The organism is Salinibacter sp. 10B, from assembly GCF_002954405.1.
GTDB lineage: Bacteria > Bacteroidota > Rhodothermia > Rhodothermales > Salinibacteraceae > Salinibacter.
Window position 1 is genome coordinate 3,200,130 of the sequence record NZ_MQWC01000004.1, and the last position, 57,671, is coordinate 3,257,800.

Below are 57,671 nucleotides of genomic sequence, written 5' to 3' on the forward strand. Positions count from 1 at the left end.
GGCCCTGGTGTTTTATGTGGCTGTCCTGTTGGTGCAAAAGCAGGACTACGTGAAGAGCTTCAGCCGGGCCTTTCTGCCCATCCTCGTATGGGTATTTGGGACCATCTTGCTCATTGGAATTGATGACCTTTCCACCTCTGCCGTCTTGCTTCTGGCGGTGATGCTGATGTGCTTCGTGGGACGGGTGAGTGCCATCCAGATCGGCGGACTTGGAATCCTTGGGGCGGCCCTGGCGGTGGTTCTCATTGCCACCTCGCCGCATCGGGCCGCCCGACTGGAGGCATATCTCGGGGTAAACCTCTTCGACGATACGAGTACCGAGTACGTGATGGACCCGCAGGGCGAACAGTACCAGTCCCGGCAGGCCCGCATCGCGTTTGCCGTCGGAGGCTTCACGGGGGTGGGGCCAGGAAAAAGCATCCAGCGTGATTTTCTGCCAGCGCCCTACAACGACTTCATCTTCGCAATCATAGCGGAAGAGTACGGCATGGTGGGGGCGTTGCTGCTACTACTGGGATTCTGTGTGCTGCTGTTTCGGGGCTACCTCCGCATCGCCCGAGATGCACCGGACCCGTTGGGGCTCGTGTTGGCGGTTGGCTTTACGACTTTGATTGTAGCGTACGGGTTCGTGCATGCTGCGGTCTCCTGCGGCTTGCTGCCCGTAACGGGCCTGCCGATGCCCTTTGTGTCGTATGGAGGCACGTCGATGGTGGCCAACGGCATTATGGTGGGCGTCCTGCTCAACATCTCACGGCAATCGGCAAAGCGGACGCCCGACGAGATGCGACTGGAATATAAGGACTTTGTTTGATCCGGGAGGACGCCGAGGACTGTTTGCGGGGCACCGGAGGAGAAAAATTGGAATCATTCATCATTCGACTGCGCTTACGACATGGCGACACGCCCTCCGCACATTTTGATGGCCGGTGGGGGTACGGGAGGACACGTGTATCCTGCCATTGCGATTGCCGACGCCGTGACGACGCTCCGTCCGGAGGCACGGGTCATCTTTGCGGGGACGGAGGATCGGCTGGAGGCGCGGGCAGTGCCGGCGGCGGGCTACGCCCTGCATCCGATTACGGCACAGGGCGTGCAGCGCAGCTTGTCGGCCAAAAATCTGATGACACCGGTTCGGGTTCTCCAGGGGCTCTTGCAGAGCTGGCGCCTGGTGGGAAGCATTGAGCCGGATGTCGCCGTGGGAACGGGCGGCTACGTGGCCGGGCCTGTGTTGCTGGCGGCGTGGCTGCGCGGACGCCCTCTTCTCATTCAGGAGCAAAACGCCTACGCGGGGGTCACGAACCGACTATTGTCGCATCTGGCCGATCGCATCCATCTTGCCTTTCCTGAAGCAAGGGAATGGGTGCCAGCCGATCGGGCCGAGGTGAGTGGCAATCCCACACGGCGATCCCTCCGTGAGGCCGATCCGGGCGAGGCCCGTTCGGCCCTTCAGCTTCCGGCCGACGGGCGTGTTATTCTCGTGATGGGCGGCTCACTTGGCAGTGCGGCGCTCAACGAGGCGGTGGAGACGAATCTGGAGGCGCTCCTTGCGGAGGAGGACGTGTACGTGGTGTGGCAGACGGGGACACGGTACCACGACGCCATTGCCGAGCGCGTAGACGATCATCCGCAGCTTCGCCTCGTCGAGTATATTGACCGCATGGATCGAGTCTACGCGGCGGCAGATCTCGTCGTGTGTAGGGCCGGGGCGCTCACCTGCAGTGAGCTCATGGTAACGGGAACGCCTGCTGTGCTCGTGCCCTCGCCCAACGTGGTGGCCGACCACCAAACCAAGAATGCTCGCAGCATGGAGCGAATGGGAGCGGCGCGACTCCTTCCCGAGTCGGAGCTAAAGACCCGCTTTGTGGACGTGGTGTATGACCTGCTGGCCGATCCCGATGCATGTGAACAGATGGCCACGGCGGCGCTGGACATGGCGCGTCCCGAAGCGGCCGAAACCATTGCTCGCGATGTACTCACCCTCGCCGATCATTACCGACAGAACTGATCATCATCCTGCTAACGTAAGGGCACGCCGCTGGCATGCCCTCAACCACGAACGAATTGAACGTACAGCCGCGCCGCCGCGGCTCTTCAAGGGATGCCTTCGACGACCTTCTAAGTCACCTTCAATCGATGACGGAATTACGCAAACAACCGGCACTGGGCCGCATCCGCCAGATCCACATGGTGGGCATTGGCGGCATCGGCATGAGCTCCATCGCCGAGGTGCTCCTCAACCGTGGCTACGACGTCACCGGCTCGGACCTGGAGACGAGTGACGTGACGGAGCGGTTGGAGGACCAGGGGGCTACCGTGTATGAGGGCCACGCTGCGGAGCAGGTAGGTGAGGCCGACGTGGTGGTGTACTCCAGCGCCATCGATCCTGACGAAAACCCGGAGACGAAGGAGGCGGAGCGGCGTCGCATCTCGCTCATTCCCCGCGCCGAGATGCTGGGGGAGCTCATCCGGATGAAGTACGGCGTTGGCATTGCAGGCACCCACGGCAAGACGACGACCACCTCGATGGCCGGGCTCGTGGTGACGGAGGGCGGCTTCGATCCCACCGTCATCGTGGGCGGCAAAGTGACGGCCTTTGGGTCTAGCGCCGTCGCGGGAGAAGGCGATGTGATTGTGATTGAGGCCGACGAGTACGATCGCACGTTCCTTCGGCTCACGCCGTCGATTGCGGTCATAACGAACATTGAAGAGGACCACCTCGACATCTACGAGGACCTGGACGACCTCAAGGAGGCATTCACGCAGTACGCGAACAGCGTTCCGTTCTTCGGGGCGGCGGTGCTCTGCCTCGACGATCCGAACGTCCAGGCCATCGTGGGGGATATAGAGCGGCGCATTATTACGTACGGCACGACGCGCCAGGCGGAGGTGCGGGCCGAAAATATCCGGCGCGACGGGCTACAGACCCGTTTCGACGTGATGCGGCGCGATACCCGACTCGGGGAGGCCAAGCTGCGGGTGCCCGGCATGCACAACGTGCGCAATGCGCTTGCTGCGGTCGCCGTTGGGCTTGAACTTGAGGTTGGGTTTGATCGGATTCGGAAGGGACTGGCGGGCTTTACTGGCGTGCGGCGTCGGTTCGAAAAGGTGGGAGAGGCACAGGGACGGGTCGTGATCGACGATTATGCGCACCACCCCACGGAAATCCGCGCCACTCTCGACGCCGCCAGCCAGGGCTACCCGGATCGCCGCATCGTGGCGGTGTTTCAGCCGCACCTGTACTCCCGCACCCGCGATTTTCTCGACGACTTTGCCCGGTCCTTCTTTAATACCGACCAGCTGGTTCTCACCGATATCTACGGCTCGCGGGAGGACCCCATTGAGGACGTAGATGGGCATCTCCTTGTGGACCGTGCCGAGCAGTTCGGCCACCGCTCCGTACAGTACGTTCCCGAGAAGACGGATTTGCCCGAACGGCTCATGGATCTCACGGCGCCCGGCGATGTGGTGCTCATGCTCGGGGCTGGGGACATCTGGCGGTACAGTCGCAGCTTCGTGGAACTGCTCAATGAAAACGAAGGGGGGACAAATTAATGAGAGGGATTCTTTTCGACACTGCGAGTTATGAAACGTGAGGTGTGATGTGTGAGGGAAAGAGCCTCATCCATCACGAGTCACGCTTCCCTTTGCTCTGTTGAAGGAAAATGTATTTCGGGAAAGCCATACGACCATTAAGACAGTACCGATGAATCTCGATCGCGCCAAAACATACGGATGGCTGGCGTTACGCCTCCTTGGGCTCTTTGCCGTAGGGGGCGGTGTGCTCGCCCTTGGCCTGCTGGGATGGCAGTGGCAGTCGAGCGTGACGGTGAAAGAAATTGCTGTCACCGGGGTGCACCACACGCCGCCGGACACCGTACGACACCTTGCCCGTGTAGATAGCGGTACCGTCATGGAGTCCATCGACGGCGCGCTCGTGGCCGATCGGGTCTCGCGTTATCCCTGGGTGAAGCAGGCGGAGGTTACAAAACAACGGGCGCGGCGCACGCTGTTGGTGTCCGTCTCTGAGCGTAAGCCCGCGGCTCTCGTTATAGACGCGAGGGGAACGCCGGCCTACTATCTCGATCGCATGGGATATGCCATGCCGTTGCCCGACAGTGCGGACTACGACGTGCCCCTTGTGCGCGGACTGGGGGCCGAATACCACCCAGTGCAGCCGGTGGCGCCGTCGTCGGTCCGGCGGGTACTTTCCGCCCTTCCGCAGGCCGAGGCGGAGCCGCTGGTGTCGGAACTTTCCGTACAGCCCGACAGCAGCGTGCAGCTTCTCACGGTGCCCATTGGGCAACACGGGACACTGCCCGTACAGCTGGGCAGCGATGCCCTCGTGTCGAAACTTCGTCGGCTTCGCGCCTTTGCCGAGCAGGTGCTTGCCGGAGAGCCGAAGAAGAACATCGGAGAAATCGACCTTCGCTTCGACGGACAAATTGTCACCCGAGAGCACCCCCTGGATGGATGATCACTTTATAATTTCCGTTCCCGCATTCGGATCCGGCCGTGCTGCTGGGATGACACCGTCGGCCCTCGCTCGTTTTGGTCGAGCCCGACGGTTCGCAGACCATCCCAACTACCAATCCTCAAAATATTATGACTGAGCATGAAGAAATTGTCGTAGGCGTCGACATCGGAACCACGAAGGTATGTGCCGTCGTGGCTCAGGAAGACGACCTCGGCCGCGTGAATATTTTGGGCGTGGGCATGGCCCCGTCCGACGGCCTGAATCGTGGGGTTGTCGTGAACATCGACCGTACCGTGAATGCCGTACGGGAGGCGATTACCGAGGCCGAGCGCGCGGCGGGGGTTGAGGTGCAGAACGTCATCGTTGGCATCGCGGGCGATCACGTGCAGAGCTTTCAGACGCGCGGCGTCGTCACGATCCGTTCCGGCGAAATTACGCAGGAGGACGTGCAGCGCCTCCTCGAAGACACGATGCACGTGGCGCTGCCGGCCGACCGTGAGATTCTACACGTCATTCCGCAGGAGTTTATCGTGGACGGACAGGACGGCGTGGCCGATCCCGTGGGCATGAGCGGGGTGCGCCTAGAAGCGAACGTTCACATCATTACGGGCCTCGTGTCGGCCGCCAAGAACATCTACCGCTGCATTGAAAAGGCGGGCTTTACGGTCGCCGATCTGGTGCTGGAGCCGCTCGCGTCCTCGTTCAGCGTGCTCCACGAAGACGAGAAGGAAGTGGGCGTGGCCCTCATCGACATCGGCGGCGGCACGACCGACATCGCCGTCTTCGAGGACCACACCATTCGACACACCGCCGTCATTGCCGTGGCCGGCAACAAGGTGACCGACGACATTCGAAAAGGCCTCGGTGTGATGCGCGATCAGGCCGAGCAGTTGAAGCGTCAGTTTGGGACGGCCCTCATCGACATGGCCGATCCAGGGGAGCAGATTGAAATCCCGGGCATTGGGGGCCGCTCCGAGAAGATGATCGGGCGTGACACGCTGGCGCAGGTCATTCAGCCTCGGCTGGAGGAGACGCTGGAGATTGCTGCCATGGAGATCAAGCGCAGCGGGTACGGCCGACACCTCGGGGTCGGCTGCGTGCTCACTGGGGGCGGAGCGCTCATTCCGGGCACCGACGAGCTGGCCGCCGACGTTTTGGGCATGGAGGCCCGCATCGGGCGCCCGATGGGCCTGAGTGGCGGACTCGTCGAAGAGGTCAGCAATCCGAAATACGCAACCGGCGTCGGGCTCGTGCTTTACGGCATGCGCCCCGAGATTATTGGCGGCAACACGTTGTCCGAAGATGTAGAGGCGCACCAGAACGGAAAACGCGCGGGTGACGGTACGCTGATGAACCGAATAGCCAGCCGCATGAAATCATGGTTTGACGAACTATAATCGATGAACGGTTGAAGGTCGAGGCGTTGAACGTTCACTTGTGTTCCGTTCGCCTTTGGACCTTCAGCCTCCTCAGAACTTGTTTGGCGAGACGGAGACGGCCTTCGACTTCGTGGGACGCCTGGAGCTTTTGCCTTCGCCTGGTAGGTTCACTACCGGCAAGCGAGCGTGCCAGCCTCACTTGGGCGCTCCATGGCACGTTGCCTACCATGTCTCGGCTACTCATCCGTTTGCAAAACAGGTTCTCAATCATTCAACCAACCAACCCGATTGCCCCTGTAGGGATGGCCGGGGCCGCTCACCTCGGCCGAGACGGGCAGTCGATCCCAATTTTTCGAACCACAGCATAATTTCTGGAGGGATTTTATGAACGACTTTAGCTCCAAATTTTCGTTCGATGACTCGGCGAACGAGGAGGCCAAAATCTGCGTCGTCGGGGTTGGCGGTGGGGGGGGGAATGCCATCAATAACATGGTGGAGAAGGGCATTCGCGGAAATGTCGAGTTTATCGCCATCAATACCGACTCTCAGGCGCTGAATGAGAACCGGGCGCCGCAGAAGATTCAGGCGGGGCGCAATCTCACCAGTGGCCTGGGGGCTGGGGCACGGCCCAACGTGGGCGCAGAGGCGATTGAGGAGAGCAGCAATGAAATCAAGCAGGCCCTCGACGGGTACGACATGGCGTTTGTGACGGCCGGTATGGGGGGCGGGACCGGCACCGGCGGGGCGCCCGTTGTGGCCTCCATTGCCCGTGATCTCGACATTCTAACGGTGGCGATTGTTACCAAGCCGTTCGAGTGCGAGGGCAAGCGGCGGATGGACACAGCGCTCGAAGGCATCGAGCTGCTGCGTGAGAACGTCGACACGCTCATCGTTATTCCCAACGAGCGCCTGCTCGACATCGCCGACGACGACACGAGTCTTATTGAGGCCTTTGAGAAGGCCGACGAGGTGCTCTACAATGCGACACGCGGCATTAGCGACCTGATTACGGTCCACGGCCTCATCAACCTGGACTTTGCCGACGTGCAGACGACGATGAAGGACGGCGGCACGGCGTTGATGGGATCGGCCACGGCCACCGGGGACAACCGGTCGGAGAAGGCCGCCATTCAGGCCATCAGCAGCCCGCTGCTCGACGGCCTTTCGATTGCGGGCGCGACCAACGTGCTCGTCAACATCACCAGTGGTCCGTCGCTTGGCATTCGCGAGGCCACGCAGGCCACGAGCGTCATCCAGGAAGAGGCCGGCGATGACGTGGAGGTCATCTTCGGCACGGTGATTGAAGAGGACATGGAGGACAAGCTCCGCGTCACGGTGATTGCCACGGGCTTCGACCGCGAAGAGGAGGAGGGCGACGCTGCCGCGCCTGCTGGCGAAGGAGAGAACGACGAGGGCGGGTCACGGCGCACAGTTCCCCTAGACGAAAATGATCCAGCCCATCGGTATAAGGGCGAGGACAATCTGCGCCAGCTCGACACCCCTGCATATGAGCGCCGGAGCAGCCCGAACCACTCGAACCGAAACGCGTCACAGCAGAATTCGGAGGAGCCGGACGAGAATTCCTCTTCGCCCGAGGCCCAGGGCCAGCCGTCGGGGAAGCGCTCTAAGATTCGCCGGCTACAGTCGGATCGCTCCGACGAGCGACAAGACCGAGGCGAGCGCTCCCGTTCCGACGATTCGGGCTCGGATGGGGAAGACTCGGACACGCCCGCATTCCTCCGCAAGATGATGGACTGACCCGAATGGGGAGTTTAGAATGCGGAATTTGGAATGAGGGGGGCGAAGGCGTGGGGGCATTCATTACACACTCCCCACTTCCAATTCCGAACTCAACAAAAGCGGGGATCTCCAGCCCCACCACAGGCCAAGAGAATGCTCTTCATTCGTTCCGCAGTGAGGAGACAACACGTCTCGATTGTAGAATGCAGGGAGACGTGTGGCGCACTGGGAGAATCCCTCTCGGATCGGAGCGGGGAGCACCGGCCTGCCCGCAGTGTTTGAGCAGCACGGCGGGACTGTGGTTCGATGCGGGGTTGCTTAGGACCGACACCGGTCCGTCCTGGGCGACCCCCGTCACATGCGAAAAGCCACGCCCATGGCCATCCGCCGAGGGCGTGGCTTTTTGTTTTGAAACAGGGGACGAGAATGTGGATCGTTCTGTGGTACTTGAAGGGTCCACCGCAACGGGACAGATCGTGAGGAAATTAGGAGGGTTCCGTGGGGGAATCGACTCGTTGAAGCAGCCGATTGTATGCCTGCGCCACCGTAGGGCGGCGAATCGAGCGGGACTCGGCAGCAGCCTTCAGGATTGTGTCGCGCACCCGAGCGTCCGGCTCGTCCAGGGCCATCATCAAGAGGGTTGTGTACGAGACGGGATCGTCGATCTTGCTCAGCGCTACCACGGCCGTCAGGCGGCGCGACGACTCGGCCGAAGCGGCATAAATGTTCAGAAGCGGCGTCGCGGCCTCCCGAAGCCGAACGGCGTTCCCTCGTTGGGTGACCACCTCGATGAGGGTGCGCATTCCGTGGTCTTGGAGCGACTGGTCGGGCGACTGGAGCAGCTCGGCAATCTGCAGTCCGAACGTCTGCTGCCAGGTGGATTGAGCCTGGGCCTGGGGCGTCGTTGTCGGAGAGGCGAGAAGAAAAAGGAAAAGGCCAGCAAAAGAAATACGGCGGATGTACGTCATAGCAGGATCCGGTTGGTGAGAGTTAGGTGAATCAGAGGGCAGTGCCTCTGTGGATCCCAATGACGGAGGCGGCGTCCGCGTGGTTACTGGAGTGAGACGAATGGACCGTTTCGTGCGACGAGCCGTCCAGAAAAGAGGTGTGGGCAGTGGAAAGACGGAAGGCCCATCATCGGAGGTCGGTCGTGCCCCTCTCATGCTGGGAAGAGGCCGCCGGGGAGGAAGAGGATACCCGGTGTTGCTGGGCTCGCTCATATACCTCACTTGCCAGGGCCGCGTAGTCGTCGGCGCCTGGGCTTGCGGGCGACTGTGCAAAAATGGACCGCCCCTGTTCTGCTGCGCGCACCAGGGAGTCGTCGTGCCGGATCTCCGTCGAAAAGACCTTCTCGCCGTAGTAGGTACGAATCTGCGAGATCACGGCTTCTGTATTTTCGATTTCCCGATCCACCATCGTGAGCAGAAGGCCGAGCACGGGCGTCGTTTGGTTGAGACTGTCGCGTGCTTGTTTGATCACTTCTCCCAAGCGGACGACGCCTTCCAGGGCGAGGTAGGCGGGGGAGACCGGAATCAAGAGGGCGTCCCCCGCCACCATGGCGTTCAGCGTGAGCAGCGACGTGGAGGGGGGGCAGTCGAGAAAGATGAAGTCGTAAAGGGGCTCGACCTCATCGAGCAGGCGGGCCAGCCGGTGGTGGCGGTCGTCGGCGTTGAACAGGCTGACGTCCGCGTTTGCGAGGTCGAGAGAGGCCGGGAGGAGGTCAACGGGATCGGCGTCCAGAGTGCGAATTGCATCCTCCACGTTTGCATCGCCGAACAGCACGTCCGCGACGGAGGGAGAAAGCTGATCGCGAGACAGCCCGAGCGAAAGGGAGGCAGAGACCTGGCTGTCCAGGTCGACGACCAGAACGGTCTGGCCGGCACGAGCAAGACCAGCTGCGAGGTTGACGGCTGTCGTCGTCTTGCCGATGCCGCCTTTGTTGTTCAGAATTGGAAGCGTTGTGGGGGCCGTTTGGGGGAGGGCCATGTCAGAAGAGCGTCAATACACGAGGGACGGGACGAGCAGGGACGGGGGCGCGGCTCATCCGTCCGAGGGCAGGAGGGAGGACTGGCCGTTTCCGTTCGATACCGACGAGCGCGGAAGGGTGAGGGTAAAGTGGGTGCCGTGCTCCCCATTTTTCATGTCCAGTGTGCCTTCCATGTGACCGGCAAGCTGGTGAATGCGATGGAGCCCGGAGGCTTCTGGGCCCGACGCCTCATCCAGGTACACTTCCATAAATCGCTCTTCCACCTCCGAGCCTGTATCGATTACGTGCAAGGCCACCTCGTCCTCGCCAGCTTCGGCCTTTACCGTGATGGTTCCCGTCTCCGTGTGGGTCAGGGCATTGGCGAGAAGAGCGTCAACAATCGTTTCGACGGCCGACGGATCGTGGCGCACCGGCACCGACGTGTCCGGCAGGGTGCGCCGGAGCTCTACGGACTGCGTGTCTCCTTCATGCCGGTCCAAGACGGCATGGAGATGCGTCACGAGGTCGAACGGTTCCGGAGTGAGATCGATGGCGTCTCCGGACTCCTCCATGTTCGTCGCCAGAGCGTTGGAGGCCGCCGGGTCCGAGGTCGACTCGGCATCCGACACGGAGTCGGATCCGTCGTCTGCGTCGGTCGGGACTGGATCTTCGAAGCCCTCGTCGGAAAAGGTCGGCAGGCTGGGAGAGAAGACGTCGTAGGCCTCGTCGGGGGCGGACGAGTCGGCCGAGGCGTCGTTCGCGTTGGATTCAGCGGCCGGAGCGCTCTCGTTTTTCGCACTGGAGGTCTCTGTTGAATCATCGGCATCGTGCGCCGGCGCGTCGGCTGCCTCCGCACCTTCGTTCTCGTCCTCCTCTTCTTCCTCCTCTGCTTGGGCTGCAGGCGACGGAGACGCTGCCTCGGGCGAGGGCTCCTCAGGGGGAAATTCGGCCTCGTCGGAGGGGGCGGGCTCCGCTGAGGACGACTCAACGGGGATGTCGTCGGAGGTGTCCGCCTCAGCAGAGGAGGCAGAGGCAGGAGACGTCGATTCCGGCTCGGGCGCTGTATCCTCGTCCAGAATGGGGGTGAGGGTTCCCGCCACGCCGGACGGACTGCCGGTGTCGTCCCGCATCAGTCGAGCGTGTAGCTCAAATTTCTGCTCGCCCTGATTGGTGAGGAAGCTGGCTTCGTGCTGGCACACGTCCGTGTCTGCCGCCAGAAGCGCCGAGAAGGCTTCGCTGGTTGCCGACCGGTCGAGTGGGTGGACGAAGCTGGTAAGCGGACGCCCGATGGTATCCGAGACGGAGAAGCCCGTCGCGGCCTCCCATTCGCCACTCAAGGACTGCGTGTTGCCCTCCAAGTCGGTTTGAAAGAAGACGGTACTGTCGGAATCGTGCCGCTGGGAGACGGACTGCGGGGCGGCCAGCCGGGCAGCCTGCCCGTCGAAGAGCACCTCATGCTCCCGGAGCTGCACGGGAAAGAAGGAGCCGTCCGCTCGCTTGTGCATCGACAGGTCGGCAGAGGACGGCTGGTCCTCCGGTGGGGCCTCCAGGGTGTCGGCGGTCATCGAGGCGAAGTCGGACTTGTCATAGCCGTATGTGTCACGGGCAGCCTCGTTGACGTACATCAGAGAGCCGTCGCTCTCGGAATAGACGTACATCGGCTGCGGATTCTCATTTACCAGCTGCCGTACCTGCGCTTCTGCACTGCGCAGCTCGAACTGATTCACCACCACGTCCGCCAGCCGTTCAAGAATTTCGCGCTGGGAGGCGTCGAAGGGTTGTGCCTCGTAGTCGATGATGCAGAGCGTACCGATGTGGACACCCTCCGGGGTTGTGAGCGGGGCACCAGCATAGAAGCGAATGTGCGGGGGGCCCGTCACGATCGGGTTATCCTTGAACCGCGGGTCCTTCGTTGCGTCCTCAACGACGAGCATCTCGCCCTGGTGCACAGCGTGGACGCAAAAGGAGACTCCGATGTCGGTCTCGCGGGCGTCGAAGCCGAAGCACGACTTGAACCATTGGCGCTCGTCGTCGATGAGCGTGATGAGGGCGGTTGAGACGTCGCACACCTTCGCCACGAGGCTCGTGATGCGATCGAAATTCTTCTCAGGGGCGGTATCAAGGATGTGGTAGCGCCGCAGAGCCGCCTGCCGTTTGCTGGTGTCTTCAAGATCAGGCGCGTTTGAGTACGTGGAGGACTCCATGCCGTTGAGAGAGGAAAACTGTTGGAAGAGAACAATACTGGTGCACAGGACGAGGGCCGACCATCGCTCGCTCACGTGCCGCAAATGAGGTGCCGATCAATGCGTCGGGCGTTCGATACGGACGTGCATAAACACATCATTACAAATGCACCTCGACGCCGCAATGAATGGGACTGGAGGTGTGGTTCTCCCGATGTGTTACCGGTGGGCAACGTTACTAAGGGAAAACATTTCACGACGTGTTGCCCGCAGGGTGCTTGGGGCTCTGTTTCCCCCGGTAAGGAATTGTTCAGCTCCAGACATTTGCATACAGTGTAGAGATAGGCGCCCACGAAGACGAAAGGTCCGCCCGAACGGTCATTCGAAACCGAGTGCTGAATCTGTTCGCGTATGTGAATGGGAAGGGGGACGTGTGTTGCTGGAGTGGAGGCACGAACGTTTGGGGGACACGGATCTTCAAAAATTTCCTCTCGTTGGAAGGCCGCTATTTCTTAGGTCAAGCCTTAAAAATGAGTTTTGGCCTCCTCCCTTTAAGCGGCTGTCGTCATTGTCTCTTTTCGTCTTTGCAGTCCCAGCGTGACTTCGGTTTTCCTCCATCGGATGTTCGTCAGGCCCCGTCGTTTCTTTTTCTATCTCGTCGGGAGCGTAGTGCTTGCCGTTGGGGGCAGTCTCCTTTTCGTCTTCTCTGTGCAGGCGCAGCAGGTGGCCCCAGAAGAAGGGCGCGTCCCGGAGGCGGCCCCAGTTTCGGTTCACCCGTCGATTCCGGTTCGGGCCCTCGCGCCGTCGTCGTTGGCTATCGAACTTCCCCCCGTGTCGTCCGCTTCTTCGTCCGGCGTTCGGTGGGGACGGGTTACTCTCGTCTCAGGGATACTCACGACGTCCTACGTTAGTCAGTATGTGATTGAACGTAAAAAGTGGTGGTCCCAACAAACGGTGGGCTTTCACTTCGACAGCAAGCTCGAGTATGCCCACGGTCTCGACAAGATGGCCCACTTCTATGGAGCCGAAATTCAGGCCATGACGAATGCACGGCTCCTGGAGTGGGCAGGCGTGTCGTCGTCGAAGGCGGCGCTTGCGGGATCCCTCTTGAGCCTCGCCGGGCAGACCAACGTGGAGATCCACGACGGCTTCAACGCCCAGTGGGGCTTCGACGTGTACGACCAGATCGCCAATGTGCTGGGGGTAAGCTGGTTCTACGCCCACGAGCGCGTGCCGGCCCTTCGGCGGTTTGACGTTCGACTTTCGTACTGGCACCCCAACGCGCCTCCGCTCAACAAATCGAAGGACATCACCCCTTTCACGAACGACTATTCGGGGCACGTCTACTGGGTGAGCATGCGCGTCTGGGATCTCCTGCCGGCGTCGGCGCAACCATACTGGCCCCGGTGGCTTCAGATCTCGGCCGGCGTGTCGCTGAACAAGTGGGAGGAGTACCCGGATCCGGACGCTTACCTCTCGACTCACATTAGTGTGGATGTTGACTGGCGCAAGATTATCCCGCGAGGATCCTGGCTCGGACGCACGACCGGCGATCTCCTGAATCGATACCACCTGCCTGCGCCAGCGCTCCAGATTACGCCGCGTCCGGGGATACGTCTCCTGTTCGTGGGGCAGTAGCCCGGCTGCAACGTACCCGGTACACGAGAATTGATACTCGATACCGAAGACCGGTGTACCCCCGATGGGAGCAAATTCGGACGGAACGACTCTTGTCGGAGGAAGGGCGTGATGCCAAAGTGGGATGGGCCATTCATCTCGTTCTCGAACCGGATCATCTCCCGTCGCAGAAAAACGTCCTCGTGGGTCACGAGGACGACGTGTTTTCTCGAGCGTCGAATGCGATGTCCTGCAATCTGCGGCTTTTCCCCACAAAGGTCCGGCGTCCGAACCATTCTATGGTCGAGAGACTAGGGGGCATGAGAGCGACAATAGCTCGTCGTCGGCTGCAATAGGGTTATACAGCAGATTTGTATTTGCAACCCCTCTACTTTTGAGGTCCTTTTCCTCCGAACACGAATCGGTTTAGAAATATCTGCGCAAACGGCGACTGCTCGACTGCTGCCCGGTCGAGCGGGTTGCCCCAATGGAGGACCTCGCTGTTGGCCAGTAGAATCAAGGTCAATTTGCGGTCCGGCACCTTCAGATAGAGCGCCGAAAATCCAGCTTCCTCGTCCCAGCCTCCATGCCAAACCAGCCGCTTGCCGCGGTAATCCTGCACGTACCAGCCGAACGCGTATGGGGATTCCGTTCCGTCCGATTGGTTTGGCGGATCGAACAGTGTGTTCATGACTGAGTCGGAGGCGAGGGTACCGGTGTCAAGTGCCACGTCGTAGCGAGCGAGGTCACGAACAGTCGACACGATGCCCGCCCCACCAGCGAGATGTCGCTCGGGTTGTCTCCGCTGGACATAGTCGCCATCTTGGAGGCCGTAGCCCTGTGCCATGTCGAAGAAGACATCCGCCTTTTCGCGTTGCCACAGGCTCGCCATCGTACGGGTCATTCCCGCCGGTTCTAGAATGCGCTTCTGAACCAGCTGGGCCATCGTGTTGTGTCGCCCTTCCGCAGCGCTAATCGGGTGGCCGTACACGTGCTCGACGTAGCGAGAGAGCCGCGAGTCCATGATCGGATTGTAGAGGAAGCGGGTCCCCGGCGTGCCGTTGACCCGGTGATGCAGCACGTTCCGGAGTGTGATCGGCACATCGCAGCGGAGGTCGCGTCCGAAGACAATACCGGACTGTGCCAGCCACGTACAGAAGTCCCTCCATTTCGGCATGTCGCTGATGCGATTCTCCAGATCGACGATGCCGTCCGCGTCCAGCTGCAAGAAGAGAAGGCCTACAAAGGTCTTCGTGAGGGAGGCGATCCAGAAGGGCGTGTCGGGCGTGACGGACACGTCCGGGGCACCGTCGTCGGTGTCGAAGTGGGCACTACCATAGCCACTCATCCAGGCGATCTTGCGGTCTTTCACGACGGCCGCCGCTAGACCGGGGATGCGATTTCCCTGCCGAAGCGAGTCGAGATCGGTCGCAAACGCCTGAAATGTTGAATCTGGGGTTGCTGAGTTCGGGGGAGACTGCCCCACTGCCTGTGTGGTGCTCACTGTGATGAGCGCCGTTGTGAGCACGGCAAGGAGTTGGAGTCTGTACATACGAAACGTAGAAGTCGCGGTTTGAGGGGGCAGATCAAATAAGGCCCTACCGCTTGACCTTAGCGTAATAAGAGCGGCCGTGTTATGCCAGCGATTCAGTGGTTCTCTTGTCAAACTCTGGTTGTCTCCAAAGCCCGACTCCCATTCCAGTGGCTGCCATGATGGCGGAGGTTGTAATACCGACCAGAAATTGGCCAATCCCTTGGTCAAGAAAAAAATTCAGGAACGAGAGAACTGCTGAACTTAGCCAAACAAATGCAGCGTGCTTCCAGGGGCGATCTTGCTGTACACGGCCCAGCTGGAAAAATACAAGAAAGATCCCGAGTACGACGAGACCACTCTTGAGAATTGGTGTCCAACTCGGAGGAACGCTGCCGCTGGCACTGTAAAAGCCACGGATGACGCCGGGTACAAACCCTGCAATGAATGTGGCGACGAATGTGAGACCAATGAAAAGAAAGATACGTTTCCAATTTATAGGCGTAGAGTAGTTAGTTGATAGAGCGGCATCAGCCCGGGTTCAGGTGAAGTGGTCGTTATGCATAGCTCGCTTACCAACTTCCGGAGCGGAGCAACCGAACGACCTGTTCGACAATTTCTGTTCTCGGTTCCTTCTTGAGTACTCCCGCCTCTCCCTCAAACAACTGAAGATTGGCGGTGAAAAGCTTCCCAGGCCGAGCGTAGCTTACTCACTTCAAGCTTCCTTCTGCAAACTCCTCATCCGTGAGCTCGACGGCATTCGGATCCGCGTACGGATTGCTCGTCACCTGACAGAGCACGAAGTCATCCCGACTAATTTCCGCCAGCACCACAGCTGGACGTAGTTTCGACTCCGATAAATCCGAAAATGGAAACGGAATCAGGACTACTGATCCGGCTGAAGGTGCTTCCATGCATCATCCTCCTCTTCACGAGTCCAATCTTCAGCGAGGGCCTTCTCACTTAGCAGCGCGGTCTCCCCCGCGCTGGAGTCAGCCTCGAAATCTTGATTCTCTTCGTCGGTCTCCTCAAGGATCGTTACGAGCACCCGCTGTTCTTTCTTCAAAGAAATCGAGTCCGGGAGCTGGATGGATCCATCTTCGGCGACGATAGCCTCCACAGTTTTCGGCATGGCTCTGAGCTACTAGGACATGAGCAACGCATCCTCTATTACGGCAGAGGAAGGTCACCGTTCGGCATAACACGACGCGGGGGAGCGGGTAGGTCTCTCATTTCCAAGAGGATACACAGAATGAAGGGAGCGATATCCCGATCGGGTCGGCATAATCCCGAAGATGACACGTTCTGTGGATCGGCGGCTGCTTGTATAAATCATAAGACATCTCGTCCATCAGGTCAATTAAAGATACTAGCCATTCACTCTCCTCCATACCAACCGCTGCCTCCGGTTCGTCCAACGCCCTGGGCCACGTCCGGGCCGCCTGCTGGCGTCAGTTTCAAAAGAGCAAGGTCATCCGGTAGGACGATCGAGAGGCTGGGTCGCTATCGGGGGGGCTACAATTCCCGACGAGCGCGGAGAGGGCATTATACTTCTGCCCGCAGCACGTCCATCGGGGGACGATCGTACAGGCCGCGGCTGTTGAAGAGACCGATGCCGATGGTGAGAAGGGTCACCGTGACGAACGCACCGGCGAGCGCCCACGGGGCCACCACAAACGGCCCCTCGAAGACGAAGTAGGACAGGCTCCACGCCGCCGCGAGGGCCAGCACAATGCCGGTAGCCGCCGCAAAGACGCCGAGAAACAGGTATTCGACCGTCATGATCTTCAGCACCGTCTTGCGGGAGGCGCCAAGCGTTTTCAACAACACACTCTCTTCGGCCCGCTGGTATCGGCTCACGACCACCGCGCCCGCCAGCACGATGAGCCCGGTGACGATGCTGAAGAGGGCCATGAAGCGGATCACGTACGACAGACGTCCGAAGAGGTCGCGGAAGGTGGAGAGGACGAGCGAGAGATCGATGGCGGAGACGTTGGGGTACTTCTGCACGACCTGCCGCTGCACCTGGGCGGAGGCCTCGTCGTTTTCGGAGCGGCTCAGGATGACGTGCATCTGCGGCGCGGCTTCCAGCACTCCCTCCGGAAAGACCACAAAGTAATTCGTACCAATGCGCTGCCAATCGACTTGGCGGATGCTGGACACGTAGGTGGTCACGAGGCGGCCCTGCACGTCGAATGTCAGCGTATCCCCAATGCTCACGTTCAGGTCCTCGCGCGCGATCTCCTGCTCCAGCGAGATGGGTACAGCCGCTCCCGATTGTATCGGGTTGCCGTCGACCTCTCCCACAAACTCCCCCTCGACGAGCGTCTCGCTGCTGGTAAGGTGGTCGCGGTAGGTGACGCGGTACTCGCGCTCGTGTGCCCAGTCGACGCGCCGGGTCGTGTCCTGCCGGATTTGTTTGATGGTGCGGCCGTTTACGCTGTGCATTCGCATTGTGACGATGGGCTCGTCGGCCATTAGTGGAAGGCCGGCGCCCTTGACGATGTCCTTCACGCCGTCGGCCTGGTCGTTCTGCACGTCGAAGAGCACGAGGTTGGGCTGTCCTTTGCCGCCGGTCACCTTGATCTGCTCCAGGAGGGTTTGTTGGACGAGGAAGAGCGTCACGATGAGGAAGGTGCCGAGGCCGAGCGCCAGCATCAGCACCGTCGTTTGGTTCTGCGGGCGGTACAGGTTTGCCAGGCCTTGCCGCCATGGGTACGGCCAGGAGCTCGGAAAGAAGCGCTGCACGCCCGTTACGATGCCCCAGGACACGAGCGCCAGCACGCCGAAGACGCCCGCCACACCCCCTGCGTAGCCGAGTCCAATTTCCCACGAGGGGGCCTGCAGAAGCGACACGCCGGTCACCCCCGCTGCAATGAGGATCGCGACCGCCCACCGCGCCGGGTCGCACCAGCCGCCCGTCGTCGGGTCCACGTCTGTGCGGAGGGCGCGCATGGGCGAGACGCCCCGCACCTCCAGCAGCGGCCACAGTGCAAAGAGGAGGGTGACCCCGAGGCCAACGCCTAGGCCGAGGCCCACCGCCACCCAGGAAATGGAGAAACTTACGTCGAAGGGAAGGAAGTCGGCCAGCAGACGAGGCACGAAGGCCTGAAGCCCGATGCCGATCAGGCTTCCGGTGCCGGCACCGAGCAGGCCGAGCACGCCTGCCTGGGCGAGATAGATGCGGAACGTGCGTCCGGCCGAGGCGCCCAGGCAGCGCAGGACCGCAATCGAGCCGAGGCGCTGCCGCACGTACACGTGCACGGCACTTGCCACGCCGAGGCTGCCCAGCAGGAGCGCCACAAAGCCCACGAGGCTCAGGAAGCGATACAGGTTGCCGAGGCCCTCGCGCCAGTCCTCCGCCTCTTCCTCCACGGTGTCGGTGTCGAGGTCCCGCCGCTCCGCAAACGGCTCGATGTCACTCACGAGCTGGCTTACGTCACGGTCGTCTTCGAACTTGAAGTAGACCTCGTATTCGGCCAGGCTCCCCCGACTCAAAAGACTCGTGTCGAGTTCGGTCTTCGGGATGTAAATCGGGGGGCGGGCGGCGGAGCTAAAGGACGATTCGCCCGGGGCTTGTTGGATCTCGCCTGCGATTTGGTACGACACGCGCCCGATGCGGACGGAGTCTCCCACCTGCGCGTCGAACTGGTTCAGGAGGGTGCCGGATACGAGTGCTCGGCGGCCCGTCTGGTAGACCTGCGAGGCACTGTCGGGCTGCGTAATCAGGGCGCCGTAGAACGGAAAGCCGCCCTCGACGGCCCGTACCGCCGTGAGGCGCGTGCCGCCGTTCTTGGGAAAGACGGCCATCGATCCGAAGGAGATGCGTCGCGACTGTGTGCCGCCGATCGAGTCGATCATCACCTCCGTCGAGTCGTCGAACGGTTGCTCAGACTCCAATCGAAGGTCGGCCCCGAGGAGCGTCTTCGCTTCCTGATCGACCGTGCGGCTCATGTTGTCGCCGAAGCCGCGAATGGCGACGAGCGCAGCGACGCCCAGCACCATGGCCGAGAGGTAGAGCGCGAGGCGCTGCCGGCTGCCGCGACTGTCGCGCCACGCCATCTTCAGAATCCAGGGTACGTTGCTCATTCGGCAAGGGGGAAATGATCCAGATAACAAGGTGCCCGGGTTCGACGGTTCGGGAGGCGTGAGGACGTGAAGCGGGATACGTGATCTCTAGGATCGGGCGCCTCAGAGTCCCGAGTCGCGGTTCACGCCTCGCGAGTCACTACAACACCTCCGTCTCCTCAAACTGCTCACCGAGATCCGCGCAGAGGCGCTCCAAGTGCTCCCGGTCGGTGTCGTCGAAGGCGCCGACGGTATCGGAGTCGACGTCGAGGACGGCCAGGAGGCGGTCGGATGGCGTCACGATCGGCACCACGACTTCCGACTGTGTCGACGACTGGCAGGCAATGTGGTCCGGCGCGTCGGACACATCGGGCCAAAGCTGCGTCTCGCGCGTCCGGGCCGCGGCCCCGCACACCCCCCGATCAAAGTCAATGTGGAGGCAGCCGTGCGGCCCCTGGTACGGCCCCACGATGAGATGATCGTCCGAGACCGCTCGGTAGAAGCCGGTCCAGTCGTAGTAGTCGAACGAGTGGTGGAGCTCGCACGCGACCGTGGCCATTGCCGCAATCCAGTCCGTTTCGCTGTCGAGCAGGGCGTCGATACGACGACGGGCATCCCTATAGGTATCGGTCTTCGCGGAGGAAGCAACGGCGGAATCAGGCATTGGGAGAGGCAGTCCTGTGCACATGAATGGGAACGGCCCTCTACCGGGGGCGTCGTGGAGGCGTTCCGGATGGGACGAGGGCATCACGGGTTCCGGTCTCCCCACACGCGCTTTTGGGGAAGAAGGTACACGGTCAGGGGACGATCAATGGTGATTTGGCAGGAGAGGCGAGGATAGCCGTACCGGGCCGCGAGTCGGTCGTGCCAGTGTACGGGCGCTGGCGGGGACTCCAGGCGGACGCCGCAGGTGGCACAGAGCCCTCGCCCCCCGCAGTGAACGGATTCCGTCCACCGGGTGTAGGGGGACAGGTCATTTTTGAGCAGTACTCGCCGGAGGTTGGCGCCGGACTTTGCCTCGATCTCATGCCATTCCGCTCCGTCGTGAACACGGACGCGGTATGCGGACGCAGACTCGGGCACGGGGATGTGAGGAGGAATTGTTACGCTGCGGTCTCTTCTGTCACTTCGATCTGCGAGGTGTAGAATGCCACGTGATCCTTGATTTGAGACGCCTCGTCGTGCGGATCCGGATAGTACCAGGCCGCATTTGTTTTCTCATCTCCCCCTGCGACCACGGTGTAGTAGTGGGCTTCTCCCTTCCACGGGCAGGTCGTCCGATGGTCGCTTGGCTTCAGATACGTTTCGTTGAGCGACTCCGGCGGGAAGTAGTGGTTGCCTTCCACGACGACGGTGTCGTCGCTCTCGGCAATCACGGCATCGTTCAAAACGGCTTTCATGGCGATGAGAAGTGATTCGTGAAGTGTGAAAGTAATTTGGGAACGAACATTCAACTGCTGGTGTGCGTCCCCGATTCCGTTCGGGGAAAAACCCATTGGCATCGTTACACTTGTGTGCACTCGGAGGCCGTTTCTTGCCGATGGGAGTGCAATCGGAACGAGAGCGTGCTGTCGTTTTCCCATTCACGCATCCCAACTTCGCGCCGCCCTGTTTATTCTTGCGCCAAAGCACTCGCCCGATCTTCGTTGCTTCGTCCGTCCCGACAGTCTCTTATGCCCGACATTCTCATCCTTCAGCACGTCCGTCCCGAGCCCCCCCGCAACCATTGCTGAGGCGCTCGACACCCATGACGTGTCGCATCGCACCGTGCGTCTGTTTCGGGACGAGCCGGTCCCGGGCACCCTCGACGCTGACGGGCTGGTGGTGATGGGCGGGCCGATGGGTGTGGCCGACCGTCACGACCATCCGCACCTGCAGGCAGAGCTCAACCTCATAGAGCAGGCGCTGCAGGACGATCGGCCCGTGCTGAGCGTCTGTCTCGGCAGTCAACTGCTGGCCCACGTCCTCGGGGCCGAGGTGCGAACGGGGCGGCAGAAGGAGATCGGATGGGACGAGGTGACGCTCACCGGCGCCGCGGCCGACGATCCGCTGTTTCAGGGCCTGGAGGATCCGTTTGTCGCATTTCACTGGCACGGCGATCTCTTTTCGCTGCCCGACGGCGCGACGCACTTGGCCCGCACGCCGCAGACGGAGCATCAGGCCTTTCGCTATGGCGATTCTGCCTACGGTCTGCTCTTTCACCTGGAGGTCACGCCGAAAACGGTGGCCTGGATGACGACGGCCTTCCAGGATGAGTTGGCCGAGGAGGGACGTGACGGGGCTGTCATCCGCCGCGCCGTCATGACGTATGAAAAGGAGCTCCGGTCCAGGGCGCGGACCGTCTTCGGGCGCTGGGCGGAGTTGGTGGACTAGCGCACGTGCTGGCCTCCGTGCTGTTCAAACCGACGGCGGACGACAGACCGGACGCCGTGAAATACGGCATTCGGTGCAGCCCGAAGACGACGTTTCCGTTGGACTGGAAGCGGTCTGTCGGATGGTCCGCCGTCGTGTGTTTTGCGGAACGGGGCCGAACACGTGTTACGCCTCGTCCGGGCAGCATTCCGTCACACCCTCGCCGGCGTACGTTTCTGCTTCCCCGCTGGTGTGGAAGGCCTCCCAGGCCACCTCCTGTGCGTCCACGATCCACGTTTTGTCGGAGTTGGCGTAGCAGCAGGTTGTTTCCCCTTCGTCCGTTACGGCACCATCGGCACGGGCGATACGCTCGCGAAGCTCGTTGAGCTCTTCCGGCGTCTCAGCCTGGATGCCCAGGTGCTCAATGCCGAACTCCTCCTCTTTTTCGGCGACTGAGAAATTGACCCGCGGATCGTCGAGCATCCATTTGGCATAGTCCGATTTCTGGACGGTAGGGGCGGCGTCGAAGAGGGTCGAGTAGAAGCGCGTGGCGGTGTCGAGGTCCTTCACGCGCAGCATGACGTGCATTCGCTTCATGGGAGTGCATCGTTGAATGAAAGAGTGCGTCGAGAGCGAGTTCTTTCCCTCGCTCATCCTGGTAGTCGGGCGAATGCTGAAAAAGACTCACTGGTTCTTTCATTCTTCACATAAGTAGTGCTTCGCCCTCCAGGATCGACTGGTGATGTCCTCTCGTTCAACATTGTCCTCGGCCCACGTTTCGACGGGCCTACAACTCTGGATCGTCCTTCATGCTCGCAAGTCCCTTCGTTCCCGATGGCGTGTTGTGGACATTGTCAAGAGGCCGGAGAGCTGTTTACCGACGAGAAGGCACGGACGGAGCTGCGTGAGTACCGCAGGAACGGCGCTCCGAACACACCCACACGCCTCCTCATCGACGGACTGAAGACGCTGGATCTTTCCTCTACGACGCTGCTCGACGTGGGCGGGGGCGTCGGGATGATTCAGCACGAACTGATGGAGGCAGGCGTGTCGGAGGCGACGCTGGTGGAAGCGTCCCCCGCGTACCTGAAGGTCGCTGAAAATGAAACCCGGCGCCGCGGACATGCGGACCGCGCCTCCTTCCGCCACGGCGATTTCGTAGACCTGGCCCCGAAATTGCCGGAGGCCGACCTCGTGACGCTGGATCGGGTGATTTGTTGCTACCCGCACATGACAGAGTTGATACAGGCCTCGACCGCCAAAGCCACGCGGTGGTACGGCCTCACGTACCCCCGAACGCGCTGGTTTCTCCGCTGGGCAAAGCCGGTCACCGATCTCTATTGTTGGTGGAAGGACATGGATTTCCGAATCTATCTGCACGAAGGGGTAGACGAGGCCATCCAGTCGGCGGGCTTCCGTCGGTTCTATCAGACGGAAACCTTCTTGTGGAACGTGGCGCTGTACGAGCGCCCTGAAGCCGTGACGACCTGACGGGTTTAGGATGCCCGGCGGGGGGGGCGAGGACAGGAGACTGGTGCTACTGAGTCAACACGGAATAGCTCTCCAAACGTGAGAAATGAACTCCATCGTCGCTCCTGGACATCTAGATGGCCAGACTTGATCTAGGCAATCTAGATTGCCAGAACCCATCAAATCACCGACGAGGCCTCCCCGTCCGACTGGATGGGCTCCAAGTCAAGCTTGGAGCGACGTGAGAAAGAATTTCTCATAGTTGGAGGCAAATCCCAGACTGATTCAATAGCACCACCCGTTCTAATAGCAGGACGATTCGCACGAATCTGTTCTCCGCCGCCGGAACGCGACGGCCCGTCCCTCCGGTCCAAACTCAATTTCGCAGCAGCGCATGAGCCGTTCCCGCAGCTTGACGCGGGCCCGCTGCACGCGGGATTTTGCACCGGAGAGGGAAAGACCGATCTCGTCCGCCACTGCCTGCTGAGTGTATCCCTCAAAGTCGGCCATGAGGAGCGGGCGACGGTACATCTCGGGCAATTCCTCCGCCATGGGACGGAGCCAGGAGAGCACTTCCTCGTGGGGATCGTGGTCGCCGTCGTACGGGGCTAGATTTTCGGAGGAAGGGGGCGTTTCCACCGTGGGGGCGTTCACCGACGTGTCTACCGGACGCCGCTCTTCCTGTCGGAAGTAATCGGCAATGGCCCGACGGGCGATGGAGAACACCCAGGCCTCGGCGCGATCGGCATTTCGGAGCGAATCGGTGCCTTCGTGCAGCCGGAGCAGCGTGTCCTGGAGTACGTCTTCGGCGTCTGCAGTGGGCACACGGCGTCCAATGAAGGAGCGCAGGCCGTCGACGAACGGACGCCAGACGGCGGTGTCGGAATGGGAAGAAGATTCGGGCGTGTTCATGACGGTGTAGTTGGAGAGCGGAAAGAACCGAACAGGGGGAAGAGTGCCCGCCGAAGGAGGCTGACCAGTCGTTGCGAAGAGTAGTCAGAGCGCCTGGGGAAGGCAATAGCAAGGCGATGGCCATCGGAGATCTCCTGCGAGGCCGACTTCTATCAGGACGTTTAGGCACTGGGAGACGGTCGACTGGGCCAATGGAGGATCATCTGTGCTGGCACCGCAGACGCACTTGGCGGGCGGTCAGGTTCTCGACGGTAGTCAGCCATACCGAATGAGCATCGATCTGTTATAATCGTTTATCGTCGATGTGCGATAAATAGTCAGAACAACACCAGCAGTTCCGAGAAAAGTTCGGAGGGGAACCGCCGGTGTGCTCTAAGCTCGACTTTGGCGCTTTCGAATGACCGAAAAACTGCCTATTCCAGCGGATTGAGGCACTTTTTGATTATTTCCATGTCGCGGTTTGCCCCCGACATCAAATAAATACTACGCCTACCGGCCTCCATCTTCTAGAAACGACGATTGGTCGAAGTCAAATGGCCAAAGTCGAGCTAAGAGACTGTTTTGATTTTTGGCCGGATTGAAAATCGCAGAGGTGCTTCGCCGACCTGAGGGGACCGTTCATAGTTCGGAAGCCCCTAACACAGAGAGAGATTTCGACGACCTGCGGTCGTTACGCTCAGCCTGAAATGCGATCGTGTGAAACCAAAACAGTCTCTAAAAACGACTTGTGCTACATGTAGATTCCATGTGTATCTGCTTTCAGCCGCCGGAAACGGTCACCATCGTCGCTCCAAACTTGCTTTGGAGCCATCCAGCCAAATGAGGGAGATTGAGCTACCGTCAGATGGGCTCTCAGTCAAGGTTGGACATCTCAGATGTCCTAGAGCGACGTAGGTCCGGTTTCCCTTGAAAACGGCATATTTGAGGAAGGCTCGCACATATATCGCACTATAGCACAAGACGTTCTGAGAGACTGGTGTTTTGATGTCCAGCGAGGGGGCAGAACGAGTCGACCGCGAATCGGTCCTTTCCGCTCATTGGTCCGGTGCCTGTACGGCGCGGAGGGCCCAGCGCTGATGTGCAGCCCCCTATCGCAAAACGGTCAAGACGCCGCGGTCTCTAAGCTCGATCCCTTGAGTGGGATTCATGTTCGTGCTTCACCGACTCCAGCGCTCGCCGAATGCAGTCTACGCCCTCGTCCACCTCGTCGGCGGTAATGGTGAGCGGGGTTCGGAAGCGAATCGTACTCTCCCCGCATCCGAGAATGATTGCCCCCTCTTCGTACGTTTGCTCCTTCACGTGGTCACGGTATGCCGTGGAGGGGAGGTCGAATGCACACATCAGACCTTTGCCGCGTGGGTTTGTGACGGCATCGAACTGATCGGCGAGCTCATGCAGCCGGTCCTGCAGATGCTGGCCGACCGTACCGGCATGATCCACGAGCGCGTCCTCCTCCATGATCTCGAGGATGCGGTCGAAGCGCACCATGTCCACGATGTTGCCGCCCCAGGTGGAGTTGATGCGGCTGGGGGTTTGGAAGACGTGACCGTCCACCTCGTCGAGCTTGCGCCCGGCCAGGATGCCACAGACCTGAGACTTCTTGCCGAAGGCGAGAATGTCGGGCCGCACCCCGAGGGTTTGATGGGCCCAGAAGTCGCCGGTAATGCCGACACCGCTCTGCACCTCGTCGAAGATGAGAAGGGCGTCGTTCTCGTGGGCCAGATTTTTCAGGCGCTTCAGGAAGGACGGGCGGAAGTGGTTGTCGCCGCCCTCTCCCTGAATCGGCTCCAGAATGACGGCCGCGATTTGATCCTCACGTTCATGGAAGAATCGCTTGGCCTGCGTGAGCGCCTGTTCCTCCTTCGCCGCCACGCGGTCGACCTCGTCCCCATTGAGTGGAAATTGAAGGGCCGGAGTCGAGATGCGCGGCCAGTCGAATTGCGGGAAGTGCTTCGTCTTTTTCGGGTCGGTGTTCGTGAGCGACATCGTATAGCCGGTGCGCCCATGGAACGCGTGGTCGAGGTGCAGCACCTGATGGCCCACCTCGCGCCGGTAGCCCTTTTCAAAGTTTTTCCGCACCTTCCAGTCGAATGCGGCCTTTAGGGCATTCTCGACGGCCAGTGCTCCGCCCGAGATAAAGAAGGTATAGGGCAGATAGTCCGGAATCCCCACGCGGTCGAAGGTGTCGACGAATCGCGCCATGTGCCCCGTCATGACGTCGGAGTTGGTCACCTTGTTGAGGGCCGCGTCCTTGAGCCGATCCATGAACGCGTCGTTCTCGGCCATCTTCGGGTGATTCATGCCGAGGGGGCTTGAGGCGTAGAACCCGAAGAGATCGATGAAGGTACGTCCGGTGGTTTCGTCGCGGAGCTTCACACCCCGACTTGCGTCCATGTCGAGCACCAGGGGCATCATGCCCTTCGTCAGAATGTGTCTCGACAGGAGGTCACGGACGTCTTCGGGACGGACAGAGTTGGGGGAAACCGCTTCCATCAATGGGGCATTGTTCAAGAGCGAGAATGGACGAACGTGCAGAAAAGATATCCGCCAATCCGGACGACGTTTCCAGTGGTCAAGTGAATGCAGGAGGGAAGCCGAATTTTTCAAGTTATATGCCGTATTTCCCGTACGAACAAGGGCGTAGGGGAAGGGCGGAGGACTACGACGCTTTTCATTTCATACGCCGCAGAGTTCGTTCTCTCATCATGGTTACTCGCTCGTGTAGGCTACGTCTCCACCCACGATTGTGTAGTCGACGGTTGTATTGCGAATCTTGGAGGCGGGAGCGTTCAGAGGCGAGGTGGAGAGCACGGCAATGTCGGCCAGCTTTCCGGGGGTGAGGGTGCCCTTTAGGTCTTCCGTAAAGGCCGCGTAGGCATTGTTGAGGGTGTACGACTTAAGGGCCTGTCGTCGAGAAAGGGTCTCTTCTTCGGTAAAGGAGGAGTCGGTACCGGGCACCTGCCGCGTGATGGTGCAGTGGAGGCTGGCGAGGGGGTTGACCTTCTCAACGGGCACGTCGGTTCCGTTGCCGACCACGGCGCCGTCGTCCCAAAGCGTCCGCCAGACGTACGCTCCCTCCTCTACGCGCTCGCTTCCAAGCCGCTGATAGTTGTAGGGGGCGTCGGAGCAGGCATGGATCGCCTGCATGGAGGCAATGACGCCGAGATCCGCAAATCGGGAAATATCGTCGGGGTGGAGGTGTTGGGCATGCTCGATGCGCCACCGAAGCGAATCGCCATCCACGCTGTGTGAGGAGAACAGGTCGGAATACAGGTCCAGCGTTTCCTGGTTGGCCCGGTCGCCGATGGCGTGGACGGCGATCTGGTAGTCCTCCTCAAGCCCAATTTCGGCGATTTCACGAATGCGCTCCATTGGAGTGACGTTTATGCCCGTGTTGTCGGGCGCGTCGTCGTAGGGACGCAGCATCCAGGCACTTCGGGAGCCGAGGGCGCCGTCCGCCGTGATCTCCCCAATCGATCGCACCGTGAAGTGATGGTTCGCGTCCCCTACGGTGCGGAGGGCGGCGAGGGAGTCTTGCGTCTCCGGGGTCACTTCATCCTGGGCGACCATAGCGTACATCCGGATGCCGAGGGTCCCGTTCTCTGCCATCTCGCGGTAAAGCTCAATGGTCTCGAACGAGGCGCCCTGATCGTGGAAGCTTGTGACGCCGTGGGCGAGGGCCTCTTCGGAAGCCAGTCGAACCTGCTTCTTGCGACGCGCCCGTCGTTCGGCCGGCGTCATGTCGCTGCGAGACTGCTCGATTGCGTCTTGCACCAGCCCGGCGGCCGTCTCCAGGAGGACGCCGGTGGCGCGGCCCTGGGCGTCCCGGACGATCGTGCCGCCGTCTGGATTGGGCGTGTTCGGGCCAATGCCCGCTGCGTCCAGTGCGGCATCGTTGGCGATTGCGGCGTGGCCGCTGGCGTGCGTCAAGAACACCGGCGTGTCCGGGGCCACGTCATTGAGGCGGGCGTTCGTCGGAAAGCCGCGCACCGTTCGGTCGGGCGTCGCGTCCCACTTCTCCTGGTGCCAGCCGCGGCCCTGAATCCATGTGGCTGCGGAGGGGGCGGCGGCCGCCGAGTCGACCATCGATATGACGCGTGCCCAGGACGGTGTTCCTAGCAACCCGAGTTGCATCTGTGCCTGTCCCATGCCCATGAAGTGACCATGGCCCTCAATGAAGCCGGGCATTGCCGTGCGTCCGTCCAGGTCGATGACACGGGTCTCCGGGCCAACGTGGGCGGTGATCTCTGCCGTGGGGCCAACCGACAAAATGGTGTCGCCCGCCGCGGCCAGGGCCTCCGCCGTGCCGTATTGCTCGTCGAGCGTAACGACCGTTCCGTTCTTCAGCACAAGGTCGGCGGTGGGCCCCGACGAACAACTAATCCCGAACACACCGAGAGCGAGTAGAAGCACAGAGAGGCTGCGATGGGACATGAGCGTAAATCGAGTTGAGCAAAGAGACGTGTGGACTCTTCAGTGTCACGGACATGAGTCCGGTTGTCAAGGAGCGGACGATGGGTTTGCGGGACGGAGACGAAAGGACGCCGTTACGTCTACTGTTGCACGCCCTCGTTCGTCGGGGCGGAGGAACGGCGGTCCCGTCCCCCCGTACCCATTCCTCCACGCAACAGGTCGGGGTTCCCCGTCCGAACCTTGGGCCCCGCCCGGCCGCCTGAATGAACCGTTTGTTTCCGCATGCCTACCCCTGCGACTGACGAGTCCACCGACACGAATGAGCCCGCCACGCCCGACGACGTGGAGCTGGGAAGCGTCCAGCCGGAACCCATTGCCCCCTCCGGCGACGGCGATCCCGGCTTCGTGGAACTGCCCGTCGTCGAGAACACGAACAAAAACAAGCGCGGCCAGCGTCCCGACTGGCTCCGCGTCTCGCTGCCACAAGGCGAGGAGTACAAAGACGTGCGGGAGACCGTGGACGATCACGATCTGCACACGGTCTGCGAGAGCGCCAACTGTCCCAACATGGGCGAGTGCTGGAGCCGCGGCACCGCCACGTTCATGATCCTGGGCGATGTCTGTACGCGCTCCTGCGGCTTCTGCGCCGTGAAGACGGGCCGTCCGGACGATGGCCTCGACTGGGACGAGCCGCGCCGCGTGGCGGAGGCCGTGGACAAAATGGACCTCGACCACGCCGTCATCACCAGCGTAAATCGCGACGAGCGTGAGGACGGCGGCGCACCCATTTTTGCGGAGGTCATCGAGCGCATTCACGACCTCGGCGCGACCTGCGAGGTGCTCACGCCCGACTTCCGCGGCATGCGCGAGCCCTGTGAAACCGTCTTTGAGGCGGAGCCCGACATCTTCAACCACAACGTGGAGACGGTGCCGAGCCTCTACCGCCGGGTGCGGCCCCAGGCCGACTACGAGCGCTCGCTCAAGGTGTTGAAGTGGGCGAAGGAGGAGGGCCTGCGCACCAAAAGTGGCATTATGGTCGGCCTCGGTGAGACGAAGGAGGAAGTCCTGGAGATCATGGACGACTTCGTGGAGATTGGGCTCGACGTGATGACGATCGGACAGTACATGCAGCCCACCGAGCACCACCTGCCGGTCGAGGAGTGGATCGAGCCGGAGGTCTTCGACTGGTACAAGCAGGTCGGGGAAGAGAAGGGCATCGAGCACGTCGAGAGCAGCCCGCTCACCCGCTCCTCCTACCATGCCGAAGAGCACGTGTAATCGGGATTCGTCTCGTCATGTTCTCGTCTCGTCGGTACGTCTCTGCTCTTGTGGGGCTTCTCGTGCTTCTGAGCAGTGGATCGGTTCAGGCCCAGTCCTCCCCTCACGTGAAGACGGTGAGCGACACCGTAGAGTTTGCGTCCACCGGCGTTCTTGAGGTCGAGAACCAAAAGGGACGCATTTCGGTGACGACGTGGGGACAGGACGCCGTCGGATACGAGGTCCGCATCGATGACTACACGTCAACGATCCGTAATACCGAATCCTGCTGCAGACTTCAGGGAGGAGGTACGGCGACGCAAAAGCCTCTCGTATCGTCGGCACCGGCAAGGAGTGGCCCCAGAAGCGTCGTTGGATTGTGGCGTTACGAGTTTAACCGCAGGGGCGACAACCGTGGCACTGGGTTTTCGTTTCCTGAAAGGTCAATGTCCTCTGTGTAGCGTCGTTGGACTCCAACGACGCTACGGACGCCTGTTTCTTACCGGAATAGAGCTCCCGGAGTTGGTATAATGGAGCGAAAGCACCGATCGGAAGCTGTTCGGTGGATGGATGTTCAGCCGAGACACAGTGGGCGACGGTCAAAATAGCGCTCAAATGAGGCTGGCCCCCCAGCGGGGTTGTCGGGCGAGTGCAGACGCCATTTTGAGTGAGATTTGCAAAATGCAGGCCACAGACCGTCTGCCAAAACAGCTTCTCAGAGCGCCATCTCCCGTTTGTCGACGTATTCCTCCCCGTCGTCCGAAACGCGAAGCATTTTCCACGGCTTCTCCGGATCGTTGAGAAAGCAAAGCACCTCTTTCTGCAGATCCGCATAGGCATCGCGGGCGCAGGCCGTCGCGCTGTCCCATGGTTTGTCGGCAGCGTTGAACCAGACGCTCGTGTACGGGCCGTTTTCGACGCCCTCCGCAATCTGGACGGGCACCCGCGCTCCCTCGTACGTCCCCTCGACGGTCGAGATGATCGCATCGTTCACCGGCGACAGGTCGTCGAGCACCGTGTGGAGCCAGTCGGTGGCCTCGTCCGTCGAGAGGTCGCGCACGTAGATTTCAATGGTGTCGTGGGCCATGAGGGAAGCGGTCATTGGCGAAGAGAACGGATGATCTCAACGGGTGTGGGCGGTGGTCGTGCCGTGAAGAAGTGCGTAGATGAGGTCGGGTGTGGGCGAATGGGGCCATGGGCGGGGCGCCGCGAAGGAAAGAAAAACCGACGATATATCGTCTCCGATCAGTGTTCGATGTGGGAGGTCTGGAAGGTCTCCAGCATCGCGTAGCGGTGGCGGCGGTAGAGGACCGTGAGGCGATCGAGAGGAGAAGAGAGCCGGCGAAATGATCACCGAATCTGAAGAAACGTCGACTCGTGCCCCAAGTTATCCAGATGCATCCGAAAATTGAAACAGCGTCCCCGTCGTCCATGCCCGATGCTCTCGACGAACTTCGCGATCACCTCGCCCCCATCAACGACCTGGAGTCCGCCGCCGCGGTACTGGCCTGGGACCAGGAAACGTTCATGCCCGACGGAGGGGCCGAGGCGCGCGCCCATCAGCTTTCCACCCTTCAGTCGATGGCGCACGAGCGCTTCGTGGCAGACGAGACCGGCGAGCTGCTTGATCGGGCCGACGAGGCCACTGCGGACGACGATCCCCTCGACGACGGCGCGAGCCTAGTGCGCGTCACCCGTCGTGATTATGAGCGCGCCCGCCGCGTGCCGTCCGCGCTCGTGGCTGAGCTCTCGAAGGCCACCTCGCAGGCCAAGCAGGCCTGGAAAAAGGGGCGGGAGGAGGATGACTTCTCCACCTTCGCCCCGCACCTGGAGCGGCTGGTGGAGCTGTCGGTCGAGAAGGCTGAGGCCATCGGGTACGACGACGAGCCGTACGACGCGCTGCTGGAGGAGTTTGAGCCGGGCCTGTCGACCGCTGAGGTGGCCGACACGTTCGAAACGCTGCGCGAAGACCTCGTCCCGCTCGTCGACGCCATCGCCGATAGCCCGCAGCTCGACAATGACGTGCTGCATCGCTCCTATCCGCAGCCCAAGCAGAAGGCGTTCGGGGAGCAGGTGCTCGACGACATCGGCTACGACTTCGATCGCGGGCGGCAGGACGTGTCGGCCCACCCGTTTACCACCTCGTTCTCGCCGGACGACGTGCGCATCACCACGCGCTACGACGAGGACTTTTTCCCGTCGGCCTTCTTCTCAATGATCCACGAGGGCGGCCATGCGCTCTACGAGCAGGGCATCGATCCGGCCCTCGCCCGCACGCCCCTGGCCGACGGCGCCTCGCTCGGCGTGCACGAGTCGCAATCCCGTCTCTGGGAGAACCACGTGGGCCGCAGTCGCCCGTTCTGGCAGCACTACTTCCCGCAGTTGAAGGAGACGTTTCCGGAGGCGTTGGGCGACGCGGATCTCGACACGTTCTACCGCGCCATCAATCGCGTCGAGCCGTCCCTCATCCGGGTGGAGGCCGACGAGGTGACGTACAACCTGCACGTCATGCTCCGTTTCGAGCTGGAGCGCGGTCTCATCTCCGGCACGGTGGACGTGAACGATCTGCCCGACCGCTGGAATGCGGCGATGGACGACTATCTGGGCATCACGCCGGACACCGACGCCAACGGGGTGTTGCAGGACGTGCACTGGTCGATGGCGTCGTTCGGGTACTTTCCCACCTACACGCTCGGGACCCTCATGGCGGCCCAGCTCATGGAGGCCGTCGAGCGCGACCTGACCCATCTGCAGCAGCGGCTGGCGGATGGGGAGATGGGACCGCTGCTCGACTGGCTCCGCACCCACGTGCATCAGCACGGTCGAAAAGTGACGGCGCCCGAGTTGCTGGATCGCATGACCGGGGACGAACTCTCGGCCGAGGCGTGGCTCCGATACGCTCGCGAGAAGTTTGGGGCGCTGTACGATCTTTAGCTGGCGGCTCCCCGGAAGGCCTCGCGACAGTCAAACTATTCGGTTCTCCTGCTTTCGCATAAGGCCTCTTCCCCATGCCGGACACCGGTCTAGACGATCCAGCCCTTCTCTACGACCTCGCCCGCTCCATCGGGACCGCGCTGGACCCTGCTCTGAATGCAGCGACCCTCGGTGCATCCTCCGCGCCGTCCTCACCGGAGAAGACCCGATAGCAGTGGACAGCCTCGGGCGGGTTGTCTCGGTGGAGGAGGACCAGGGGCGCCGGCGACGGCTGACGAGTGCAGACGGTACGGCGCGCTTCGCCTTCTCAATACCGAACCGTGAAGTACCACTCCAGGGGCGACGTGATCTTCAGTTCCCGCAGCCGATAGTTAGGTCTTTGCGCCTTCGCATGCTCTAGCGCCAGACTTCGTAGTTGACATACGCAAGTCACTCTCCTCGCTGGGCCCGAACGTACTTCGCCTGAGCAAAGACAATAAAGACCAGCAAGCAAACGAACCTGGTTGGGCCTCTCCTAAACGGCCCCCTATTTCAAGGTGCAATTCTATGAAAGCGAATTTCCTTTATTATACTTTTTTTTGCTTTTTTCTTTGTCCAAATCTGGATTTCAGTTTCACTATTCAGAATAGAGCGGGGGTCCTCACTTTTGCCTGGCCGTGCTACTTTTACGCCAACGACACCATCGCCGTCATCTTCAATTGCTTTATGAATCACGGGGCTGAGGGAGTCGGTGCCCATTCCGGGTTGGAGCTTCACCCCGCCAGCCCTCAGAAACCGCTCTTCTGATGTAAGCGCCATCGTCTCAAGCTTTATTTCTCTTTCTCTTTTTCTATATTTTAGCTCAAGCCCATCATAGGTTAGATATACTGTGTAGTCTGTAGAGCTTCCTTCCGGAAATCTATTATATTCAGTCGACGTAGGTTCTCCGAAGCGACGAGTCACTTCGTCAAGGGACGCTACGGTCAATATGTCCCTGAACGTTGTTCGAGAACTTGAGGACTTTCCAGAAACAGTTCCCCCTTCGACGGAGATGTCCCGGAACTCGGCGTAGGTAATGTACGGCGTCGGGTGGTGTTGCCCCGGTACCGTCTTCTTAGTTTGAGCCTCGACTGCCTCCACACTAGTAAGGCTAGCCAATGTCAGTATGAAAGCGAACGCATTTAGTATTCTCATTTTTAGAGAAATTCTATTTGAAAAAATAACTATAATTATACCTTTGTGTAGGGTACTTCCTGTACCTATGCAATCTTGAAAACTGGAGAACAATTATCGGAGGTTGGTTTTCCCTCTTTATTGAACTGTGTACCTATGTATTTCTCTGGGTTTTTCTTGCTTTCATCGTCAGTAGGCCAACCTCCATCTCCCTTACGTACTTCGAGGTGGAGATGGACCGAGTTACACCTAGCGTCCTCTGCGTTTCCGCTTTTCCCCATCTCTCCTATTTTATGACCTTCATTGATAGAGTTTCCCTCCCTAACGGTGACTTTGCTGAGGTGAGCGTATAGATACCACGTGTTATCATTACTAACTATCACGTAGTTTCCAAAATCATCACTATAAGCACCTGAGGAGACGACGGTCCCTCCTTCGAGCGCACTTATTTCGGTCCCGGTTTCTGCATCTCTCCCACCGAGGTCAAGTCCGCCATGGAATCTCTCATTCCCGTCTTCGGCTACTCGGGTGTTTCCGAAGCGTCCCCCTTCGATTCCAGCGCAGGTGGGTCGAATGTCCATGTCTTTGAGGGGATCCGACCGACAGAGTCTCGTCTCATTGACCTCAGGATTCGACTCCTCCGGCACGCAGTCCGACCCTGGCGCTGGGAGCTTCTCGGTACAATCCACACCGCCACTTCCTCCCTCGTCTTCTCCTCCCCCACCTCCGTCATCTCCCGGATACGGCTCCGGTTCCCCATCAGGGGGATCCGAACCGATCGGTCCTCCCCCCGATCCGGTCGATCCACTACAGTCCCACCACCGATCTTTGACCTCGCAATCTCCGCGCACACAAACTATCGCTTCTCTCAGATGACACTCCTTGCTTTTCGTCTCCGCGCTTCTCTTTGCCTCTGCCTGTCTCCCATGAGCACTTCCCCCGTCGACTCGAAGGACCTGCTGTAGCGCAAGGCTGTAGGCCGCCTCTGTCTCTGGAATCGTGCAGTGCGCAAACCGGACGCCTTCCCCCTCGCGCGTCCTCCCCTCCGTCTGAAGGACCCGGTAGACGACCCGCTGGGTCGCTGTCTCCGCGCTTTTGACAATCGCCTTCGGAAACCGCAGGTAGATGCTCCGGAACCGAACAGTGTCCGTGTACGGACGAGATGCCAGGTAGCACCCGTACGGCGAGGGCTCGGACCGAGAAGATTTCTTCGGTCCGGGCGTCCGGTCTTCGCCCGGCCCTATGATTTTCTGCTCCAGGGGAATCTCACCAGGATCCGGCAGCGAGGTGCCAGTCGGCATGTGTGAGTAGGAGAGCGCCGCACTGTCTGGATCGACCACCGGCTCTTTGCTTTTGGTTGTCCGGTCGCTGCTGGTGAGATCGCAGGCCCCGAGGCTAAAGGCGAGGGCCACGGCCAGAAGCCAGGTCCAATCGTTCGAAGAGTAAAGGGCACGTTTGTTGACAGCACATTTGGATGACATTGGATAGAAGAGGGATCTTCAGCAACAGAAAGCCTCAGCGATAGAGATATGGTCGCAGGCACAATGCGTAAAAACGACTAAATTAATTTTTCTTAAATGTAAAGGTGGGTAGGTTAATTAATTATATCATAAACAAAAGAGTGGTTTGGGGCAGGATGATCCCGAATTACGACATAAGGCGATTCTGTCTTCGCCCGTCTAAGAGCCTGCATTCAAAGAGGGGGTGGATACAGTCTTTTAGCATCAGATGGACCATCGACCACAGAATCATAGCTCGACTTGAGTCCGGGGCTTCCTCATAATCCTTCTACAGCTGTCGGCTTCGACCCAGCCAACCAAACGTACGCTCGATCACCCAGCACCTTTTCAAGACGACGAATCCTTTTGTCCCTTGGGGCGGTGGACGATTTCAACGAGGCAGCTCAGAATCCGCCATGCTCACGAGGCCAGTGTCTCGGGGTAGCCCGCATCGGTCCGCAGCAGACGCAGGCGAGAGCCTCGCCATTTTAATGCGCCGAGAGCCCAGACCGCGCCCCATTCGTTCCGCATCGAGGCCGCGTCTATGTAGCAGGAAAGAATCAGACTCACCCGGCCCCACGCCTGTCGGTCAACATGTCGGCCCAGGTGGAGCTCACCGACCGCACCGAGCTGTCGCTTCGGGCCCACTGGGGCGAATCCGGCACGCCGTCGTTCGGCGGGTACCGAACGGTGTCCATTCGCCTCGATCACCACTTTCGGTTCGGGCACCGGCTCTCCGTGGAGGCGCGGAGCAACCGATTTGCGGATACGCCGTTCTCAACCGCTCCCTGGACTGAGGTGCCGTCGTATCGCGTCTCGTACACGGTGCCGGTGGGGCTGCCGGTCGTCCAGGAACGCAGCACGGGCGCTGTCACCGGACGAGTCGTCGATGCCGAAACGGGGCCGGCATTGCTGACGCACTGATTCGGCTCGGAGACACGGAGCAGTACACCGACGAGAACGGTCGCTTCACCCTTTCGCGCTCCGCGCAGTACCTCCGCCTCGACCGGGCCAGTATCGGCCTCGACCGGGTCCCGATGATGCCGATGCCATTGAAAATCGACCGGGACCAGACGTCGTCTCCCATCGTCGTGCCGGTAACAAATAGTGCCTCGCTGACGGCACGGATCGTGCTGTACGACCATTCTACTCTCCGTGCCGCCCTCACTGGAGAAGACCCGATAGCAGTGGACAGCCTCGGGCGGGTTGTCTCGGTGGAGGATGACCAGGGGCGCCGGCGACGGCTGACGAGTGCAGACGGTACGGCGCGCTTCGACGATCTGCGTCCGGGCACCTGGACGCTTCGTCTCGTCGACCCCTCTTTGCCCGATGATCACGTGTTGACCCAAGAGACCCACACGATTAAGCTGACGCCGGGTGCGACCGATTCGGTTACGGTGAAGGTCGTGCCCCGTTCCCAGAACGACCCGACCGCGTCCCAATCGGGCAAGACGCTCGGTGGGGAGGCAATGCCGCAAGATCGAACGTCAGCTTCGTCGACTGATTCCGGACGGACACTCACCGCATCCTCCTCGACGTCCGATGCGTCCACGGACGAGTCGGCTACCGGCGAGAAGCACGAGGTGAAGCACGTCGAATGGCTTGCTCAGCTCTCGCGCAACTACTACGACACGCTGTACTGCTGGACAGTGATTTGGGAGGCCAACCGAGACGAGCTAGCAGATCCCGACGAGCTGCATCCGGGCATGGAGTTGACGATCCCACCCGCCGAAGCGTGTACCGTCGAGAAGCCGGGACCGCCCATCCCAGACTCGCTTCGGCCCTCCGTACAGCGGCACTCGCTTCTGCCACCTACAGAAACAGTGGCACCTCCTACTGGTCATCATTGAGGGGCTTCCGGCCACCCTTCTATCGATCGAGGAGGGGGACCAGCGCCACCGTCGCCAGCGGGGCAAGGAGGGTGGCGGTGAGGAGGCCGCCGGTGACGGTCACGGCCATGCCGGTCCAGAACTCGCCTTCCTGCGGAAAGACCAAGAGCGGCAGCATGGCCACGCAGGTCGACAAGGTCGTCGTCCACATGGGGCGCAGGCGCTCGCGTAGGGCCAGTCGCACGAGCGCCCCAATCCGTTTGGGCACGGCGTGCGCGTAGGTCGAGCGGAGCGTCCGGTAGCGGTCCACCAGCAGGATGGAGTCGTTGGCCGCGATGCCCACCAGCAGCACCGCCCCGATGAACGCGCCCTCGGCAAAGGCCAGGTCGCCCGCCAGAAGAAAGGCCACGGCCACGCCCACCAGCGCCGTGGGCACGCTCAGGAGGACCACGCCCGGCAGGCGCCACGATTCGAACACCGCCGCGGTGGCCAGAAAGACGAGCACGATCGTCCCCAGGATCACCCATCCGAACGTGCGCTCGGTCTCCTCCGTGAAGAAGGACGATTGATCGCGCTCCAGCCGGTAGCCGGGCGGCGTCGAAAAGCCCTTCAGCGCCTCGTCGAGGAATGCATCGCCCATGCGGTGCGGGCCGCGGTAGTCCACCTCAATGTATCGCTTGTACTGCTGGTCCTCGCGCACGATGCGGCTGGGGACGGTCTCGACCTCGTACGACGCGGCGCTCTTGAGCTTCACCTGCGTGCTGCCGGCCAGGACGAGCGGCCGATCGGTGAACGTCTCCACGTCGAGCTGCGGCGCGCCGTCCACCACGATGCGGACGGGCAGTTGAGGCGCACCTTCGAGGTCGGCCCACAGCGACGGATGCCGGGTGGAGAGGACCGGTTGGAGCCGCCGGGCGATGCGCTGGGGCGTCACGCCGGTACGGGCCTGGGCGTCGGTCCCGAGCCGGAAGCGCAGCACCTCGCGCGGCTGCCGGTAGCCGTAGCGCCCCGCGTTGGTGTTGACCGCGGCCACGCGCCGGCTGGCCTGCTTCAACTCCCGCGCAAACCGCTCGCAGAGGGCCGAGAGGTCCTCGTAGTTTGGGCCGTAAGCCGTGACCGTGAAGCCGGAGATGTTGGTGCCGCTCCGGCTGTAGTAGCCTTGTGGCAGGAGGCCGCCCACGCTCACGTCGATCCCGGCCAGCAGCACCGCCTCCTGAATGAGCCGCTCCCGCAAAATATACGGCTCGGACGTCTCCAGCGCCGGTTTACGAAAGAGCACCCGGAGCCGCGCGCTCCGCTCGCTGATGCGGACCACTGTGCGACGGACGGACGACGAGGCCAGCGCCGTTTGCTCGAAGCGGCGGAGGAGGGAGTCGGCCCGCTGGATGGGGTTGCCGGGCGGAAAGCCGAGACGCACGTAGACCTCTGGGTCGGCCTGATAGTCCCACTGCTCGCCAAAATTGGTCTGCTGGATGAAGGGACGCACGACGCCGCCGAGCGCCGGGTCGATCCACTCCCGCGCCTCCTGCACGAGATCGCTGCCTACGGTCTGGTTGTAGAGAGGGGCCAGCCGCTGGACGGGCACGGACGCGTCGCCATTCGCAGACACGCCAATTGTGGCGGGCAGGAGCCAGGTCGGGACGCCGACGAGCAGCAGCACCGCGATCATCGTCGTCTTCGGGGCCCACGTGCCGAGGGCGTAAGGCCACTGTACGAGGCGCCGCATCCAGCGGGGCAGACGCACGCCGCGCACGGGGGGCGGCAGCCATCGGCCCAGCACGGGCACGAGGAGAGCCGCACTCACGAGCGACGCCGCCAGGGTGAGCGCCGTGAGGATGCCGAAGGGGAGGAAGAGGGTGCGCAGCTCCCCGCTCAGATAGACGAGCGGCAGCATCACCGCTATGGTCGTTATTGTCCCGCCCACGAGGGGCAGTGCCACCGCCCGGACGGCCGTGGCGGCGGTTGGCCCGAGGGGCACACCCGGCCTGCGCTCCCGCTCCAGGAGCAGCTGCTCGGTGACAATCACGCTGTTGTCCACCAGCAGACCAAAGACGAGTACCAGGCCCGCGAGCGTGATCAGGTTGAGCGTGAGGCCGAGTGGCTCCAGCAGAGCGAGGGCCACGGCCAGCGCCACGCTCACGGTGAAGAGCACGGCGCCGACGGCACGCACGCTCCGCAGCATGAGAAGGAGCACGAGCACGACGAGCAGCAGTCCGATCCCGCCCCGCCACCGCAGGTTGCGGAGCTGCCGGCGCACGTCCTCGCTCTTGTCGGTGGCGACCTCCAGCCGTGCGTCGGGGGGAAGCGTGTCTTCCATCCTGCCCATTCGGGCCCGGACCCGCTCGGCGACCTCCACCATGTGGCTGCCCGGCGCCCGGTCAAGCGTCAGGGTCACCACCGGATCGCCGTCGATGCGGGTGATGGAGCGTCGGGGGGCGGGCGTCCGCTCAATGGTGGCGACCTGGTGCAGCTCGACGGGCGGGCCGGTGCGTGTGGGACTGCTCACGACGAGAGTTCGCAGTTCTCCGACCTGATCGGTGGCGGGCGTGAGGAGCAGAGGCGCCCGGCCTTTTGCGCGCAGTCGGCCGTAGACGGCGTTCGTGGTGGCGTCGCGAAGCGCCCGCTGGGCGGCGGCCGCCTCGATGCCCTGGGCGGCCAGGCGGTCGGGGTCAAGCGTGACGAGCAATTCGCGCGTGGTGCCGCCCCGGACGCGGAGGTCCGAGACGCCCGGAAGGCTGCTCAGTCGGGGCGAAATGCGGTCGTCGGCCCACCGGCGGAGCGCAGACGGGGCCTGCGGGCCCACCAGCTGCAGCGTCATGAAGCCCTGCTCGTCGCGCAGCGCCTCGGGCACGCGCTTGGTGAGGCGCGGCGACACGCGGTCCGGCAGCGTCTCCTCCACGAGCCGCAGCCGCTCGCTGATGCGGGTCGTGTAGAGGCTCAGGTCCGTCCCCTCCGCCACCTGCGCAGTGACGGTGGTCTGCCCCTCCTGCGAGACACTCTCGACGCCCGCCGTGCCCTCCACGTTCTGCACCGCCCGTTCGAGGGGGGCGGTCACGTAGCGTTCGACGGCGCGGGGCGAGCTGCCGGGCCAGGAGGCCGAAACGCGCACCTCGGGCAGCTCTACCGTCGGCGCCCATTCGAGGGGCACTTGCGTGGCCATCCACCCCCCGCCCAAAAGCAGGGCGATGGCCCACGCCAGGACGGGCACGGGTCGCTCGATCCAGCGCTGGAGCCAGTTCATTCGCATGGGAGGAGTCGCGTGGTTGCTCTACGTGCATGCGGGGCCTTTGCTTTCCGAATCACGCATCACGTCTCGCGCTTCACGATTCAATCCGATATCGCACCACCGCCGGGGCCCCGAGGTTCGTTTGGGTCGTACCGTAGGCGTAATCGTCGGTCACGACCGTCAGGGTCACCGTCGACGGAAGCTGGGTTTTGTGGATCGTCTGTGTCTCCGGATTCAGCACCCACCACGGAACGGTTTCAGGGTCGGGGGCCTTTGTCGGACGTTTGATCCAGAGCCGCCCGTTCTCGGCCACGAGCAGTTGGGTGAAGGCCGGTTTGGTGTCCGGCAGGGCCGACGCGGCCATCGACCGCACCTTCTCGTCGAGGTCGCTCAGGGCCGAGTCGCGGGCGGCCTCCGTGACCGGCACCGGCTCGGTTGGGATGGAGGCGACCACTTCTGATTCCCCGTCGAGCGTATGGGTCTGAATGTGAAGGCTATCCGTCCAACCGGAATACAGGCGGCCGTTCGGGCCGGGCGCTACGATCGTTTCGCGGCTAAAGGGAACGACGTCCGTGGTGAACCCGCCGTTCTCCCCGAAGACGAACGCCATTCGTCTCGACCGGTCAAGGAAGAGAGTGTCGCCGGGCGTGCCGCTCGTATCGAGGGGACGGACGGCACTTGGCGCCGGTCGCGTTACGCCGTCTTCCGGAGACATGCTCGACCCGAAGGAGCCGGCAAGGCCGTTGGGCAACACGTACAGAAGGGCCATGAAGCCCTGACCAGGAGGAACCGTGAAGGTGCGGCTCCGCTCATAGGGCGCTTCCGGTGCATAGACGGTGATCCGGCGCCGTCGGAGGTCGAGCGCGTACAGCGAATCGCGAGCATCCACCCCGATGCGCGTGAGCATCTGAAACTCGCCGGGGCCTTCCCCCGGGCCGCCGAGCGTATCGAGCAGAGTGCCGTCCGGGCGGAGGACTTTGATGTTGCTGGCCGCCCGGTCGGCCACGACCATGCGGCCCTCGCTCGTCACGTCGAGGGTGGTAATGCTGCCGAAGTAAAAGTCCTCGGTCTCGCTCAGGCGCAGGTCTTCGGTGAGGCGAAGGGAGTCCTCCGCTACGGTCCACTCGCCGTAGCTCGACTCGTCAGAATCGCCGCAGCCACCGAGCAGGAGGCCAAGCATGCACAGGAACGAAAGAGCGAAGCGGTTGACGCTCATGGAGTTGAGACAAGCGGTTGCTCTTGAGGAGAAGTTATGCGTTCGTGTCGATGTGATACCGCACGAGGATCGGTGTGCCTCTCTCGGTCGTGGTCGTGCCGTAGACGTTTCCGTTCCGCACGACCTCCAGATTCACGTCCGCGGGCACCGTGATCTCGTGAATCGTTTTCGTGTCCGGGTCGAGGATCCACCACGGGAGGGTGTCCGGATTTGCCCCTTCGGCGGGGCGCTGGACCCACAGCCGCCCGTCGTCGGCGTAGATCGAATCGCCGCCGCTGATCTGAAGGCTTGATAGGCGTTGGAATTCCCCGGGTCCCTGTCCTTTCTGGCCCAGGGTTTCGATGAGTGACCCGTTAGGCGTCAGGACTTTCAGATGCTGGGCGTCGTTCGAGCCGCAGCCGACGAGAACGAGGCAAAGAGCGGCGACAATGCAGAAACGGGAGGCGGAGCGGAGCATAGCCCGGATGGGCGTTTTGAGTGAACCGATTCAAGAAAGAAGCGATTGGGGGGGTTGGGGCAGGATGCGTTACAGGCGTTGAGCAGGGGGCTCGGATCTGTTGAAGCTACTGCTTCCGGATGGTGACCTCGTACGTGCGAACCTGCGGAAACGGCTCGTCGGTCGTGGTGTAGAGCCGACCCTGCGGTCCAACCATCTGCGGCTCTCCGATCGGAGACGTTCGCCGGCCGTTCCACCGCAAAGATCCGAGGTACCGACCGTCCTTTTCGAACACGTCGAGAACGGTCGCCAGCGCGGGGTCCTCGGCGTTATCGTTGAGGGAGCGGCGGAGGTACGCGTCCGGGTCGTCCACGTTGGTCGCCCACGAGGCCGTCACCAGCAAATGGCCACTTGGCAGTTGGACCGGCGCGTGAAGCTGGCTATAGTTGTTCCTCATGGTCCGTCCGTTGTCCGTCTTGGCCTCGGCCGGTTCCATGGGAAACGGCGTGTCGCGCGTGATGCGACGGGTCAGCGTGTCCTCGGGCGAGTACCAGCTGAGCGTGTACTCGGCCACCCCGCTCGCAACGACGCGGTCGCCGATCGTCGTGACGGCGGACTTGGTTCCCACCGGAAGGTCCAGGCTCAGCTCCAGCGGAAAGCTGTGAGCGAGGCGGCCAGTCGTCGGGTCGATCACCCGGGTGAGCTGCGCCTTTTTGGGTGGGAAGGGCTCGGCGCCCACCAGGCGATCCCCGACACGTCCGGCGAGCTGGAAGAACCGGACCTCCGAGTCGTCGAAGGTATGCCTCTTTACGAATGTCCCGCCCGTCGTCCACACGTCGAGGATTCGCCCGCTTTTGTTTGCGATGTACAGGCGGGGGCCGGAGCCCTTCACCAGGGCCGTCGGCCGCTTGAACTCGCCCGGTCCCTCCCCCGACTGGGCGACCGACCACAGCACGCTCCCGTCCGGTTTGAAGGCGACGAGGCGCGGGGCGTCCGCGTCCAGTACGTACACCGTGCCGTCGGGGCCGACGGCCACGTCCGCAATGCGCCCGAACAGGGTCTCTTCGGGGCCATTTTTCGTGCCGTACGTTTGCATGTGCGTGAACTGAATCGGGGACGAAGCGGTGTCGGGCCACACGTTCGTGCCTTTGTTGATGGCGTAGGTCACGCCGTCTCGTTCCTCGACGGTAAACGACGGGCTGTCCGTGTCTCCGCATCCGACGAGGAGGAGCAAGCCCCCGAGAAAAGACCAGAACCAGTGATTGGTCATGACTGCTATGTTCTGATGAGAAGGAGATTGCTGAAATCGAGAATCAATGAGAAGCACGGTAGAAACGCTCAGTCCTTCGCTTCCATTCGGTATCGAACCACTGCCGGGGCGCCCATCTCCGTCGTGGTTTTTCCATAGGCCTTCCCGTCCTGCACCACCGCAAGCGCCACGTCGCGCGGGAGCCGCACCTGATGGATCGTTTGCGTCTCGGGATCCAGGATCCACCACGGAACGGTGTCGGAGGTCGCGTCCTCCGCTGGGCGCCGGACCCAGAGCCGCCCGTCATTCGCAACGACCAGATCGGTAAAGGCGGGCTTCGTCTGGGGGAAGGCGTCCGTAAACTGCTGCCGGATGTCGGTCCGCTCGATGGGGGACAAGGCGGAGTCCCGGTCGGCATCCGTAACGGGCACCGGGGCTGTCGGAACGTGTGCGATGACCTCCGTGGTGCCATCGAGCGCCGTGGCCTGGATCTGGAGGCTGTCGGTCCAGCCGTGGTAGAAGCGGTCATCGGGTCCGACTGCAACCTGCGTCGATCGGTCAAATGGAAGGGATTCAATCCCCACGCCCTGTCCTTCAAACGAGATGGAGATGTGCTTTCGTCGCTCCTGCAGAAGCGTGTCGCCCAGGACGCCCGTCTCGCTCAGGAGGCGCCACGTGGCGGGCGCGGGCTGCCGGTAGCCCTCCTCCCGGGCGTAGTACGGCCGAAATTGAGTCGCGAGCGTGTCGCCCAGCACCCGGACCGTCTGGAGAGAGCCCCAGGCGTCGGTGCCCCTCGGGCCTTGTTCTCTGGTGATTGTCATCGAGCGGGCCAACGCGGGCGCCGGGGGCGGGGTGAACACGGTGAGTCGATCCGGTTCGGCATCGAACACGTATACCGAGTCGCCCCGAGCAACCTCGACTGTCGCGGGAAACTGGAACTCGCCCGGTGCCTGGCCTTCACGGCCGAGCGTGTCGAGCAGGGTGCCGTCGGGGCGGAGCACCTTGAGGTGGGTGGCCTCTCCGTCGAGAACGACCATGCGACCCGCGCTCGTCACGTCCAGGTCTCGGATGGAGCCGAAGAAGTAGTTTTCCGTCTCGCTCACCTGGAGGGTCTTGCGGAGGGGGAGAGGATCGGTGCGCAGAGTCCAGTCCCCCAGTCTTGGTGCCTCCCTGGCGTCTTCGCATCCAACCAGGAGAAGTCCAAAGAGAAGAAGATACAGTCTGAAACCGCTCGTCGCTTCGAACGCGGGCATACGGAAAGACAGTGGTTTGTAGTTGGGGAGAAATGATTTATGTGTCTGTGTCAATCGTGTACCGGACGAGTACCGGTGCCCCCGCCTCCGTCGTGCCACGGCCGTAGGCATGCCCGTCTCGGACGGTCAGGATCCGCACGCTCGAGGGCAGCGTGTCGGTCACCACTCGCTTCTCGTCGGGTGCGGCCACCCACCACGCCGTGCTGTCAGGAGTCGCCGTGGGGCGTCCGAACCAGTAGCGGCCCTCGTCGTCCACGAGGAACTGATTGAAGGCCGGTTTCGAGGCGGGGATCGCGTTTTGGATCTCTTCTCGGCCGCGGGTACGGTCGCTGAGCGCAGCGGCAATCTCGCCGTCGGTGACGGGGGGCACCGACGCGAAGGGCACGCGGATCGTCCGTTCGGGGCGACCGGTCGGGCCGTAGGCGGTGACCATTAGGCTGTCTCCATAGGCATAATGCAGCCGTCCCTTTGGGCCGAGGGCAAAGTGGGGAGTTGGTGTGAACGGGACGTAGAGGAACAACTTTCTGCCGTCCCCGAGGTCCTTCGAGGTCATGCGATAGGGCGGCGTGGTGATGTGCGTGGGTCCGATCGTTCCGCCCAAACTGACGGGCCGCACGGCCATCTGGGCATCCTCCTGAACCACGGCCCGAGCCCCCGGCGAATACACGAAGAGAAACGCGCGGTCGGGGCTCGATCCTGTCCCGTCCGGAATCATCATCTTGATCGGTCTGCCCCGGTCGGTTCGGGCCAGAAACGTCCGCTCGAACGTGAGTTCAGGTGTGAAGACGTGCACGCGGCCGTCGGCACCGTCCAGCACGTAGAGCGAGTCGCCCCGAGCCAGTCCGAGTTTCAGCGGGTGCCGAAACTCACCGGGGCCCTCCCCTTGCGTGCCCACAGTGTCCTGTAGCACACCGTTGGGCGAAAGCACCTTGACGTGGCGGGCTTCAACGTCGGCAACGTAGATCCGCCCGTCATCTGCGACGGCCACGTCGGCCATGCGGCCGAAATAGAAGTCCTCCCCCTCGCTGACGTGCAGGTTCTCCTGAAGCTGAAGGGCGCCCTCTTGAGTTGTCCACTCATCCGTTTCAGTTTCTGAATCATCGGAGCCGCACCCGAGCAGACCGAGGATTGCCAGTACGGCCAAGCACGAACGAAAACGCGAGCGGACGTAAGGGGAGAAGGACATGAACACTGAGCGAGAGGAAGGGGCAGAGGGGCAAGACGGGTCCGGGGTTCCTAAACCTATTCATTCTGTATTGTTCATTGCAAGTTAAGGGAGGGGGCCGATAGTCTGGTCACCGCGCATCCCCGGGAGGATGATAGGTGTGAACGGATGTGTCGCGGACAGCCACAACGTTGCCTGTCTCGTTCCCCGTTGGATTCCTCTGAGTTGGAGTCCGGACGTGTGGCGGTAGACGATCGCCTTCCCGCGTAGCAGGCCGTGAGCGTGACGAAAAGAGGGGAGACCGTATTCCGCTTCCTCTCACTCGGTTAAAGAGTAGACTTGTGTTCGAGCATTTGATACAGCACCGGCACCACGAGAAGCGTGAGTACCGTCGCGCTGAGGAGGCCGCCCACGATGGTGAGAGGTGCACGAATTTCGGCGCTGGCCCCTATCCACAGGGGCCCAGGACGGTTTTGATCGTCGTTATAAGGATGGGACAGCGGGCCGGTCTCGCGACACACTTGATCCTGGGGAAGAGTATGTCCTACTCACGGTTTTGGATGACGGGACGTTTTTTACATCGATGCCGACTTTCAGCAAGCAACTGCTTGAAACGGGCGGTACTGGCTACTACTCTGCCCGCTTGAGGACCTGATTACGATTGTAGAGTTTAACGAGTTCAATCCCATTTTTACCTCGATCTCTCACGGCAATGTATTTTGCACCGAAGGCCGAAATACGGAGTCCAGGGGGAAATGAGACTGTGCGAGGGGGATGCTTACTACAGAGATGCGTCCAGATTTGGCCTTTCTTTCTGTCAGCTCGGAGTACCCAGATTCCTTGCTTAGCATCGGACAAGATTTCAAGCGCTGGTGGATATCTATCCGGAAAGTCTACAGTTTCCAGAGCTTCTTTCCGGGTTTTTTGAAATGGGTCCTCTTGACCGAAAGCCACAGTGTGGGGATCCAATTGTCGGTAAATCCAGGCTCGGCCGTCTTCTTCTCTTACCCTATAAGTGCGTTTTGGAATCTTCCATGTTTGAAGGAGGTTCCCATGGAGGTCAATGATGCTTATCTCTCTACTTCCTTCTTCCACTCGTGCAATTCGTCGATTTTCGAGAAGTGTCCACACAGTTCTTGATTGGAACGGAGCAGGGAGAGTGAGATTCGGTCCTGCCGGTGGTTCTATCCTTACTGAAGGACCCGACTGAAAAGAAAATAGTCTTTCTGTCGATTCTGATGACGAGACCATCGTAAGAGTCACCCTTGATCCACGAAACTGTTCGGTCTGCGCAATAACTACCTCTGAGTTCACCTCGATACCTGTAAGAAGACCGGTTCGGAGAGTTGCTTCTGCCTTGAGAGTGCCAGATGGAGAAAACCAAAGAATTCGATTGGGGTGCATGTTGGCGACAACTATTCTATTTTGACTCGCTCCCAAACTCCGTGGATTCGTTAGTTCACTCGGGCCTCGTCCCTTTTTGCCCCATGATTTAGAGAAATCACCATCCTCGAAGATATGAACTACAGGTTCTGGTTGTGTGAGGATATAGACAGTAGATGAATCAATATCTACATCTTCTATTCTGTATAGAATATGGTCATTCCCATACGTGTATGCAGGTTCGGGAAAGTTTTCAGTATTATAAGGGTTGCTTCCATTAACATAATAAGCTCCACCTATAAATAAGTTAAAAATAATATAAATAAAAATTAAGTAAAATATATATATGAATAATCTCTTACACATAAATATTTAAAATTATTTGTTAATTTTGTTGTTTATTATCTCCAGCATTTCCTCTTTAGATGTCTTGACTTTAACTTTTTGTCTATTTATTAAAATAGCTGGGATAGACTTTATTCCTAAACTACTAATTAATTTAAGTGTATTCTGGTTAATTTGTTCTACTTTGCCATTATTATTTTGTACACAAGATTGAAGAGATCCACGTCCATTTCGAAATTTTTGTTGTAGGTCGTTAAGTTCATTGTATAGTAAATCATTTCTTTTTAAGGGTAATTTGTTTTTAAAAACTGAGACACGAAAATATTTAGCTTGATGAAAGCTGCTCCTTTTGAGGCAATAGCTAAATGTAGCTGCTAATAAACCACCCTCATGACCAGGAAGAATTGCATCTAAACTATAGTAATCTATTTTATCATTTTTTATTTTTTTGTTTATGGTAGGCCATATCCATCTATGAATAGTCCTACAACCGTCGCATTCGTAATCTGTTAATAAAAGTATTTCATCCTTTGATCTAGTATCACCATATTTGTATGCTAGAGGGTTATTTTTAAGTCTATTATACAGTCCTATATTTAACTTGTCAATATTTTCGTTACTAAAACTATAACTGTATATTGCAAAAATAAGTATGGGTAGTATTAATCCAAAAATAAAATATTTATTTAGAATATATTTCATAAACTTATGATGTAGTGTGTATTACAAAAACCACCCCCGATTCAATGTCGGGGGTGGTGTATGTGGTCGGTATAAAGTTACGTCTATACTTTCTCGCAGTCGACTATCGTGCCATCATCTTCAACGGTGCAACAGATATTGCCGTCACACTGCAATTCGGGATTGGCCTGAACGTCGTCCGGGAAGATTGCTGCCCCTGAAAGCATAGCGACACTCAATAGAGCTCCGAGGGTAAACCGTTTTGCCTTAGAGGTTAAGGTTTTCATCTTACTGATGGTTTGATTTGGCTTCTAGCGAGTGGAGTGCTTAATATTGAGGTGAGTTTCATGATATTCATCTCATACAGGTTCTCATTTATAATTTAATTTGTCTTCTCGCGCACGGTTGAAGGGGCAGTACCTACGCGCCGTTTAAATGTAGTGCTAAACCCGCTCGGTGTATTATAGCCTATCGAGAGAGCGATTTTGGTGATGGATAGGTCTTCGTTGTGAAGAAGCCGCTTGGCGATCGCGAGCCGGTGGTTAATTATGAACTCTTTAATCCCATAACCAACAAAATGTCTAAAGCGACTTTGAGTACCTGAGCCACTACAGGTTTTACACTGCTCAATCACTGTTTTAACATCAAGATTCATATCGAAGAGCTGATTACGGACAATGATGTATGCTTCCTGTACATCTGGGGGCCAGTCCGGACTGGGTTCATTAACCTCCTCCTTTAGGTAGTCCTCTTTTTGTTGCTCGATAATCTCATAGGGTGTTTTGGATGATTGAGGGCTCGACATGGCGTTAGTAATCGGTCTAATGAGATGAGTTTGTAGTGGGCACTACCCCACCTGTGCCACCAACTGATACAGCACCGGCACCACGAGCAGCGTGAGTACCGTCGCGCTGAGGAGCCCGCCCACGACCGCAATCGCAAGGGGCGCCCGGATCTCGGCTCCGGCTCCCAGCCCCAGCGCGAGGGGCAGGAGGCCCAGGACCGTCGTTATCGTCGTCATGAGGATGGGGCGAAAGCGGGCCCGGCCCGCCGCCTCGACCGCCTCACGGAAGGGCATGCCGCGCTCGCGTCGTTGATTGATGAAGTCGACCTTGATGATGGCGTCGTTGACGACAATCCCGACCAGCACCACGCAGCCGGTGAGGCTCATCAGGTTGATCGTCTGCCCCGTCAGCCAGAGTACCAGCGCCACGCCCGCGGCGGCAAGGGGCACCGCCGCCAAGATCACGAACGGCTGCCGTAGGCGCTCAAATTGGGCGGTAAGGATGAGGTAGACCAGGAGCAGGCTCAGGAGCAGGCTCCAGCCCACCGCCCGGAGGCTTTCGCGAAAGGCCCGGTTCGCGCCGCCCACCGATCCCCGCACGCCGGTCGGCAGTGCCGCGTCCAGTTCCGATTGCACGGCAGTCACAGCCTCAGAGAGTCCTTCTCCCTCCGACACGTCGGCCACGAGGCGGACGACCGGCGCCTGTTCCGCCCGCAGGAGCGCCGCGGGGAGGTCGGTCCGCTCGGCAATAGCGAAGCGGCGGAGGGGAAGGCGGCCGTTCGGCGTCGCGATGGTGCGCTCCAGGAGGGCCTCGATCGAGCCGACCGCATGGCCCCGCACGACAATCGGCACTTCCTTGCTCACCTGCCGCAGCGAAGTGGCTCGCCGTCCCCGTGCCGCCGACTCCAGCGCCCGGCCCACGTCCTCGGGCGTCACGCCGTAGCGGGCCATCACCTGCCGCCGCAGCCGGAGCTGATAGGCCGGCACCTCAGCCGCCTCGGCCCGCCGAACGCCCGCCAGCTCGGGCCGGGTCTGCAGGCGCCGGAGCAGCGAGTCGACGATCCCCTCGGTGCGTCGTCGCTCCTCGGCCACAAGGTCAATCAAGAGGTCGTTTTCGCCAGGGGAGAGGAGCTCGCCGAGCTGCGTTTTTGAGGGCTGCACCTCGACGGTCACGTCGGGCGGAAAGGAATGATCTTGCAGGCGACGGGCGGCCGTCTGGGCCCGCACGCTGTCGGGCAAGAGCACCGTGAGGTCCGCCTCGTAGGGCGGGCGCGGGTCCAGCTCCAGGCGGGCCGTGCTCCGCTCGCCCAGGTCACCCAAGACGTGTGTCGCCCCCACAGTGCGCCGGGCCGTGCGCTCCACCGTGGCGGCCCGCTCCTCGACAACTGGCAAATCTGTGCCCGGAGCGAGGGTCAGGTGCGCCTCGACGCGGCCCTGGTTGGAGGCGGGCACCACCTCGCGCGGCAATTGCCAGCCCACCGCGCCGGCCAGTCCGAGCACGACGAGAGCCCCTGTGAGGACCCAGCCCGGATGATCGAGGCTCCACCGCAGCGCGCGCTCGTACGTTGCCAGCAGGCGATTCATCCACGCGCCCGTTTCCCCAATGGCTCCCTGGTCCTTGCGCAGTAGCAGGGGCACGACGGTAATCGCCACCAGGAGGGACGCCAGAAGCGAGGCCACCACCGCCAGGGACTGGTCCTGGAAGAGACGCCCGGCCAGTCCTTCGACGAACGTAATCGGCAGGAAGACGGAGATCGTAGTGAGTGTACTCGCAGCGATGGCTCCGGCCACCTCCTCCGCGCCTTCCCGCGCTGCTTCGACCGGCCCGAGTCCCTCCTCCCGCAGCCGCGCCACGTTTTCGGTCACGACAATAGCGTTGTCCACCAGCAGCCCCACGCCGAGCGCGAGGCCGCTGAGGGCGATCATGTTGAAGGTGACGCCGAGCATCTCAAAGCCCACCAGGGCGAGGGCGAGGGAGAGCGGCACCGCCACCGCCACGGCCAGGAGGGGCCGCAGGCGTCGCAGGAAGGCAAACAGCACGACAACAGCGAGAATTCCGCCCAGCAGCACCGCCTGCACCACGCCGCCGATGGCCTGCTCGATAAAGACGCTCTGGTCGACGACCACGTCCAGCCGCACGCCGGTTAACTCCTCTTCCAGCGGGCCGAGAGCCTCGCGCACCTCGGCGGCGGCCTGTACCGTGTTGGCGTCCGGGCGGCGCTCGACCAAGAGGAGCAGGGCCTCCTGCCCGTCGTAGCGGACGAGCCCGCGCCGCTCTTGCACGCCGCTCTTGACGCGGGCCACGTCGCGGAGCCGCACGGGGCGCCCCTCCCGGCGAGAGAGCACCGTCCGGGCTACGTCCTCCGCGCTCCGAAATTCCCCGCTCACCTCCACCGCGTAGCGGAACGGGCCGCGGCGGATCGTGCCGCCCTGGAGTGACTGATTGGCCTGCCGCAGCGCCCGCTCCACGTTGCCGAGGCCGAGCCCGAGGGCCGCCAGGCGGTCCTCGTCGACGCGAACGGTGACCTCCCGCTGGTAGCCGCCGGTCACCCGGACGCGAGCCACGTCGGACAGCTGTTCGAGGCGGCGGGCAATGACCTCGCGCCCCACTTCGCGGAGGCGGACGAGGTCCTGGGGCCGATCAGAGGGGGGGGCACGTGCCGTCGCAGTGCGTTGGACCGCACTCGTATCTGGTTGCGACCCGCGCAGGGCGAGCATCAGGATGGGCCGGTCGCTGGGGTCGACGCGCAGGACGACCGGCGTGTCCGCGGCCTCCGGCAGGCGGTCGCCCAGTCGGTTGATCTGCTCGCGGACGTTCAAAAGCGCGCGGTCGAGGTCCGTATTCCACCCGAAGCGCAGTTCCACGAGGCTCCCGCCCAGCTGGCTCCGGGCGGTGACGCGCTCCAAGCCTTCGGTCCCGGCCACTGCTTCTTCCACCGGCTCGGTGACGGTTTTTTCCACCCGCTCGGGGGGCACGTCGGGGTAGGCCGTCCACACTGTGAGGGCGGGGTAGCCGAGGTCCGGCAAGAGCGCCACCGGCAATCGCACGTACGCCACCGCGGCGATAGCGAGGAGCAGGGCCGTCACCGAGCCGACGGCCACCGGGCGGCGAAAGCAGAGGCGGATGAGGGCGCGCATCGGAAGGGAAGATGCCAAGGGCCTTTGAATGGAGCGCCTCAGCAACGTATCCCGCTTTCTTTACTTTTACAAACTGATTACTTCCGAGATAAGGGGAGTCGGAAGATTGGGGGGGGGCTGAACCGACGGCAAAAGAACAGATGACCTCACTGCTCTCGGACAATTCTATATGCCCAGAGCTCCGTCCCCCCGAGCACGAGAAGGCGCCCGTCGTGCACATCGATCTGGTAGCCCCGACGGCTGGGAACGGGAGGGAGTTTGTCCTCCAGTAGACGAGCGAGATGGGTGCCGTCCGCATCGAACACGTCAATCCAGTGGTTCAGATTACTTCGGCGGTTCTCGTCCAAACTTCCATCGAAGGTACCGACACTGACAAAAATCTCATTGTCCGCGTTGGTCTCGATGTCGGCAACCGCCCCTTCACCCATGAATGCGCTGTATCCCGTGCTTCCCATATGAGCGATCTCAGCGGCGTAGGACTGTTTCACTGGATCGAACGCCAACTCGCGACGCCACACCCGCTCGAAGTCCGGCGAATACTTCTCAAGCACGTAGTCGCCTCGGTGTCCCACGATTACGTTGCCCGATTGGTCGATGTCAAGTCGGATCTGATAGTCGTTCATCAGCGTCGCCACACGCTCTTGTCTCCTCTTCGGCGTCGAGTGCGCGTCCTGTACCTGCTCATAGGTACGGAAGCGGTCCTGCGGCAGGAAGCTCTCGACGAACTCCCCCTCTCGATTGAAGACCTGCACCTTGTCTCGATTGTAGTACCAGACCCGGTCCGTCAGGTAGATGCGATTCTTGTCATCTAATGCTACGTCTAGAGGAATACCGAATCCCTGACTCTGCGGCGTCCCCGACACTTCCAGGTCTTTCTGGATGAAGAACGAGTCTCGGTAGACCCCGTCTAGCGAAAAGAAGTGGACGGTGCGGTCCCACTTTTCCAGCGCGACAAGTTCGCCCGCGGATGAAACGAGCAAGCGCATCACCGTCCGCTCAAACTCGCCCGGCCCAGGTCCTTCTCGGCCAAAGGCGAATTGGTGATTGAAGTCGCTGTCGAAGACGTGGATGCGTTTGGCCCCATCGTCAAACAGATATACAGTGCCGTCGTCGGCGAAGGTAAGGGCACGGGGCTCGAAGATCTCATGTTTGGCCAACGTATCTGATAGGGTGAGCACCTTCTCGGCCCGAATGGAGTCGTCCGCCACGAGGGGATTCATGAACGTAGCGAATACGAGAAGTATCGATAATTGCATTGGGAGGGAAAGCGAACTTTATATTAGGGATCGATGAGATTGGGGTATGCTACAGCGAATTAAGACGTGCACACATTTATATAACATTTTATAAAAAACTCTTGCCTTTTATTTTGGCAATCACGGTTTCGTTATTCAGGCTTACTATCGTCGGTGCAGGTCGAGGTCGAGACGTACGTTTGAACGTCGGGTTCAAGGCAATACAGCCTGCGCCATCTTGGGGCAAAAACGTCGAGAGCGATTTCTTTACGAAAGGGCCCTTGGGAATGGGCACTCCTCTTCGGTAGACAGGAGTATATTATTCAGGGCCAGGTGACTTTATAGATACCAATTGTGCGCTCGTCGGGGGTTGGATTGCGTTCAATGTAGATCCGATCGTTTGCGTCGCGAGCAAGGACGCGACCGGGGAGGGAAAGGTGAAGCCGCTCGTTGGAATTGATCGCTCCGAGGGTCGCATAGTATTTCTGCTCAGACGGTTCAAACTCGGTTTGCTCATAATATCCTTCGCTGTGGTCGGCAAAGACCTGCATCACGACCCCGTCCTGTAGCAAAAATGTCCCCTCGACGATCACATAGCTCGCCATCCGATCGTATAGCGCCGACTGATTCTCTGTCGTAATCTGTAGTGGCGTTTCTTCTTCAGGGGGGCGAAATTTGGGATGGCCAACCGACAGCTTTTTTGTGAGCGGATTATCCGATTTGCCGAGGTCGTATAGGCGTACGTTCGGCACGAGCTGATGCCCCACCGCTGCAAAGGAGTCGGCTCGCACGTCCATCGTCCTTCTCTGCAGGATGTACTCGCCGTCTTGATACAACGAGGGAAACGTGCCGAATTGCTTCTCGACGGTGAACGTATCGGTCAGCATTGCGATCGTGTGTGCCGCAGGCGGAACCTCCAGCGTTCCCTGTATTCGAGGGTTGAAGCTGGTGGTCGGCAACACGTATCCGTCTGCAGTCTGGAAAAGATCGTACCCTCCCACCCAGTGGCCATCCGGCAGGCGAAAATTGTCGATGTACGTCCCCGAGGTATCGAAAACCGAGAATCCACGCCAGCGCTGTTGAGCGACGACAATTCTTGCTCCGTCGACCGACAGGAAGACGGGTCGCCCGAGCTCTCCGGGGCCTCTCCCTGCTTCTCCGATAAACTGCCTGATGGACCCGTCGTCTCCGACGACCGCGACGCGCCGCATCTTTCGGTCGGCCACATAGATTCGAAGCGGGTCAAGCTCGACGTCCGCGTCGACGAGCTCCCCGATGAAGCGATCGTCGGTTTCGTGAATCGCCAACGAGTCGATCAATTGGATCGCCGTCGTTTTGTCGTGGGACACGACCTCGGCGTCGCCGCTTCCACATGCCGATAGAAGAAGAGAAAGAAGAAGTGTGAGGAGGGGGATATTGAAGGAGGTGAATCTCATAACGAATTGTGTTCACAAAGAGACCGCAAAGAGAAAACCACGAGGCCCGCATTAGAGGAGCCCCGTGGTTTGTACGTCATCAACGACCGATACCCCCTGTAGAAATGTTACTCCTGCTCGGGGGTGATAACGACTTCGCAGTAACAGTTAACCGGAGGGCCTACGCAGGCTGGGCCCGTAGAACAAATCTCCAGGTCCGGGTTTACGTTTGCCTTGGCCTGCTGTGGGCTGAACGTATCGACTGCGAATCCTCCTGCGACGATAAGGCTGAGAACAAGAAACGCAGTACTAAGGATATTTTTCTTTTTCATGTTCATGGTCGAAGTTAAGAAATTTAGGTTCTACGTGTAGCGAAACCGGGCGTTTTCAGCAGTCCTCGGAAGGAGCCCTGTACTGCATTATGAATCCGTTGGGCGCACAATCTGCTGCACGTGACGCCGTCGCTGCTCGTTAGAAAGAGAAGTCGCAGTCGGGTATATGACCTCTTTTTTCTCATCCTCCGACATGAGTATGACGGCCGGGGTGGTACTCAAGTCGAACGTAGTTTGAAACCAGCCGATTGTATCGAGGCGTGTTCGGTACGGAGTCGTGAACGTGTTCAGGTACCGTCGGGCGGACAGGCGACTTCGCTCCTGCAACACGTTTACGGCGTGCACCTCCTCCACCTGACTTGCTGCGCGGTGCCAGCCGTGCATGGCGTCCCGGCTAGAATAGCACTGGTACGGGCTGTAGAAAAAGACCACTGTTGCCTCTTCAGCGGGGGGAAGAGGGGCGTCCGCTGCCTTGTTGTTTAGCACAACGGGAAATGCATCCCAATTCACTTCTGAGACCGGAGAATCAGATGGGCTGGCTGATTCGGGTTCGGCGCTCCACCATAGACCGACACTGGTCAGCAACACGACGGTCCCGATTGCGAGTTTGAGGACTACACGTACCATTTTTATTCGGAGCGCATTTCGCGACGGCAATCCATCATTTTGTACTCTGTAAAATGGACTGCTGACGATCAATAAAAAAATAAATTCTGTTTACCTAAATAATTTACGTTTATGGTTTGTAGGCATAGTGTTCAATTTTGGTACCCCACGACTCTTTGCATTGCTTTGTCCGATACTGCCGTCGGTACTCTTCCATTGTAGTCTCCGTCTCGCGTCTAAGCGTCCGGATGCCGCTTCAACTGCTCGAAAAGCCAGCCGCCCAGAGTTCTTTGTAAACGGGTCTGTCTCGACGAGAAGCCGGTCTCACTTCACAGTCACGTGCGAACGCCCCTTTTCCAGGGGCGGGATGTGTTTCAGCGAACCGACTACGAGTACCGGCGGATCGAGAGTCTAGCGCGCTTGGCTCAAGAGGCAAAAGCCGGCAACCCCCATGTAATCGGGCTGGAAAGCCGGGCAACTGGCGGTTCAGAACCGAGGATGCTTGAATCAAACTCCGACGGCTCTATCCCTCCTTTGGTGATGGATTGACCACTAGGCACTGTTTGATAAGAAGGCTGCATGAACGGCGTGCACAGTCTACCGGACTGTTCAGCCGTTCTGCTATGCCTCGACGCCGCTATGAGCTCACTGACGAGCAATTCGAACGCATCGAGCCCCTCCTGCCGGAGGTGGAAGGTCGTGGGTGTCCGTACAACGATTACCGGAAGGTCATCAACGGCATCTTCTGGATTTTGCGGTCCGGAGCTCCTGACGGGATGCGTCAATAGTTTTGTGTAACGCCGATGATGGTCTTCCCGGAATCGAGGTCGGATAGAAAAGGGCCACCGCCGCCGGTTAGGTTGATTGGACTCACCACAAGTCGAATCAACCTACCGATGACGATGACCCAAATTGAGGTGTCTTTGGACGAGAAAACCATTCGCGAAGTTCGGCTCGGTGATCGGGGAGCCGAAGTGCTTTTGGAGAAAGTGATGAACCAGGTTCTACAGGCCGAGATGACTGAGCACCTTGGAGCCGAGCCTGGCGAGCGAACCGATGAGCGTAGCGGCTATCGAAACGGAAGCTACGAGCGTGGCGGACGAGTCCGCCTGGCTGACTACCAGAATCGGACAGTTGAAGTTGGAGGTGCCACGCGACCGAGACGGGACCTTCCGCACCGAACTGTTCGAACGCTACCAGAGGTCGGAGAAGGCGCTGGTGACGGCTCTGATGCAAATGGTGATTCAGGGCGTTAGTACTCGCAGAGTCAAGAAAATCATCACCGAGCTTTGCGGTCGAGAGTTCAGCCGGCAGACGGTGAGCAACCTGACCGAAAAGCTCGACGAGCAGGTCCAGGCCTGGGCAGAGCGCCCTCTCGGGAAATACCCGTTTCTCCTGGTCGATGCGATGCAGTTGAAAGTGCGACGTCAGGGAGCTGTCCGCTCGACGACAGCGATGATCGTAGTTGGGATCAGCGAAGAGGGCTACCGGGAGATTCTCGGCTTCAAGATCGCCTTGAGTGAAACTGGAGAGAGTTGGAAAGAGCTGTTCGAGGACCTGAAAAAGCGAGGACTCCGAGGCGTTGAGTTCGCCGTAAGCGTGGCGGACGAGTCCGCCTGTCACATGAGGGCTTGGAGAAGGCTTTGCGAGCTTGCTTCCCAGGCTGCATCTGGAATCGGTGCTGGGAATCTCAGATTCCTGGGCCACTTCCAGCGCAACGTACTCGATAAGACGCCTGCCGATTGCCACGACCAGATGAAAGATCTCCTTGACCGGGTTCTCGAAGCCAGTTCCCAGCAGGAGGCCTTGGAGCGCTTCGAAGAAGGGGCCGACGAGCTGCGAGAGGAGGCTCCTGATGCCGTGGAAACCTTCCAGGACGGTCTCTTTGACGTGACTGCCGTACTGGCCTTACCGGAGAAGTACCACCGCTGGCTTCGAACGACCAACATGCTAGAACGGCTCATCCAGGAGATCCGGCGGCGGGAAAAGGTGATTCGAATCCTCCCCAGAAAGGACTCGGCATGGCGTCTCGTCGGCGCCTTACTGGCGGAAAAGCACGAGGATGGCAATCTGGGATTGCCCAGGTCAACCAGCCGACGCTACTTGAAGACCGACGAGTTCTACGACTGGCTCGATGAGCAGGCCGATACAGAGGCCACAGACTTCCAATCTGAACCAACAAATCGCTCTCTTCAACCTGCCTAATCGGCGGCGTGCTTTACACAAGAAATCTGACTTGATCCAGAGAAGACCGTTGACATCATCTCGTAGTTTATCGTTTCGGCCCTACTTCCAACCTCAAATGTGGGGGGCTCTACCGCAATATTCAGCGGAGTTGTAGCGATGAAGAACATAACTAGGAACGGGGCGAACGAAAAGAGAAGACCTTTCTTCTTGAGCATGACAACCGTTATGGTGTTAGTTTATAGTA

Annotated in this window: 44 protein-coding genes and 2 pseudogenes (1 of these 46 only partly in view); 18 read left to right on the top strand and 28 right to left on the bottom strand. The window is 60.5% G+C overall.

Going from position 1 to position 57,671, the window contains the following annotated elements; genetic code table 11:
* The 6 genes from BSZ35_RS13020 to ftsZ all read left to right on the top strand — a co-directional run.
* Window positions 1-811, top strand: the 3' portion of a protein-coding gene (locus tag BSZ35_RS13020; protein WP_105012852.1) for a putative peptidoglycan glycosyltransferase FtsW. Its footprint begins 383 nt before the window's first position; 811 of the gene's 1,194 nt are visible here — the last part of the coding sequence; its start codon lies beyond the left edge, outside the window; the stop codon is at window positions 809-811.
* 81 nt (window positions 812-892) lie between these two features.
* Window positions 893-2,005, top strand: a complete 1,113-nt coding sequence (gene murG, locus BSZ35_RS13025; protein ID WP_105012853.1) for an undecaprenyldiphospho-muramoylpentapeptide beta-N-acetylglucosaminyltransferase — start codon at window positions 893-895, stop codon at window positions 2,003-2,005.
* Between the two features lie 128 nt (window positions 2,006-2,133).
* Window positions 2,134-3,552, top strand: a complete 1,419-nt coding sequence (murC, locus tag BSZ35_RS13030; RefSeq protein WP_105012854.1) for a UDP-N-acetylmuramate--L-alanine ligase — start codon at window positions 2,134-2,136, stop codon at window positions 3,550-3,552.
* A 151-nt stretch (window positions 3,553-3,703) separates the two neighbouring features.
* Window positions 3,704-4,474, top strand: coding sequence for an FtsQ-type POTRA domain-containing protein (locus tag BSZ35_RS13035; protein WP_105012855.1), 771 nt, complete (start codon window positions 3,704-3,706; stop codon window positions 4,472-4,474).
* A gap of 128 nt (window positions 4,475-4,602) precedes the next feature.
* The gene (gene ftsA, locus BSZ35_RS13040) at window positions 4,603-5,871 is read left to right on the top strand and encodes a cell division protein FtsA (protein ID WP_105012856.1); all 1,269 of its coding nucleotides are present in this window, start codon (window positions 4,603-4,605) and stop codon (window positions 5,869-5,871) included.
* Window positions 5,872-6,237: 366 nt separating this feature from the next.
* Window positions 6,238-7,611, top strand: coding sequence for a cell division protein FtsZ (ftsZ, locus tag BSZ35_RS13045; protein ID WP_105012857.1), 1,374 nt, complete (start codon window positions 6,238-6,240; stop codon window positions 7,609-7,611).
* Between the two features lie 467 nt (window positions 7,612-8,078).
* Here ftsZ and BSZ35_RS13050 read toward each other — a convergent pair whose 3' ends face one another.
* The 3 genes from BSZ35_RS13050 to BSZ35_RS20060 all read right to left on the bottom strand — a co-directional run bounded on the left by BSZ35_RS13050 (window position 8,079) and on the right by BSZ35_RS20060 (window position 11,838).
* Window positions 8,079-8,561: a HEAT repeat domain-containing protein gene (locus tag BSZ35_RS13050; RefSeq protein ID WP_105012858.1), complete on the bottom strand. Its 483-nt coding sequence runs from the start codon at window positions 8,559-8,561 to the stop codon at window positions 8,079-8,081.
* Between the two features lie 166 nt (window positions 8,562-8,727).
* Window positions 8,728-9,579, bottom strand: a complete 852-nt coding sequence (locus BSZ35_RS13055) for an AAA family ATPase (protein WP_105012859.1) — start codon at window positions 9,577-9,579, stop codon at window positions 8,728-8,730.
* A gap of 54 nt (window positions 9,580-9,633) precedes the next feature.
* On the bottom strand, window positions 9,634-11,838 hold the full coding sequence (locus BSZ35_RS20060; protein ID WP_146110091.1) for a GAF domain-containing protein: 2,205 nt from the start codon (window positions 11,836-11,838) through the stop codon (window positions 9,634-9,636).
* Between the two features lie 501 nt (window positions 11,839-12,339).
* On the opposite strand from BSZ35_RS20060, the gene BSZ35_RS13065 reads away from it, so the two are divergent.
* Window positions 12,340-13,380 carry a DUF2279 domain-containing protein gene (locus BSZ35_RS13065; RefSeq protein ID WP_146110092.1) on the top strand — a complete coding sequence of 347 codons (1,041 nt, stop codon included), beginning with the start codon at window positions 12,340-12,342 and terminating at the stop codon, window positions 13,378-13,380.
* 367 nt (window positions 13,381-13,747) lie between these two features.
* Here BSZ35_RS13065 and BSZ35_RS13070 read toward each other — a convergent pair whose 3' ends face one another.
* From BSZ35_RS13070 to BSZ35_RS13100, 6 genes are all read right to left on the bottom strand, one after another.
* Complete coding sequence (locus BSZ35_RS13070; protein ID WP_105012862.1) at window positions 13,748-14,911, bottom strand: serine hydrolase domain-containing protein; 1,164 nt, start codon at window positions 14,909-14,911, stop codon at window positions 13,748-13,750.
* 865 nt (window positions 14,912-15,776) lie between these two features.
* The gene (locus BSZ35_RS13080; RefSeq protein WP_105012863.1) at window positions 15,777-16,022 is read right to left on the bottom strand and encodes a hypothetical protein; all 246 of its coding nucleotides are present in this window, start codon (window positions 16,020-16,022) and stop codon (window positions 15,777-15,779) included.
* A gap of 413 nt (window positions 16,023-16,435) precedes the next feature.
* Window positions 16,436-18,979: an FtsX-like permease family protein gene (locus tag BSZ35_RS13085; RefSeq protein WP_105012864.1), complete on the bottom strand. Its 2,544-nt coding sequence runs from the start codon at window positions 18,977-18,979 to the stop codon at window positions 16,436-16,438.
* A gap of 139 nt (window positions 18,980-19,118) precedes the next feature.
* Window positions 19,119-19,622 carry a GAF domain-containing protein gene (locus BSZ35_RS13090; RefSeq protein WP_258096321.1) on the bottom strand — a complete coding sequence of 168 codons (504 nt, stop codon included), beginning with the start codon at window positions 19,620-19,622 and terminating at the stop codon, window positions 19,119-19,121.
* Between the two features lie 83 nt (window positions 19,623-19,705).
* Complete coding sequence (locus tag BSZ35_RS13095; RefSeq protein WP_105012866.1) at window positions 19,706-20,041, bottom strand: 2Fe-2S iron-sulfur cluster-binding protein; 336 nt, start codon at window positions 20,039-20,041, stop codon at window positions 19,706-19,708.
* A 20-nt stretch (window positions 20,042-20,061) separates the two neighbouring features.
* Window positions 20,062-20,358 (bottom strand): DUF427 domain-containing protein, encoded by a 297-nt coding sequence (locus tag BSZ35_RS13100; RefSeq protein WP_105013836.1) that lies wholly within the window; start codon window positions 20,356-20,358, stop codon window positions 20,062-20,064.
* 352 nt (window positions 20,359-20,710) lie between these two features.
* On the opposite strand from BSZ35_RS13100, the gene BSZ35_RS13105 reads away from it, so the two are divergent.
* Window positions 20,711-21,331, top strand: coding sequence for a gamma-glutamyl-gamma-aminobutyrate hydrolase family protein (locus BSZ35_RS13105; protein ID WP_105012867.1), 621 nt, complete (start codon window positions 20,711-20,713; stop codon window positions 21,329-21,331).
* 165 nt (window positions 21,332-21,496) lie between these two features.
* Here BSZ35_RS13105 and BSZ35_RS13110 read toward each other — a convergent pair whose 3' ends face one another.
* Window positions 21,497-21,907, bottom strand: coding sequence for an ArsI/CadI family heavy metal resistance metalloenzyme (locus BSZ35_RS13110; protein ID WP_105013837.1), 411 nt, complete (start codon window positions 21,905-21,907; stop codon window positions 21,497-21,499).
* Between the two features lie 237 nt (window positions 21,908-22,144).
* Between BSZ35_RS13110 and BSZ35_RS13115 the strand changes: the two genes are divergently transcribed.
* Complete coding sequence (locus BSZ35_RS13115; protein ID WP_105012868.1) at window positions 22,145-22,801, top strand: class I SAM-dependent methyltransferase; 657 nt, start codon at window positions 22,145-22,147, stop codon at window positions 22,799-22,801.
* 282 nt (window positions 22,802-23,083) lie between these two features.
* Here the strand turns inward: BSZ35_RS13115 and BSZ35_RS13120 are convergent, their stop codons facing one another.
* The 3 genes from BSZ35_RS13120 to BSZ35_RS13130 all read right to left on the bottom strand — a co-directional run bounded on the left by BSZ35_RS13120 (window position 23,084) and on the right by BSZ35_RS13130 (window position 28,126).
* On the bottom strand, window positions 23,084-23,692 hold the full coding sequence (locus tag BSZ35_RS13120) for a sigma-70 family RNA polymerase sigma factor (RefSeq protein ID WP_105012869.1): 609 nt from the start codon (window positions 23,690-23,692) through the stop codon (window positions 23,084-23,086).
* A 1,119-nt stretch (window positions 23,693-24,811) separates the two neighbouring features.
* Window positions 24,812-26,185: an L-lysine 6-transaminase gene (lat, locus tag BSZ35_RS13125; RefSeq protein WP_105012870.1), complete on the bottom strand. Its 1,374-nt coding sequence runs from the start codon at window positions 26,183-26,185 to the stop codon at window positions 24,812-24,814.
* A 216-nt stretch (window positions 26,186-26,401) separates the two neighbouring features.
* Window positions 26,402-28,126 carry an amidohydrolase gene (locus tag BSZ35_RS13130; protein ID WP_105012871.1) on the bottom strand — a complete coding sequence of 575 codons (1,725 nt, stop codon included), beginning with the start codon at window positions 28,124-28,126 and terminating at the stop codon, window positions 26,402-26,404.
* 261 nt (window positions 28,127-28,387) lie between these two features.
* On the opposite strand from BSZ35_RS13130, the gene lipA reads away from it, so the two are divergent.
* Window positions 28,388-29,383, top strand: coding sequence for a lipoyl synthase (gene lipA, locus BSZ35_RS13135; protein WP_105012872.1), 996 nt, complete (start codon window positions 28,388-28,390; stop codon window positions 29,381-29,383).
* Window positions 29,384-29,400: 17 nt separating this feature from the next.
* A complete protein-coding gene (locus BSZ35_RS13140) occupies window positions 29,401-29,823 on the top strand; it encodes a hypothetical protein (protein ID WP_105012873.1) in 423 nt (140 codons plus the stop codon).
* Between the two features lie 254 nt (window positions 29,824-30,077).
* Here the strand turns inward: BSZ35_RS13140 and BSZ35_RS13145 are convergent, their stop codons facing one another.
* Window positions 30,078-30,464 (bottom strand): hypothetical protein, encoded by a 387-nt coding sequence (locus BSZ35_RS13145; protein ID WP_258096334.1) that lies wholly within the window; start codon window positions 30,462-30,464, stop codon window positions 30,078-30,080.
* A 329-nt stretch (window positions 30,465-30,793) separates the two neighbouring features.
* On the opposite strand from BSZ35_RS13145, the gene BSZ35_RS13150 reads away from it, so the two are divergent.
* Together BSZ35_RS13150 and BSZ35_RS19595 are read left to right on the top strand one after the other, a co-directional pair.
* Complete coding sequence (locus BSZ35_RS13150) at window positions 30,794-32,296, top strand: carboxypeptidase M32 (protein ID WP_181149337.1); 1,503 nt, start codon at window positions 30,794-30,796, stop codon at window positions 32,294-32,296.
* A 74-nt stretch (window positions 32,297-32,370) separates the two neighbouring features.
* A complete protein-coding gene (locus tag BSZ35_RS19595; protein ID WP_181149338.1) occupies window positions 32,371-32,508 on the top strand; it encodes a hypothetical protein in 138 nt (45 codons plus the stop codon).
* 319 nt (window positions 32,509-32,827) lie between these two features.
* Here the strand turns inward: BSZ35_RS19595 and BSZ35_RS19285 are convergent, their stop codons facing one another.
* Together BSZ35_RS19285 and BSZ35_RS13160 are read right to left on the bottom strand one after the other, a co-directional pair.
* Window positions 32,828-33,415, bottom strand: coding sequence for a hypothetical protein (locus BSZ35_RS19285; RefSeq protein ID WP_146110094.1), 588 nt, complete (start codon window positions 33,413-33,415; stop codon window positions 32,828-32,830).
* A 119-nt stretch (window positions 33,416-33,534) separates the two neighbouring features.
* Window positions 33,535-34,860, bottom strand: coding sequence for a M23 family metallopeptidase (locus BSZ35_RS13160; RefSeq protein ID WP_181149339.1), 1,326 nt, complete (start codon window positions 34,858-34,860; stop codon window positions 33,535-33,537).
* Between the two features lie 681 nt (window positions 34,861-35,541).
* Between BSZ35_RS13160 and BSZ35_RS13165 the strand changes: the two genes are divergently transcribed.
* Together BSZ35_RS13165 and BSZ35_RS13170 are read left to right on the top strand one after the other, a co-directional pair.
* On the top strand, window positions 35,542-35,871 hold the full coding sequence (locus tag BSZ35_RS13165; protein ID WP_105012876.1) for a hypothetical protein: 330 nt from the start codon (window positions 35,542-35,544) through the stop codon (window positions 35,869-35,871).
* 122 nt (window positions 35,872-35,993) lie between these two features.
* Window positions 35,994-36,797 (top strand): LysM peptidoglycan-binding domain-containing protein, encoded by an 804-nt coding sequence (locus BSZ35_RS13170; protein WP_146110095.1) that lies wholly within the window; start codon window positions 35,994-35,996, stop codon window positions 36,795-36,797.
* 19 nt (window positions 36,798-36,816) lie between these two features.
* Here BSZ35_RS13170 and BSZ35_RS13175 read toward each other — a convergent pair whose 3' ends face one another.
* The 12 genes from BSZ35_RS13175 to BSZ35_RS13235 form a co-directional block, all read right to left on the bottom strand.
* The gene (locus BSZ35_RS13175; protein WP_258096341.1) at window positions 36,817-40,017 is read right to left on the bottom strand and encodes an efflux RND transporter permease subunit; all 3,201 of its coding nucleotides are present in this window, start codon (window positions 40,015-40,017) and stop codon (window positions 36,817-36,819) included.
* A 79-nt stretch (window positions 40,018-40,096) separates the two neighbouring features.
* Complete coding sequence (locus BSZ35_RS13180) at window positions 40,097-41,218, bottom strand: 6-bladed beta-propeller (protein ID WP_146110096.1); 1,122 nt, start codon at window positions 41,216-41,218, stop codon at window positions 40,097-40,099.
* A gap of 34 nt (window positions 41,219-41,252) precedes the next feature.
* Window positions 41,253-41,675: a hypothetical protein gene (locus BSZ35_RS13185; RefSeq protein ID WP_105012880.1), complete on the bottom strand. Its 423-nt coding sequence runs from the start codon at window positions 41,673-41,675 to the stop codon at window positions 41,253-41,255.
* Between the two features lie 106 nt (window positions 41,676-41,781).
* On the bottom strand, window positions 41,782-42,924 hold the full coding sequence (locus BSZ35_RS13190) for a PQQ-binding-like beta-propeller repeat protein (protein ID WP_105012881.1): 1,143 nt from the start codon (window positions 42,922-42,924) through the stop codon (window positions 41,782-41,784).
* 68 nt (window positions 42,925-42,992) lie between these two features.
* A complete protein-coding gene (locus tag BSZ35_RS13195; protein ID WP_105012882.1) occupies window positions 42,993-44,156 on the bottom strand; it encodes a hypothetical protein in 1,164 nt (387 codons plus the stop codon).
* 37 nt (window positions 44,157-44,193) lie between these two features.
* On the bottom strand, window positions 44,194-45,342 hold the full coding sequence (locus tag BSZ35_RS13200) for a hypothetical protein (protein WP_146110097.1): 1,149 nt from the start codon (window positions 45,340-45,342) through the stop codon (window positions 44,194-44,196).
* Window positions 45,343-47,082: 1,740 nt separating this feature from the next.
* Window positions 47,083-47,751, bottom strand: a complete 669-nt coding sequence (locus tag BSZ35_RS13205; protein ID WP_105012884.1) for a thioredoxin domain-containing protein — start codon at window positions 47,749-47,751, stop codon at window positions 47,083-47,085.
* Window positions 47,752-48,112: 361 nt separating this feature from the next.
* Window positions 48,113-48,535: an AraC family transcriptional regulator gene (locus BSZ35_RS13210; RefSeq protein WP_105012885.1), complete on the bottom strand. Its 423-nt coding sequence runs from the start codon at window positions 48,533-48,535 to the stop codon at window positions 48,113-48,115.
* A 42-nt stretch (window positions 48,536-48,577) separates the two neighbouring features.
* Window positions 48,578-51,652 (bottom strand): efflux RND transporter permease subunit, encoded by a 3,075-nt coding sequence (locus BSZ35_RS13215; protein WP_105012886.1) that lies wholly within the window; start codon window positions 51,650-51,652, stop codon window positions 48,578-48,580.
* Between the two features lie 146 nt (window positions 51,653-51,798).
* On the bottom strand, window positions 51,799-52,908 hold the full coding sequence (locus BSZ35_RS13220; protein ID WP_146110098.1) for a hypothetical protein: 1,110 nt from the start codon (window positions 52,906-52,908) through the stop codon (window positions 51,799-51,801).
* A 302-nt stretch (window positions 52,909-53,210) separates the two neighbouring features.
* Window positions 53,211-54,323 carry a hypothetical protein gene (locus BSZ35_RS13225; RefSeq protein ID WP_105012888.1) on the bottom strand — a complete coding sequence of 371 codons (1,113 nt, stop codon included), beginning with the start codon at window positions 54,321-54,323 and terminating at the stop codon, window positions 53,211-53,213.
* Between the two features lie 398 nt (window positions 54,324-54,721).
* Entirely contained in the window at window positions 54,722-55,261 is a 540-nt protein-coding gene (locus BSZ35_RS13235; RefSeq protein ID WP_146110099.1) for a hypothetical protein, read from the bottom strand.
* A 602-nt stretch (window positions 55,262-55,863) separates the two neighbouring features.
* On the opposite strand from BSZ35_RS13235, the pseudogene BSZ35_RS13240 reads away from it, so the two are divergent.
* The 3 genes and pseudogenes from BSZ35_RS13240 to BSZ35_RS13245 form a co-directional block, all read left to right on the top strand.
* Window positions 55,864-56,010 (top strand): annotated as a pseudogene (locus tag BSZ35_RS13240) (transposase); the annotation flags it as partial.
* A gap of 132 nt (window positions 56,011-56,142) precedes the next feature.
* Window positions 56,143-56,277, top strand: a pseudogene (locus BSZ35_RS20230) (IS256 family transposase); the annotation flags it as partial.
* Between the two features lie 19 nt (window positions 56,278-56,296).
* Window positions 56,297-57,445 carry a transposase gene (locus BSZ35_RS13245; RefSeq protein ID WP_258096360.1) on the top strand — a complete coding sequence of 383 codons (1,149 nt, stop codon included), beginning with the start codon at window positions 56,297-56,299 and terminating at the stop codon, window positions 57,443-57,445.
* Window positions 57,446-57,671: the final 226 nt, after the last annotated feature.

What these genes read in the sequence shown, in the direction of transcription:
- murG (WP_105012853.1), top strand. Translation starts at nt 893, where the DNA reads ATGGCGACACGCCCTCCGCACATTTTGATGGCCGGTGGGGGTACGGGA.
- murC (WP_105012854.1), top strand. Translation starts at nt 2,134, where the DNA reads ATGACGGAATTACGCAAACAACCGGCACTGGGCCGCATCCGCCAGATC.
- BSZ35_RS13035 (WP_105012855.1), top strand. Translation starts at nt 3,704, where the DNA reads ATGAATCTCGATCGCGCCAAAACATACGGATGGCTGGCGTTACGCCTC.
- ftsA (WP_105012856.1), top strand. Translation starts at nt 4,603, where the DNA reads ATGACTGAGCATGAAGAAATTGTCGTAGGCGTCGACATCGGAACCACG.
- ftsZ (WP_105012857.1), top strand. Translation starts at nt 6,238, where the DNA reads ATGAACGACTTTAGCTCCAAATTTTCGTTCGATGACTCGGCGAACGAG.
- BSZ35_RS13050 (WP_105012858.1), bottom strand. Translation starts at nt 8,561, where the DNA reads ATGACGTACATCCGCCGTATTTCTTTTGCTGGCCTTTTCCTTTTTCTT.
- BSZ35_RS13055 (WP_105012859.1), bottom strand. Translation starts at nt 9,579, where the DNA reads ATGGCCCTCCCCCAAACGGCCCCCACAACGCTTCCAATTCTGAACAAC.
- BSZ35_RS13070 (WP_105012862.1), bottom strand. Translation starts at nt 14,911, where the DNA reads ATGTACAGACTCCAACTCCTTGCCGTGCTCACAACGGCGCTCATCACA.
- BSZ35_RS13080 (WP_105012863.1), bottom strand. Translation starts at nt 16,022, where the DNA reads ATGCCGAAAACTGTGGAGGCTATCGTCGCCGAAGATGGATCCATCCAG.
- BSZ35_RS13085 (WP_105012864.1), bottom strand. Translation starts at nt 18,979, where the DNA reads ATGAGCAACGTACCCTGGATTCTGAAGATGGCGTGGCGCGACAGTCGC.
- BSZ35_RS13090 (WP_258096321.1), bottom strand. Translation starts at nt 19,622, where the DNA reads ATGCCTGATTCCGCCGTTGCTTCCTCCGCGAAGACCGATACCTATAGG.
- BSZ35_RS13100 (WP_105013836.1), bottom strand. Translation starts at nt 20,358, where the DNA reads ATGAAAGCCGTTTTGAACGATGCCGTGATTGCCGAGAGCGACGACACC.
- BSZ35_RS13110 (WP_105013837.1), bottom strand. Translation starts at nt 21,907, where the DNA reads ATGAAGCGAATGCACGTCATGCTGCGCGTGAAGGACCTCGACACCGCC.
- BSZ35_RS13115 (WP_105012868.1), top strand. Translation starts at nt 22,145, where the DNA reads ATGGCGTGTTGTGGACATTGTCAAGAGGCCGGAGAGCTGTTTACCGAC.
- BSZ35_RS13120 (WP_105012869.1), bottom strand. Translation starts at nt 23,692, where the DNA reads ATGAACACGCCCGAATCTTCTTCCCATTCCGACACCGCCGTCTGGCGT.
- lat (WP_105012870.1), bottom strand. Translation starts at nt 26,185, where the DNA reads ATGGAAGCGGTTTCCCCCAACTCTGTCCGTCCCGAAGACGTCCGTGAC.
- BSZ35_RS13130 (WP_105012871.1), bottom strand. Translation starts at nt 28,126, where the DNA reads ATGTCCCATCGCAGCCTCTCTGTGCTTCTACTCGCTCTCGGTGTGTTC.
- lipA (WP_105012872.1), top strand. Translation starts at nt 28,388, where the DNA reads ATGCCTACCCCTGCGACTGACGAGTCCACCGACACGAATGAGCCCGCC.
- BSZ35_RS13140 (WP_105012873.1), top strand. Translation starts at nt 29,401, where the DNA reads ATGTTCTCGTCTCGTCGGTACGTCTCTGCTCTTGTGGGGCTTCTCGTG.
- BSZ35_RS13145 (WP_258096334.1), bottom strand. Translation starts at nt 30,464, where the DNA reads ATGACCGCTTCCCTCATGGCCCACGACACCATTGAAATCTACGTGCGC.
- BSZ35_RS13150 (WP_181149337.1), top strand. Translation starts at nt 30,794, where the DNA reads ATGCCCGATGCTCTCGACGAACTTCGCGATCACCTCGCCCCCATCAAC.
- BSZ35_RS19595 (WP_181149338.1), top strand. Translation starts at nt 32,371, where the DNA reads ATGCCGGACACCGGTCTAGACGATCCAGCCCTTCTCTACGACCTCGCC.
- BSZ35_RS13165 (WP_105012876.1), top strand. Translation starts at nt 35,542, where the DNA reads ATGTCGGCCCAGGTGGAGCTCACCGACCGCACCGAGCTGTCGCTTCGG.
- BSZ35_RS13170 (WP_146110095.1), top strand. Translation starts at nt 35,994, where the DNA reads ATGCCATTGAAAATCGACCGGGACCAGACGTCGTCTCCCATCGTCGTG.
- BSZ35_RS13175 (WP_258096341.1), bottom strand. Translation starts at nt 40,017, where the DNA reads ATGAACTGGCTCCAGCGCTGGATCGAGCGACCCGTGCCCGTCCTGGCG.
- BSZ35_RS13180 (WP_146110096.1), bottom strand. Translation starts at nt 41,218, where the DNA reads ATGAGCGTCAACCGCTTCGCTCTTTCGTTCCTGTGCATGCTTGGCCTC.
- BSZ35_RS13185 (WP_105012880.1), bottom strand. Translation starts at nt 41,675, where the DNA reads ATGCTCCGCTCCGCCTCCCGTTTCTGCATTGTCGCCGCTCTTTGCCTC.
- BSZ35_RS13190 (WP_105012881.1), bottom strand. Translation starts at nt 42,924, where the DNA reads ATGACCAATCACTGGTTCTGGTCTTTTCTCGGGGGCTTGCTCCTCCTC.
- BSZ35_RS13195 (WP_105012882.1), bottom strand. Translation starts at nt 44,156, where the DNA reads ATGCCCGCGTTCGAAGCGACGAGCGGTTTCAGACTGTATCTTCTTCTC.
- BSZ35_RS13200 (WP_146110097.1), bottom strand. Translation starts at nt 45,342, where the DNA reads ATGTCCTTCTCCCCTTACGTCCGCTCGCGTTTTCGTTCGTGCTTGGCC.
- BSZ35_RS13205 (WP_105012884.1), bottom strand. Translation starts at nt 47,751, where the DNA reads ATGAAATATATTCTAAATAAATATTTTATTTTTGGATTAATACTACCC.
- BSZ35_RS13210 (WP_105012885.1), bottom strand. Translation starts at nt 48,535, where the DNA reads ATGTCGAGCCCTCAATCATCCAAAACACCCTATGAGATTATCGAGCAA.
- BSZ35_RS13215 (WP_105012886.1), bottom strand. Translation starts at nt 51,652, where the DNA reads ATGCGCGCCCTCATCCGCCTCTGCTTTCGCCGCCCGGTGGCCGTCGGC.
- BSZ35_RS13220 (WP_146110098.1), bottom strand. Translation starts at nt 52,908, where the DNA reads ATGCAATTATCGATACTTCTCGTATTCGCTACGTTCATGAATCCCCTC.
- BSZ35_RS13225 (WP_105012888.1), bottom strand. Translation starts at nt 54,323, where the DNA reads ATGAGATTCACCTCCTTCAATATCCCCCTCCTCACACTTCTTCTTTCT.
- BSZ35_RS13235 (WP_146110099.1), bottom strand. Translation starts at nt 55,261, where the DNA reads ATGGTACGTGTAGTCCTCAAACTCGCAATCGGGACCGTCGTGTTGCTG.
- BSZ35_RS13245 (WP_258096360.1), top strand. Translation starts at nt 56,297, where the DNA reads ATGAGCGTAGCGGCTATCGAAACGGAAGCTACGAGCGTGGCGGACGAG.